Annotated in this window: 45 protein-coding genes, 3 tRNA genes and 1 pseudogene (1 of these 49 cut by a window edge); 30 read left to right on the top strand and 19 right to left on the bottom strand. The window is 54.6% G+C overall.

What is annotated here, in order from left to right; all coding sequences use genetic code 11:
- Window positions 1-77 precede the first annotated feature (77 nt).
- A pseudogene (locus OGV50_RS23525) lies at window positions 78-398 on the bottom strand (helix-turn-helix transcriptional regulator); the annotation flags it as partial.
- Window positions 399-1,087: 689 nt separating this feature from the next.
- Here OGV50_RS23525 and OGV50_RS23520 point away from each other — a divergent pair.
- Together OGV50_RS23520 and OGV50_RS23515 are read left to right on the top strand one after the other, a co-directional pair.
- The gene (locus tag OGV50_RS23520; protein WP_112001586.1) at window positions 1,088-1,789 is read left to right on the top strand and encodes a winged helix-turn-helix domain-containing protein; all 702 of its coding nucleotides are present in this window, start codon (window positions 1,088-1,090) and stop codon (window positions 1,787-1,789) included.
- Complete coding sequence (locus OGV50_RS23515) at window positions 1,776-2,237, top strand: YqeJ family protein (protein WP_071257892.1); 462 nt, start codon at window positions 1,776-1,778, stop codon at window positions 2,235-2,237. Before OGV50_RS23520 ends, OGV50_RS23515 begins: the two co-directional genes overlap by 14 nt.
- A gap of 61 nt (window positions 2,238-2,298) precedes the next feature.
- On the opposite strand, the gene OGV50_RS23510 is transcribed toward OGV50_RS23515, so the two are convergent.
- Window positions 2,299-3,528: an amino acid permease gene (locus OGV50_RS23510; RefSeq protein ID WP_047461483.1), complete on the bottom strand. Its 1,230-nt coding sequence runs from the start codon at window positions 3,526-3,528 to the stop codon at window positions 2,299-2,301.
- A gap of 141 nt (window positions 3,529-3,669) precedes the next feature.
- Window positions 3,670-4,125: a multidrug/biocide efflux PACE transporter gene (locus OGV50_RS23505; RefSeq protein WP_024130912.1), complete on the bottom strand. Its 456-nt coding sequence runs from the start codon at window positions 4,123-4,125 to the stop codon at window positions 3,670-3,672.
- Between the two features lie 104 nt (window positions 4,126-4,229).
- Here OGV50_RS23505 and OGV50_RS23500 point away from each other — a divergent pair, with 104 nt between their 5' ends.
- The 4 genes from OGV50_RS23500 to kduD all read left to right on the top strand — a co-directional run bounded on the left by OGV50_RS23500 (window position 4,230) and on the right by kduD (window position 8,443).
- Window positions 4,230-5,105: a LysR family transcriptional regulator gene (locus tag OGV50_RS23500; protein WP_286488804.1), complete on the top strand. Its 876-nt coding sequence runs from the start codon at window positions 4,230-4,232 to the stop codon at window positions 5,103-5,105.
- 111 nt (window positions 5,106-5,216) lie between these two features.
- Window positions 5,217-6,395 carry an acetyl-CoA C-acetyltransferase gene (locus OGV50_RS23495; RefSeq protein WP_200092712.1) on the top strand — a complete coding sequence of 393 codons (1,179 nt, stop codon included), beginning with the start codon at window positions 5,217-5,219 and terminating at the stop codon, window positions 6,393-6,395.
- 393 nt (window positions 6,396-6,788) lie between these two features.
- Complete coding sequence (gene kduI / locus OGV50_RS23490) at window positions 6,789-7,625, top strand: 5-dehydro-4-deoxy-D-glucuronate isomerase (RefSeq protein WP_024130911.1); 837 nt, start codon at window positions 6,789-6,791, stop codon at window positions 7,623-7,625.
- A 56-nt stretch (window positions 7,626-7,681) separates the two neighbouring features.
- On the top strand, window positions 7,682-8,443 hold the full coding sequence (gene kduD, locus OGV50_RS23485; protein ID WP_005123393.1) for a 2-dehydro-3-deoxy-D-gluconate 5-dehydrogenase KduD: 762 nt from the start codon (window positions 7,682-7,684) through the stop codon (window positions 8,441-8,443).
- A gap of 85 nt (window positions 8,444-8,528) precedes the next feature.
- Here the strand turns inward: kduD and OGV50_RS23480 are convergent, their stop codons facing one another.
- A complete protein-coding gene (locus OGV50_RS23480; protein ID WP_012134962.1) occupies window positions 8,529-8,855 on the bottom strand; it encodes a cupin domain-containing protein in 327 nt (108 codons plus the stop codon).
- Between the two features lie 142 nt (window positions 8,856-8,997).
- On the opposite strand from OGV50_RS23480, the gene OGV50_RS23475 reads away from it, so the two are divergent.
- Window positions 8,998-9,690, top strand: coding sequence for an aspartate/glutamate racemase (locus OGV50_RS23475; protein ID WP_047461496.1), 693 nt, complete (start codon window positions 8,998-9,000; stop codon window positions 9,688-9,690).
- Here OGV50_RS23475 and OGV50_RS23470 read toward each other — a convergent pair.
- The gene (locus OGV50_RS23470; RefSeq protein ID WP_012134960.1) at window positions 9,677-10,612 is read right to left on the bottom strand and encodes a LysR family transcriptional regulator; all 936 of its coding nucleotides are present in this window, start codon (window positions 10,610-10,612) and stop codon (window positions 9,677-9,679) included. The two genes, OGV50_RS23475 and OGV50_RS23470, sit on opposite strands and share 14 nt — an antisense overlap.
- 124 nt (window positions 10,613-10,736) lie before the next feature.
- Here OGV50_RS23470 and lysA point away from each other — a divergent pair, with 124 nt between their 5' ends.
- On the top strand, window positions 10,737-11,999 hold the full coding sequence (gene lysA, locus OGV50_RS23465; protein WP_012134958.1) for a diaminopimelate decarboxylase: 1,263 nt from the start codon (window positions 10,737-10,739) through the stop codon (window positions 11,997-11,999).
- A 178-nt stretch (window positions 12,000-12,177) separates the two neighbouring features.
- On the opposite strand, the gene OGV50_RS23460 is transcribed toward lysA, so the two are convergent.
- Together OGV50_RS23460 and galR are read right to left on the bottom strand one after the other, a co-directional pair.
- Window positions 12,178-13,197 (bottom strand): LacI family DNA-binding transcriptional regulator, encoded by a 1,020-nt coding sequence (locus OGV50_RS23460; RefSeq protein ID WP_047461502.1) that lies wholly within the window; start codon window positions 13,195-13,197, stop codon window positions 12,178-12,180.
- Window positions 13,198-13,210: 13 nt separating this feature from the next.
- Window positions 13,211-14,239, bottom strand: a complete 1,029-nt coding sequence (gene galR, locus OGV50_RS23455; RefSeq protein WP_047461505.1) for an HTH-type transcriptional regulator GalR — start codon at window positions 14,237-14,239, stop codon at window positions 13,211-13,213.
- 593 nt (window positions 14,240-14,832) lie between these two features.
- Between galR and aas the strand changes: the two genes are divergently transcribed.
- Window positions 14,833-16,992 (top strand): bifunctional acyl-ACP--phospholipid O-acyltransferase/long-chain-fatty-acid--ACP ligase, encoded by a 2,160-nt coding sequence (gene aas / locus OGV50_RS23450; RefSeq protein ID WP_012134954.1) that lies wholly within the window; start codon window positions 14,833-14,835, stop codon window positions 16,990-16,992.
- Entirely contained in the window at window positions 16,985-18,181 is a 1,197-nt protein-coding gene (gene lplT / locus OGV50_RS23445) for a lysophospholipid transporter LplT (RefSeq protein ID WP_047461510.1), read from the top strand. Before aas ends, lplT begins: the two co-directional genes overlap by 8 nt.
- Before the next feature lie 118 nt (window positions 18,182-18,299).
- Here lplT and OGV50_RS23440 read toward each other — a convergent pair whose 3' ends face one another.
- The 4 genes from OGV50_RS23440 to mutH form a co-directional block, all read right to left on the bottom strand.
- Window positions 18,300-19,340, bottom strand: coding sequence for an NADP(H)-dependent aldo-keto reductase (locus tag OGV50_RS23440; protein ID WP_047461513.1), 1,041 nt, complete (start codon window positions 19,338-19,340; stop codon window positions 18,300-18,302).
- Window positions 19,341-19,459: 119 nt separating this feature from the next.
- A complete protein-coding gene (gene ygdR, locus OGV50_RS23435) occupies window positions 19,460-19,678 on the bottom strand; it encodes a lipoprotein YgdR (protein WP_012134951.1) in 219 nt (72 codons plus the stop codon).
- Window positions 19,679-19,824: 146 nt separating this feature from the next.
- Window positions 19,825-20,538 carry a TerC family protein gene (locus tag OGV50_RS23430; RefSeq protein WP_012134949.1) on the bottom strand — a complete coding sequence of 238 codons (714 nt, stop codon included), beginning with the start codon at window positions 20,536-20,538 and terminating at the stop codon, window positions 19,825-19,827.
- Window positions 20,539-20,616: 78 nt separating this feature from the next.
- Window positions 20,617-21,309 carry a DNA mismatch repair endonuclease MutH gene (mutH, locus tag OGV50_RS23425; protein WP_130028537.1) on the bottom strand — a complete coding sequence of 231 codons (693 nt, stop codon included), beginning with the start codon at window positions 21,307-21,309 and terminating at the stop codon, window positions 20,617-20,619.
- Window positions 21,310-21,495: 186 nt separating this feature from the next.
- Between mutH and OGV50_RS23705 the strand changes: the two genes are divergently transcribed.
- The 13 genes from OGV50_RS23705 (at window position 21,496) to recD (ending at window position 40,558) form a co-directional block, all read left to right on the top strand.
- The gene (locus OGV50_RS23705) at window positions 21,496-21,642 is read left to right on the top strand and encodes a hypothetical protein (RefSeq protein WP_047461519.1); all 147 of its coding nucleotides are present in this window, start codon (window positions 21,496-21,498) and stop codon (window positions 21,640-21,642) included.
- A 351-nt stretch (window positions 21,643-21,993) separates the two neighbouring features.
- The gene (gene rppH / locus OGV50_RS23420; protein ID WP_024130909.1) at window positions 21,994-22,524 is read left to right on the top strand and encodes an RNA pyrophosphohydrolase; all 531 of its coding nucleotides are present in this window, start codon (window positions 21,994-21,996) and stop codon (window positions 22,522-22,524) included.
- 13 nt (window positions 22,525-22,537) lie between these two features.
- Entirely contained in the window at window positions 22,538-24,784 is a 2,247-nt protein-coding gene (gene ptsP / locus OGV50_RS23415) for a phosphoenolpyruvate--protein phosphotransferase (protein WP_012134945.1), read from the top strand.
- Between the two features lie 364 nt (window positions 24,785-25,148).
- Window positions 25,149-26,024: a prolipoprotein diacylglyceryl transferase gene (gene lgt, locus OGV50_RS23410; RefSeq protein WP_071257899.1), complete on the top strand. Its 876-nt coding sequence runs from the start codon at window positions 25,149-25,151 to the stop codon at window positions 26,022-26,024.
- A 6-nt stretch (window positions 26,025-26,030) separates the two neighbouring features.
- Window positions 26,031-26,825 (top strand): thymidylate synthase, encoded by a 795-nt coding sequence (thyA, locus tag OGV50_RS23405; protein WP_012134943.1) that lies wholly within the window; start codon window positions 26,031-26,033, stop codon window positions 26,823-26,825.
- A gap of 184 nt (window positions 26,826-27,009) precedes the next feature.
- Window positions 27,010-27,480: a prepilin peptidase-dependent protein gene (locus OGV50_RS23400; protein ID WP_200092713.1), complete on the top strand. Its 471-nt coding sequence runs from the start codon at window positions 27,010-27,012 to the stop codon at window positions 27,478-27,480.
- Complete coding sequence (locus OGV50_RS23395) at window positions 27,471-28,034, top strand: prepilin peptidase-dependent protein (RefSeq protein ID WP_200092714.1); 564 nt, start codon at window positions 27,471-27,473, stop codon at window positions 28,032-28,034. Before OGV50_RS23400 ends, OGV50_RS23395 begins: the two co-directional genes overlap by 10 nt.
- Window positions 28,031-28,438: a DUF2509 family protein gene (locus OGV50_RS23390; RefSeq protein WP_200092715.1), complete on the top strand. Its 408-nt coding sequence runs from the start codon at window positions 28,031-28,033 to the stop codon at window positions 28,436-28,438. Before OGV50_RS23395 ends, OGV50_RS23390 begins: the two co-directional genes overlap by 4 nt.
- Window positions 28,423-28,746 carry a prepilin-type N-terminal cleavage/methylation domain-containing protein gene (locus OGV50_RS23385; RefSeq protein WP_200092717.1) on the top strand — a complete coding sequence of 108 codons (324 nt, stop codon included), beginning with the start codon at window positions 28,423-28,425 and terminating at the stop codon, window positions 28,744-28,746. Before OGV50_RS23390 ends, OGV50_RS23385 begins: the two co-directional genes overlap by 16 nt.
- 12 nt (window positions 28,747-28,758) lie before the next feature.
- Window positions 28,759-32,127 carry an exodeoxyribonuclease V subunit gamma gene (recC, locus tag OGV50_RS23380; protein ID WP_200092718.1) on the top strand — a complete coding sequence of 1,123 codons (3,369 nt, stop codon included), beginning with the start codon at window positions 28,759-28,761 and terminating at the stop codon, window positions 32,125-32,127.
- Window positions 32,128-32,308: 181 nt separating this feature from the next.
- Window positions 32,309-35,197 carry a pitrilysin gene (gene ptrA / locus OGV50_RS23375; RefSeq protein WP_200092719.1) on the top strand — a complete coding sequence of 963 codons (2,889 nt, stop codon included), beginning with the start codon at window positions 32,309-32,311 and terminating at the stop codon, window positions 35,195-35,197.
- The gene (gene recB, locus OGV50_RS23370) at window positions 35,190-38,735 is read left to right on the top strand and encodes an exodeoxyribonuclease V subunit beta (protein WP_200092720.1); all 3,546 of its coding nucleotides are present in this window, start codon (window positions 35,190-35,192) and stop codon (window positions 38,733-38,735) included. Before ptrA ends, recB begins: the two co-directional genes overlap by 8 nt.
- Entirely contained in the window at window positions 38,732-40,558 is a 1,827-nt protein-coding gene (recD, locus tag OGV50_RS23365) for an exodeoxyribonuclease V subunit alpha (protein WP_058668037.1), read from the top strand. The genes recB and recD overlap by 4 nt, the downstream gene beginning before the upstream one ends.
- Before the next feature lie 93 nt (window positions 40,559-40,651).
- Here the strand turns inward: recD and argA are convergent, their stop codons facing one another.
- Window positions 40,652-41,983: an amino-acid N-acetyltransferase gene (gene argA / locus OGV50_RS23360; RefSeq protein WP_024130906.1), complete on the bottom strand. Its 1,332-nt coding sequence runs from the start codon at window positions 41,981-41,983 to the stop codon at window positions 40,652-40,654.
- Window positions 41,984-42,216: 233 nt separating this feature from the next.
- On the opposite strand from argA, the gene amiC reads away from it, so the two are divergent.
- Entirely contained in the window at window positions 42,217-43,470 is a 1,254-nt protein-coding gene (amiC, locus tag OGV50_RS23355) for an N-acetylmuramoyl-L-alanine amidase AmiC (RefSeq protein ID WP_024130905.1), read from the top strand.
- Window positions 43,471-43,542: 72 nt separating this feature from the next.
- On the opposite strand, the gene OGV50_RS23350 is transcribed toward amiC, so the two are convergent.
- The 3 genes from OGV50_RS23350 to OGV50_RS23340 form a co-directional block, all read right to left on the bottom strand.
- Window positions 43,543-43,619 (bottom strand) — tRNA-Met (locus tag OGV50_RS23350).
- A 151-nt stretch (window positions 43,620-43,770) separates the two neighbouring features.
- A tRNA-Met gene (locus OGV50_RS23345) sits at window positions 43,771-43,847 on the bottom strand.
- Window positions 43,848-43,893: 46 nt separating this feature from the next.
- Window positions 43,894-43,970, bottom strand: a tRNA-Met gene (locus OGV50_RS23340).
- Window positions 43,971-44,178: 208 nt separating this feature from the next.
- Between OGV50_RS23340 and mltA the strand changes: the two genes are divergently transcribed.
- Both mltA and tcdA read left to right on the top strand, forming a co-directional pair.
- Window positions 44,179-45,276 (top strand): murein transglycosylase A, encoded by a 1,098-nt coding sequence (gene mltA / locus OGV50_RS23335; protein ID WP_012134931.1) that lies wholly within the window; start codon window positions 44,179-44,181, stop codon window positions 45,274-45,276.
- 139 nt (window positions 45,277-45,415) lie between these two features.
- Entirely contained in the window at window positions 45,416-46,222 is an 807-nt protein-coding gene (gene tcdA / locus OGV50_RS23330) for a tRNA cyclic N6-threonylcarbamoyladenosine(37) synthase TcdA (RefSeq protein ID WP_012134929.1), read from the top strand.
- Window positions 46,223-46,299: 77 nt separating this feature from the next.
- On the opposite strand, the gene csdE is transcribed toward tcdA, so the two are convergent.
- Window positions 46,300-46,746, bottom strand: a complete 447-nt coding sequence (gene csdE / locus OGV50_RS23325; protein ID WP_200092721.1) for a cysteine desulfurase sulfur acceptor subunit CsdE — start codon at window positions 46,744-46,746, stop codon at window positions 46,300-46,302.
- On the bottom strand, window positions 46,746-47,951 hold the full coding sequence (csdA, locus tag OGV50_RS23320) for a cysteine desulfurase CsdA (RefSeq protein ID WP_058668035.1): 1,206 nt from the start codon (window positions 47,949-47,951) through the stop codon (window positions 46,746-46,748). The genes csdE and csdA overlap by 1 nt, the downstream gene beginning before the upstream one ends.
- A gap of 198 nt (window positions 47,952-48,149) precedes the next feature.
- On the opposite strand from csdA, the gene OGV50_RS23315 reads away from it, so the two are divergent.
- The 4 genes from OGV50_RS23315 (at window position 48,150) to rlmM (ending at window position 51,151) form a co-directional block, all read left to right on the top strand.
- Window positions 48,150-48,377, top strand: coding sequence for a YgdI/YgdR family lipoprotein (locus OGV50_RS23315; RefSeq protein WP_024130904.1), 228 nt, complete (start codon window positions 48,150-48,152; stop codon window positions 48,375-48,377).
- Window positions 48,378-48,726: 349 nt separating this feature from the next.
- Window positions 48,727-49,644 (top strand): glycine cleavage system transcriptional regulator GcvA, encoded by a 918-nt coding sequence (gene gcvA / locus OGV50_RS23310; RefSeq protein WP_012134925.1) that lies wholly within the window; start codon window positions 48,727-48,729, stop codon window positions 49,642-49,644.
- An 18-nt stretch (window positions 49,645-49,662) separates the two neighbouring features.
- A complete protein-coding gene (locus OGV50_RS23305) occupies window positions 49,663-50,058 on the top strand; it encodes a DUF423 domain-containing protein (protein WP_012134924.1) in 396 nt (131 codons plus the stop codon).
- Window positions 50,051-51,151: a 23S rRNA (cytidine(2498)-2'-O)-methyltransferase RlmM gene (gene rlmM / locus OGV50_RS23300; RefSeq protein WP_104868247.1), complete on the top strand. Its 1,101-nt coding sequence runs from the start codon at window positions 50,051-50,053 to the stop codon at window positions 51,149-51,151. The genes OGV50_RS23305 and rlmM overlap by 8 nt, the downstream gene beginning before the upstream one ends.
- A gap of 82 nt (window positions 51,152-51,233) precedes the next feature.
- On the opposite strand, the gene fucR is transcribed toward rlmM, so the two are convergent.
- On the bottom strand, window positions 51,234-51,956 hold the full coding sequence (gene fucR, locus OGV50_RS23295; RefSeq protein WP_012134922.1) for an L-fucose operon activator: 723 nt from the start codon (window positions 51,954-51,956) through the stop codon (window positions 51,234-51,236).
- A 58-nt stretch (window positions 51,957-52,014) separates the two neighbouring features.
- On the bottom strand, window positions 52,015-52,089 hold the 3' end of the coding sequence (gene fucU, locus OGV50_RS23290) for an L-fucose mutarotase (protein ID WP_012134919.1). Its footprint extends 348 nt past the window's final position; the window shows 75 of its 423 coding nt (coding positions 349-423); the start codon falls outside the window, past its right edge; its stop codon occupies window positions 52,015-52,017.

Below are 52,089 nucleotides of genomic sequence, written 5' to 3'. Positions count from 1 at the left end.
AAAATCGGCCCAGATCCGCGAAATTTTAATCAGCGAGTCAGCTTGGGAAGAAATGACCTGCTTATTCGCACCTTCCCTAACGACTGCATGTTCCGATCGCTCACCAGTACAATACCCATACGTGTGCTGGCGAGATAATCAATCCACTGTTTGTCGAGAAACAGCCGCAAAAAGCTGATAGAGAAATCGACAAAAATATAACCATTTAATCGGGCATTATGATTATTATTTAAAATGCCCTCAATAACACCTCTGTTAAAGTAGATACTTTCTTCCGGCCACATACAAAAACATGCGTTAGCACAATATTGTAAACGAGGTGATTTTTCTGGCATTATTTTACAATGTAAAGAACAACTACTGCACGTAAGGTTTTTTAATTTAACATCCAGCTCCATACAGGAACCTCCCTATCCGTAGATAATTTCATAATTTCATCCGTTTTTAAATATGTCAATACTTTGCCAGACGGCAATTAGCGTGCGTAAAAAATCGATGTATATCACTTATTGCTATTTTTCTTAAAGCCTTGCGATGCATTTATAATAGTGGCTATTTACATGCTACTTATTTTCCTGGGGCGACGTCTCGTCAGAGACAGAAACAATTTAGCATCCAGGACTTTTATAGCAAAATCTAGGAATAGTTATATTGCAAAAATGTTTAAGATATTTTGTTAAATGGCATTTATGGACAAAAGTTGCATCAATGTTAATTGCTGTATCTTAATTGTAAAATCGCTATTGTTTTTCATAATTAATAAATTATGTATTTGTGTGCTTTTTAAGCTTATCGTAATAATATCAGGAGAGCATGAAAATGCTTTAAAAATAGTCTTAATTAAGAACAAATGATCTTTTTTGACTTAAGGTTTTTGATTTGTAAGTAATTTTACCGCTGGCGTTTGACAGTAATCGCATAATCAAATATTTATAGTGATCTCGATATAAGAATTTTGTAGCATGGCATTCATCATGTGAATGCCAGAAGGAATACTGTGTCGGATTTGTTAAAACACGCCAGATGTTACACAATTAATAACCTGGTTGACTTTCACCCTGGAAATCGGGCGTTATCGAATAGCGCAATGCAGAAGACCGTAACGTTACAAAGTCCTGCAAGCCTTATCCTTTTATATCTTATTCAGCATAACAACACGGTGGTTTCTCAAAACCAGCTGATTACAGCGGGTTGGGGAGAGAAGAATCATGTTACCTCGGCGAATACTTTTTATCAGACGATTCTCATTCTAAGAAATGCGTTAAGTGATATTGGGTTACCGCGCGATCTTATAAAAACCATTGCCCGTCGCGGTATGATGATTTCAGCGAATATTCAGACGGATGAGATAACCGCAAAAGCATCAGCGACCGAAGCGCCGGCGCAGATTGTTGCACCCCAAATGGAGCCGAAGGGAGACACGCCAATAAAAAAGCGCCATCTCTCGTTGCCTGCGGCGCTTTGCGGACTGGCGCTTCTGGTGGTGATGATAAGCATTGCCGCCAGCCTGTTTTATATGTCTCCAGAGTCGCTGCTGTCGTCTTATGAGGTTCTGGACTCCGAGACTTTTTCATCCTGTACCGTCCTGCAAAAAGGGAATGATGTGCTGGAGCTAAATTATATTCGCTTTATGCACAAACATCGCGAGATTTGCGATAACAATAACTATGTGTTTCTCTCAGGAATGAGCAGCGCAAAAAATATCACGGCGATTATATGCCCGGAGGATGCCAGAGAAAATCCGTCCGTAAAGTGTATAACCTACTATTCGATAAATGATGAAAATTAAAATACTGGCAGCGGCTATTATTATCACGATCTTCATTGTGGGTGGCGGAGGATTCTGGTATGCGCACAGCATTAATCCGAAAATTGATTGCAGTGGTTATGCCGTCTGGGATATTGATCATGAACTTTTTGCTGGTGATATTACCTACCAGATGCATAATCATCAGGGGATCGTGACATTAACCGGCGTGTTGAATACGCCCGACGCTCATTCTTATAAAATTAGCCGGATTATTTATTTTACGTACCAGAAGTTGCAGCAAAACTATATTATTACGACGCATAATCTGGTCCGATATCCGTCTGACGAATTGCAGGGCAGCCATGAACGCAAGGCCATGCCGCTTATTTATTTATCAAAGGACGCGACGTTCTCGTTTTTGATACAACCCTGGCGGGAAGGCTGGACGTTTACGACAGTCGGGTCGCCCTCACTATTATGCCGATAGATTAAAGACTGAGTAAAACGGCTCGCCCCTCTTCAGGTGGATGAGCCGTTTTGTATTGAGATTAGCCAAAAAACATCACGGACACGCAAAGCAGACCCACAATCAGGGTAAGCAGATTTCCCAGAGAGCGGTATGGTTTGAGCGCGGGGATCAGATAGGTCGACAGCGTCGGCATGATAAACAAAATCATGGCGATAAGCGGGCCGCTGATCGCATAAATCATCGAAATGGCGTTGGGATTAATGCAGCAAACGACAAAGGTAATCAGCGAGACCAGCATGATAGACAGGGCGCGATTAAATGCCCGGCTTTTCTTCACGCCAGTCTGAAGTAACGCCGTTCGTACTATCTCTGTTGCCCCTTCAATCACTCCAAAATAGGTGCCCAGAAACGATTTTGACATCGCGACAACGGCGACAATAATCCCTGAAATGGAGAGCCATGCCGGTGCGGCTGGCATCATAGACAGCGCTGACAGGATGGTCACGCCTTCATGTTTCGCGGCTTCAATATAGGATGGCGGAATGGAGAGCAGACAGCTGAAAACGAAAAACAGCACGCTCAGGCAAATGATCAGATAAGCCACCTTCATGATTTTTTTGCATTTACCCATGGCCTGCTCGCCGTATCTTTCACGTCTGTCGATAGCAAACGTGGAGATAATGGGCGTATGGCTAAAAGCGAAAACCATCACCGGAATGGATATCCATACCTGATGAAGTGTGTGCCGATCGAAAGACATCTGGCTGGTCAATAACGCGGGCTGCCAGCTTCCGGTCAAATAAAGCGACAGAAATAAGAAATAGGCGATAAGCGGAAACACTAAAAAGCCCATCACGCGGATAGTCGCATGTCGTCCCATCAGGAAAATCAGATTCAGAATCAATACGACGCCCAAGCTGACCAGAACACGCACCCGCAGGTCTACCGTCATCTGCTTTGCCAGCTGTTCCGTCAGGGAGTTGGTTATCGCCACGGCGTAAATCAGGACCACCACGAAAAACGCAATAAAGTATAGCGAGGTGATGAGACTGCCGATCTTCTTGCCGTAGTAATGCGTTACCGCACCGGTGATCCCTTCGCCAGCGGAGGTTTTCGAAGAGAGGATAAACTGGCACAGCGCTTTATGAGGCCAGTAAGTCAGAGGCCAGGCAACCAGTGCGGTAATAAACAGCACGATGGCCCCCGCGGAACCCAACTGAATGGGGAGGAAAAGGGTGCCTGCGCCGACCGCAGTCCCATATAGTGCAAAACTCCAGAGAGTTTCTTCTTTTGACCAAATTTTCGACATTATTTGAACGTATCAACTATAAAATAAACAAAAAGAAGCGCAATTTACCATAAATGGCATGGGGCTGGGGAAACTAAAGCGGTGTGCGAGGGCAGGCAGGAAGCGCCGGAACGGGGAATGTTCCGGCTAAACAGAGCATTATCAGGCAGTAACGCGCTGCTGGCGGCGTCTTACTACGCGAAGACGCAACGTGTCATAGGCCCAGTTGTAGAACATGGTGTATGGCAGGAAGAAAAGGAAGAAACCGATTTCCAGCGTGAAGGCCTGCAACAGGCTGACGTTCAGCGCCCAGGCGACAATACTCACACCAATGACGATAAAGCCGCTTTCAAATCCCAGCGCGTGCAGTGCGCGAACTTTAGCGGTGCGCGTCACTACGTGTGACGGCCAGAAGCGGTCAAACAGCGCGTTATAGATGATATTCCAGATCATCGCCGTGGTTGCCAGCAGAATGGTTAAGCCTCCCATTTCCAGCACTGAGCGCTGCATCAGCCAGGCGGTAGTCGGGGCCAGAATGGCGGTGGCAATGCCTTCGAAGCAGACCGCATGGAAAATGCGTTCGAGTAGCGAACGGCGTTGGACTAAATCATGTTGCATAGGATCAAACCTTTTTTTTCATCTCCGGGAAAACGGAATGTCAGGCATTTTATCGTTTAATATGATATCTAAAAGATAGAATCCATCGATAAAGTAGATAGTTTATGCACTACTCTCCCGAAGCATTGATCGCATTTGTTGAGACGGTCTCCTGCGGCTCGTTTTCCGCTGCGGCGCGCCGGTTACGGAAAAGTCAGTCCACCGTCAGTACGGCGATTGCCCACCTGGAAGCCGATCTGGGGTTTTCACTGTTTGATCGCTCTTCACGACAGCCAGTGCTGACGGAAGAGGGCAAGCGGGTGCTCAGCTATGTGCAGGCTATTCTGTCAGCAAGCGATCGTCTGGATGAGGTGGCGTTATCCCTGTCTGGCGAAACGGAAACCCGTCTGACATTCGTGCTATCCGACACCCTGCATCCAGACGTTCTGGAAGAATTAATGGTGCAGTTCGACCGCCAGTTTCCCCATACGGAATTTGAATGTCTGATCGGCGAAGATGAAGATGTCATCGATCTCCTGCAAAAGGGACGCGCGCAGGTCGGGCTGATTGAAGCGCGCAATCATTACCCTACCGAGATGGGGGTGACGCGTCTGCCCATGCAGACCTGGATGGGACTCTACGTGGCGGCCTCACATCCTCTGGCCGCGCAGAAAACCCTGCAATGGGATCAACTGCATACCTGGCGTGAACTGCGGCTGAATACCTATCTGGAAAGTGGCGCCAGCGTGGCGCGCGGCCCGGCCTGGTCTGCGCCTAACTATTTGTTATTACTGAGTATGGCGGTGCAGGGATTTGGCTGGTGCGCATTGCCTTGCGCGCTGGTGGAAGAGTTCGCGGCTGAAAAACCGCTGGTGCAACTGGATGTACCCGGCTGGCCGAAGGCGATCTCGATTGATCTTCTCTGGAACAAGAAGTCGCCGCCGGGTGCGGCGGGAAGCTGGCTCCGCGATCATTTACAGCAGGGGCGTATACCGGGCTGATTAAAATAGCTGCAATTTCCTTTGTGATAAAACTCACCATTTTTAAACAAGCAGGATAATTATCTTTAACAATCCTCTACTATTGCGGTGTTATTTTGCGCTGAGGTGGTGATGAAAGAGGTTGTGATAGTTGGGGCTTTACGTACGCCGATCGGATGCTTCCAGGGAACGCTGTCCCGCCATTCTGCCGTTGAACTGGGCAGCATGGTGGTAAAAGCGTTGATGGAGCGTACCGGCGTTGATGTACATGCTATCGATGAAGTTATCCTCGGTCAGGTGCTCACGGCGGGCGCAGGACAAAACCCGGCGCGGCAGTCAGCCATCAAAGGTGGGCTGCCCAACACCGTTTCTGCTATCACCATCAACGATGTCTGCGGTTCCGGCCTGAAAGCGCTGCACCTGGCTACACAGGCGATTCAGTGCGGCGAGGCGGATATTGTCATTGCCGGCGGGCAGGAGAACATGAGCCGGGCGCCGCACGTTCTTACCGACAGCCGCACAGGGGCGCAGCTCGGTAACAGCCAACTGGTGGACAGCCTGGTTCACGACGGCTTGTGGGATGCGTTTAACGATTACCACATGGGCGTTACCGCTGAAAATCTGGCGCGGGAATACGGCATCAGCCGCGAATTGCAGGACGCCTATGCCCTCAGTTCCCAGCAAAAAGCGCGGGCGGCCATTGATGCCGGGCGTTTTAAAGCTGAGATTGTCCCGGTTGTCACCCAGCGTAACGGCCAGCCTGTCGTTGTCGATACTGATGAGCAGCCAAGAACCGATGCCAGCGCGGAAGGATTGGCCCAGTTGAACCCGGCATTTGATCTCCTCGGCTCGGTCACGGTGGGCAATGCCTCGTCAATTAACGATGGCGCGGCTGCCGTCATGATGATGAGCGAAGCCAAAGCGCAGGAACTGGATTTACCCATACTGGCGCGTATTCGCGCTTTTGCCAGCGTCGGCGTCGATCCCGCACTGATGGGCATCGCACCCGTTTACGCCACCCGACGTTGTCTTGAACGGGTAGGCTGGCAACTGGCGGATGTGGATCTTATCGAGGCTAACGAGGCTTTTGCTGCGCAGGCGTTATCCGTCGGCAAAATGCTGGAGTGGGACGAACGCCGGGTGAACGTTAACGGCGGAGCGATTGCGCTCGGTCATCCCATTGGCGCATCTGGCTGCCGGATTCTGGTGTCGCTGGTGCATGAGATGGTTAAACGCGATGCGCGAAAGGGCCTGGCGACGCTCTGCATTGGCGGCGGGCAAGGCGTGGCGCTTGCTATCGAACGAGATTAAAACCGCCTTCATTTTCCGCTTCCCCCGTACTGGCGCTGCCAACCGCGCCAGCCGCAATATGTGCTGATATTTCCCCTCCCTGACGCCTCGGGTTGCAGCAATCCGGCGTTTCTTTTCAGGAGCACACGCTGCTCCCATATCCACCTGATAAACCTATCTTATTGTTTTTAATTTTATTTTAAGTATCTCAGCCTGTGCCTGCTAAAGGGAAATCTCGCGCTGACGTGATCGCAATTACACTTTTGATAATAAGATGCAGAAAAACTGAAACGACGTTTTATTTGTAATTGAAAACCCGTTTCTGGAGGGATATCATTACCGCATAAAGTAAAACGGAACGGTGTTTTGCCTTCCGTTCTGACATTCACGGTCGGTTTATTATTGGAGGTTGATGTGGACGTAAGACAGAGCATCCACAGCGCGCACGCTAAAACGCTGGACACCCAGGGGCTGCGCAACGAGTTTTTGGTCGAGAAAGTGTTTGTTGCTGATGAATACACCATGGTTTACAGCCACATCGACCGCATTATTGTCGGCGGCATCATGCCGGTAGCGAAAACGGTTTCCGTTGGCGGTGAAGTCGGTAAACAGCTGGGCGTTACCTACTTCCTGGAGCGTCGTGAACTGGGGGTGATCAACATCGGCGGGCCGGGCACGATTGCTGTCGATGGTCAGTGCTATGAGATCGGCCACCGCGATGCCTTATATGTCGGTAAAGGCGCGAAAGAAGTTGTTTTCGCCAGCGTTGATGGCGCAAATCCGGCGAAGTTCTACTACAACTGCGCGCCGGCGCATACCACTTATCCGACTAAAAAAGTGACGCCAGCCGATGTCGCGCCGGTCACTCTGGGCGACAACCTCACCAGTAACCGCCGCACCATTAACAAATACTTCGTGCCGGACGTACTGGAGACCTGCCAGCTGAGCATGGGTCTGACCGAACTGGCGCCCGGCAATCTGTGGAACACCATGCCTTGTCACACCCATGAACGCCGCATGGAAGTGTACTTCTATTTCAACATGGAAGAGAACGCCTGCGTCTTTCATATGATGGGGCAGCCTCAGGAAACGCGTCATATCGTGATGCACAACGAGCAGGCGGTTATCTCCCCAAGCTGGTCTATTCACTCCGGCGTCGGCACCCAGGCCTATACGTTCATCTGGGGGATGGTGGGTGAAAACCAGGTCTTTGATGATATGGACCACGTTGCAGTAAAAGATCTGCGCTAGTCGCGGACGGCAATCATGTCTGTCCGTGACAGGCACTAAGAAAATAAGGATTAACAATGATTTTGAATGCATTCTCTCTTGAAGGTAAGGTCGCGGTAGTCACAGGTTGTGATACCGGTCTGGGTCAGGGGATGGCGCTGGGGCTGGCGGAAGCGGGCTGTGATATTGTCGGGATCAACATTGTTGAGCCGACGGAAACCATTGAACGCGTCACCGCGCTGGGCCGCCGTTTTTTAAGTCTGACGGCGGATTTGCGTCAGATTGACGGTATTCCAGCCCTGCTTGAACGTGCGGTGGCGGAGTTCGGTCACATCGATATTCTGGTGAATAACGCCGGTCTGATCCGCCGTGAAGACGCGATCGACTTCAGTGAAAAAGACTGGGATGACGTCATGAACCTGAACATTAAGAGCGTGTTCTTTATGTCTCAGGCTGCGGCGAAGCACTTCATCGCCCAGGGTAACGGCGGCAAAATTATTAATATCGCCTCTATGCTCTCCTTCCAGGGCGGGATTCGCGTTCCTTCCTACACCGCGTCTAAAAGCGGCGTTATGGGCGTAACGCGCCTGATGGCGAACGAATGGGCGAAACATAACATCAACGTGAACGCTATCGCGCCGGGTTACATGGCGACGAACAATACTCAGCAACTGCGTGCCGATGAGCAGCGTAGCGCGGAAATCCTCGACCGTATTCCGGCGGGGCGTTGGGGGCTGCCGAGCGATCTGATGGGGCCGGTGGTGTTCCTGGCATCCAGCGCATCTGACTATATTAACGGCTATACCGTTGCGGTAGATGGCGGCTGGCTGGCGCGTTAATTCTGATGTCGTAAAAGCCTCGCCCCGGTGAGGCGATAACATCCGGCCTGCGCAGGGTTTCCTGTACAGGCCGGATGCGTATGGCTTACGCGTTGAGGAAATCTTCGCGTACTGGCGTGAAGGTATCCAGCAGTGTTCCCGGTTGTAAACACACGCAGCCATGCATGATATTGGGCCGTTTATATAGCGTGTCGCCGGCGCGCACCACATGCTTTTCTTCACCAATAGTAAACTCAAATTCACCGGACAAAACGTAAGTCAGCTGTTCATGAGGATGATTGTGCAACGGCCCGATTGCGCCTTTTTCGAAATTCACCTCTACCGCCATCATGTTGCCGTCGTGAGCCAGAATACGCCGGGTAACGCCATTTCCCAGATCCTCAAGCGTCGTCTCATTATGAAAAATAAACATGCGGTGATCCTGTTATTTATTGAAACAATGTTTCAACTAAATTAGTTCATACCGGGGAAAAAGAAAATGGCAGACCAAATGAACTGGAAACTTGATCACAAGTTTGCTTCACTGCTGTCATCAAGGTGAGAAGGAGAAGGTAATGAAAACGATTGGACTGCTGGGCGGCATGAGTTGGGAATCGACGATCCCCTATTACCGTTTGATTAATGAAGGAATCAAAACACGGCTGGGCGGTTTGCATTCCGCCAGCCTGTTGCTGCATAGCGTTGATTTCCATGAAATTGAAGAGTGTCAGCGCCAGGGCGAGTGGGATAAAACGGGAGATATTCTGGCGCAGGCCGCACTGGGTTTGCAGCAGGCGGGCGCAGAAGCGATAGTGCTGTGTACTAATACCATGCATAAAGTGGCGGAGACGATTGAGTCGCGCTGTTCACTGCCGTTTTTACATATTGCGGATGCGACAGGGCGGGCGATTGCGCGCAAAAACATGACGCGCGTGGCGCTACTGGGGACGCGCTACACGATGGAGCAGGATTTTTATCGCGGGCGTCTGGAGCAGCGGTTTGCGATTGAAACCCTGGTGCCGGAAACTGACGACCGCGCGCAGATCAACCAGATAATCTTTGACGAACTGTGCCTCGGCGAGTTTAGCGAACGCTCCCGCCAGTATTATTTGCAGGTGATCGAACGTCTGGCGGCGCAGGGCGCTCAGGGCGTGATTTTCGGCTGTACTGAGATCGGGTTGCTGGTGCCGGAAGCGCAGAGCGCGCTGCCAGTGTTTGATACTGCGGCGATCCATGCGGCTGACGCCGTGGAATTTATGCTTTCGTAACCGGCTCCAGAATGGCCTCCAGCGGATCGACAAGACGCGGAAGGCTGGTTTGCAGGTGCTCACTAAACGCATCCACCAGCGCGGATGATGGCCGGTGCAGCGGGCGGATCAGACTGACGGTAAACGGAACGTCGACACTGAACCGCCGCACGGTCACTCCGCTGGCGGCATAATCCAGCGCGGTGAGCGGGTTAACCACCGAAAGCCCGGCGCCCGCGCGCACCATCGCACAAACCGACGCCGCGCTGTGGGTTTCCACGACCATCCGGCGTTTAACCTGGTGTTCGTTAAACAGCGCATCCAGCAGCTGGCGATAGCTGTCGGTGCGCGACAGGCTGATGTAATTCTCTCCCTGAAAGTCGCCCGGAGTCAGCACGGATTTGGTCGCCAGCGGGTGACCGGGCGGCAGCACGCACACTTCATTTAGCGTCAACAACGCGGTGCGTTCGGTGCCTGCCGGGGTATGCAACGTCTCCGTCAGGCCGAGGTCGTGGCGTTGAGCGGAAAGCCACTCTTCCAGCAGCGGCGACTCCTGCGGCACGATGTTCAGGCTGACATCAGGATAGCGGGCGAGAAACGGTTGCAGCAGCGTGGGTAAAAAGGACTGGGAGAAAACGGGCAGGCAGACAATCGACAGCTCACCCTGGCGAAATTCACGCAGGCTCTCCGCCGCGTTTACAATGCGATCCAGCCCATACCAGGAACGCTGCACCTCTTCGAATAGCCGTAATCCTTGCACCGTCGGGTGCAGGCGTCCGCGCGTGCGCTCAAACAGTTTAAGCCCCAATACTTTTTCGAACCGCGCCAGCTCCCGGCTAACGGTGGGCTGCGAGGTATGCAGCAGGCGCGCCGCTTCGGTCAGGTTTCCGGCGGTCATCACGGCATGAAAGATTTCAATGTGGCGCAGGTTCACGGCTGCCATCGTTGGCTTTCCCCTCAGTGGATATCATCCATATCATTTTTGCATAGGCTTGCCATAAAACGATATTTTTTATTCCCTTCAGTTTGTGGCGTAATCATAAAAAATGTCTTGCCCGGAGCCTGCTATGCCACATTCACTGAATTGCACTGATACTGACCTCAACGCTGAAAATCTGCTCAGACTACCGGCGGAATTCGGCTGCCCGGTATGGGTCTATGACGCGCAGATTATTCGCCGTCAGATCGCGGCCCTGCAACAGTTTGATGTGGTGCGCTTTGCGCAAAAGGCCTGCTCGAATATTCATATTTTGCGCCTGATGCGTGAGCAGGGCGTAAAGGTGGATTCCGTCTCGCTGGGTGAAATTGAGCGCGCGCTGGCGGCGGGATACGATCCGCAAAACCATCCTGATGATATTGTCTTCACGGCTGATGTCATTGACGCCGCCACGCTGGCCCGCGTCAGCGAACTGCGCATTCCGGTGAATGCCGGGTCGGTGGATATGCTGGATCAACTGGGGCAGGTTTCGCCGGGTCATCGCGTCTGGCTGCGTATCAATCCCGGTTTTGGTCACGGGCACAGCCAGAAAACCAATACCGGCGGCGAGAACAGCAAACACGGCATCTGGCATACCGATCTGCCTGCCGCGCTGGCGGTGATGCAGCGCCATCGGCTTCAGCTTGTCGGGGTTCACATGCATATTGGTTCCGGCGTTGATTACGGTCATCTGGAGCAGGTATGCGGCGCGATGGTGCGCCAGGTTATCGATTTTGGGCAGGATCTGGAGGCGATTTCGGCGGGAGGCGGGCTGTCGATCCCTTATCACGAGGGAGAAGAGGCGGTCGATACGCAGCATTACTTCGGACTGTGGAACGCTGCCCGCGAGCAAATCGCTCGCCATCTGGGGCATCGGGTGAAGCTGGAAATTGAACCGGGACGTTTTCTGGTGGCGCAATCCGGCGTGCTGGTGACGCAGGTACGCAGCGTGAAAGAGATGGGGCGCCGTCATTTTGTGCTGGTGGATGCCGGTTTCAACGACCTGATGCGTCCGGCAATGTACGGCAGCTACCACCATATTACGGCGCTGGCGGCGGACGGTCGCTCGCTTGAACATGCGCCGCTGCTGGACACCGTGGTGGCGGGGCCGTTGTGTGAATCTGGCGATGTCTTTACGCAGCAGGAAGGCGGTAACGTGGAAACGCGTGCGCTGCCTGCGGTAGCACCGGGGGATTACCTGGTTCTGCACGATACCGGCGCGTACGGCGCGTCCATGTCATCAAATTACAACAGCCGACCGCTGCTGCCGGAAGTGCTGTTTGATAATGGTAAAGCGCGATTGATTCGCCGCCGCCAGACGATTGAAGAGTTGCTGGCGCTGGAAGTTTTTTAACCGGCAGGCTGGATAAGACGCCTTTGCCTGATGGCGCTACGCTTATCAGGCCTACAGACGGTGCTATATCACAGGCCGGATAAGGCGTCTTTGCCTGATGGCGCTACGCTTATCAGGCCTACAGACGGCGAAATATCGTAGGCCGGATAAGGCGCTTGCGCCGCCATCCGGCAAAACATCAGCAATCCGACTGAAAAAATGGCCCGGTGGTTACTGAATCACGCAGCACTAATGTTCCTGTAAACGGCGGGATCGGCTCCAGCTCCTCGCCGCTCGCCAGCCGAATCGCCTGATCGATTGCGGTGGTAATCATACTGTCGATCGGCAGATAAACGGTGGACAGCGCCGGTTCCAGCCACTTCGCGCTGGGCGCGTCATCGAAGCCAAACAGCGAAATATCCTGCGGTATCCGCAGCCCGGCCTGATGCAGCGCCTTTGATGCGCCAAGCGCCATATCGTCGTTACAGGCAAAGAGCGCGGTAAAGGCGATCCCTTCCTCCAGCAGTTCACGGCACGCTTCGTACCCGCGTGTCATACTGGAGTCGCCGTATTTCACTTTCGCCGGGTCCCAGGCGATCCCGTTTTTCTCCAGCGCCTTGCGGTAGCCCGTCAGACGGGATTTTCCCGTTGGCGTGTGATTCGGTACGGTAATGCAGGCGATATCCCGATGGCCCTGTGAGATCAGGTAATCCACCGCCTGAAACGCGGCATCTTCCTGTTCAAAGAATATGGCGCGATCGCGGGCCAGACTGACATCGCGATTGATCACGACCAGCGGTGTCTCTATGGTATTAATCAACGAGATGATCGTTTTTTCGCTCATATAGCGGGTATAGAGAATGATCGCGTCGCACTGCCTGTCGGCCAGCATCTGCACCGCCTCTTGCTCGCGTTCCGGCGTGTCATGGCCATCGGTCACGATAAGCTGCTTACCGTGCGACTCCGTCTGGCGTGACGCCTGTTGCAGCAAACGCCCGAAGTAAAATCCGTCAAAGGTCGAGACAACAAGCCCAATGCTGTTACTGGTGCGGTTCGCCAGCGATCGCGCCAAGAAATTGGGTCGGTAATCTAACGCCTGCATCGCTTTGAAGACTTTCTGGCGCGTGCTCTCTTTCACCTGTCCCGTTCCGTTCAGCACGCGAGAAACCGTCGCTTTTGATACGCCCGCGCGACGTGAAACATCCAGCATTGTTGTCATGACGCTATCCTGATTAATCGTTTGACGAAGAATTCCCGGTTTCCGACGGCGTCGAAACGGAATGCCGACGTACCAGAGTAGGGCTAAAGACATGGGTGATTTCGGGTACAGGCCGTTTTTCCGCCAGCGCGAGCGCCAGTTCGGCGGCCTGAGTCGCCATGGTCACGATCGGGTAGCGTACCGTGGTCAGACGTGGACGCACGTAGCGCGAGACCAGCACATCATCGAAACCAATCAGTGAAATTTCGCCCGGCACGTCAATACCGTTGTCGTTTAATACGCCCATTGCGCCTGCGGCCATCGAATCGTTGTAACAGGCGATCGCCGTGAAGTTTCTTCCGCGACCTAACAGTTCGGTCATTGCCTGTTCACCGCCGCTCTCATCCGGTTCACCGAACGTGACCAGCCTGTCGTTAGCCGGAATATGGCTCTCTTCCAGCGCGTCGTAATAACCCTTGAGCCGGTCTTCCGCATCAGAAATCGAATGGTTGGAACAGATATAGCCGATGCGGGTATGGCCCTGCTGAATTAAGTGACGCGTTGCCAGCCAGGCGCCGTAACGGTCATCTAACGCCACGCAGCGCTGCTCAAACCCAGGCAGGATGCGGTTAATCAGCACCATGCCAGGCATCTGTTTCATTAATGACGCCAGATCCGCGTCCGGGATCATCTTGGCGTGTACGACTAACGCCGCGCAACGATGGCGGATCAGTTGTTCAATCGCCTGACGCTCTTTTTGTTCATTATGGTAGCCGTTGCCAATCAGTAAGAAATTACCGGTGTGGTAGGCCACCTGCTCGACCGCTTTAACCATCGCGCCAAAGAAAGGGTCGGAGACATCCCCCACGACTAAACCAATTGTCTCCGTGGATTGCTGCGCCAGCGCTCGCGCATTGGCGTTGGGGTGATAGCTGAGCGATTCCATCGCGCTGGTGACCGCGAGGCGGGATGCTTCGCTGGCTTTCGGGGAATCATTAATAACGCGAGAAACGGTGGCGACTGAAACACCAGCCAGTCGGGCTACATCCTTTATGGTCGCCATGACAGTACCTATAGTGGGTAAACGCTTACATTTCGTCAGTGTTACGGAAAATGGCTATCTGTTCAAGCAGATTGCCTGACGGGAACGCGCAAATGTGAGCGCACGCCGGGGAAGTAAGACAGAAAAGGGAGAATGCAAACCTTTGGTTACACTTTGCGAAGCGCTGTTGCGATTGTTCGCTGGTGAGGGCGTCGGGCGGATTGCTAGAGTTGAGATCCCAGAGGTATTGATAGGTGAAATCAGCTTTCGGGTTGATCACAAGAATTACACCAACCTGCGCATCATGTGCAGGTTTTTTTTTGCGCTTACACCAATCTGTAACAGTAACCGATAATTTACACAACTCGTTGCATTTGTGTTCATTCCTTTGCGTTTTGCTGGTGGCGCGCAGCGTCGCCGGAGACCACAATCAAGATCCCAGAGGTATTGATTGGTGAGATTATTCGGTACGCTCTTCGTACCTGTCTCTTGCACCAACCTGCGCGGATGCGCAGGTTTTTTTTCGTCCTTCCATTTACCTGTCGCGCCTGTTCCCCATCTCGTATAATCTGCAACCATGCATCTTTACCGAACTGTGAGCAAAGGGAGTTGACATGCTTTTTGGATTTTTTCGCAACCTGTTCCGCGTGCTTTATCGTGTACGCGTCACCGGGGATGCCAGGGCGCTACAGGGTGAGCGCATCCTGATCACGCCAAACCATGTCTCTTTTATCGACGGTATTTTACTCGCCCTGTTTTTACCGGTTCGCCCTGTTTTCGCGGTCTATTCCTCTATCAGCCAGCAATGGTACATGCGCTGGTTAAAGTCGCTGATTGATTTCGTGCCGCTCGACCCGACGAAGCCGATGGCGATTAAGCACCTGGTACGCCTGGTAGAGCAGGGCCGCCCGGTGGTTATCTTCCCGGAAGGGCGAATTTCGGTTAGCGGTTCGTTGATGAAAATCTACGACGGCGCCGGGTTTGTGGCGGCGAAGTCTGGCGCAACGGTGGTGCCGGTTCGTATTGAAGGCGCAGAGCTTACGCACTTTAGCCGCCTGAAAGGTCTGGTAAAACAGCGCTTTTTCCCGCGCATTCACCTGCATATCCTGCCGCCTACTCATCTGCCGATGCCGGAGGCGCCGCGAGCGCGCGAGCGCCGCAAACTGGCCGGAGAAATGCTGCATCAAATTATGATGGAAGCGCGCATGGCGGTGCGCCCGCGTGAAACGCTGTATGAATCACTGTTAGCTGCGCAGTACCGCTACGGGGCGGGTAAAAATTGTGTTGAAGATATTAACTTCACGCCGGACACTTATCGCAAATTGCTGACAAAAACGCTGTTTGTCGGCCGCATTCTGGAAAAATACAGCGCGCAGGGCGAAAACATCGGCCTGATGCTGCCAAACGCGGCCATCAGCGCCGCCGTCATCTTTGGCGCGGTTTCTCGTGGCCGTATCCCGGCGATGATGAACTACACGGCGGGTGTGAAAGGGTTGACCAGCGCCATTACCGCTGCGGAGATCAAAACCGTATTCACCTCCCGTCAGTTTCTTGAGAAAGGCAAACTCTGGCATCTGCCGGAGCAACTGACGCAGGTTCGCTGGATTTATCTCGAAGATTTAAAAGCTGATGTGACGCTCGCCGATAAGCTCTGGATTTTTGCGCATCTGCTGATGCCGCGCCTGGCGCAGGTCAAACAGCGGCCGGAAGAGGCGGCAATGATCCTCTTTACATCCGGTTCGGAAGGGCACCCGAAAGGCGTGGTGCACAGCCATAAAAGCCTTCTGGCGAACGTTGAGCAGATAAAAACCATTGCCGATTTCACGGCGAACGACCGCTTTATGTCAGCGCTGCCGCTGTTCCACTCCTTCGGCCTGACCGTCGGCCTGTTGACGCCGCTGCTGACCGGCGCTGAGGTGTTTCTCTATCCCAGCCCGTTGCACTATCGCATTGTGCCGGAGCTGGTCTATGACCGGAACTGCACGGTGCTGTTTGGCACGTCGACGTTTCTGGGCAACTACGCGCGCTTTGCCAACCCGTATGACTTCTATCGTCTGCGCTATGTCGTCGCCGGCGCGGAAAAATTGCAGGACAGCACCCGACAGCTCTGGCAGGACAAATTCGGCCTGCGCGTTCTGGAAGGTTACGGCGTGACCGAATGCGCGCCGGTCGTGTCGATTAACGTACCTATGGCGGCGAAGCCGGGCACCGTTGGGCGCATTTTGCCAGGCATGGATGCGCGCTTGCTGGCGGTTCCGGGCATTGATGACGGCGGGCGTCTGCAACTCAAAGGGCCTAATATCATGAATGGCTACCTGCGGGTTGAAAAACCGGGCGTGCTGGAAGCGCCTGCGGCGGAAAATGCGCTGGGCGACGTTGAACAGGGCTGGTACGACACGGGCGATATTGTGCGTTTCGATGAAAACGGTTTTGTGCAGATCCAGGGGCGAGCGAAGCGCTTTGCGAAAATCGCCGGAGAGATGGTTTCGCTGGAGATGGTCGAACAGCTGGCGCTGGGCGTCTCGCCAGATAAAATGCACGCCACGGCGATTAAAAGCGACGCCAGCAAAGGCGAAGCGCTGGTGCTGTTCACGACAGACGGCGAGCTGACGCGTGAAAGCCTGCTACAATATGCCCGCACACACGGCATTCCTGAACTTGCCGTACCGCGTGATATCCGCTATCTGAAACAACTTCCGTTACTGGGCAGCGGCAAACCAGACTTTGTGACGCTGAAAAGCTGGGTTGATGAACCGGAAAAACAACATGCGTGAGTCAGTACATACTAACACCTCGATCTGGTCGAAAGGGATGATGTCGGTTATCGCCGCGCAGTTTCTCTCTGCGTTTGGCGATAACGCGCTGTTGTTCGCGACGCTGGCGCTACTGAAGGCGCAGTTCTACCCGGACTGGAGCCAGCCGATCCTGCAAATGGTGTTTGTAGGCGCTTACATTCTTTTTGCCCCCTTTGTCGGGCAGGTGGCGGACAGCTTTGCCAAAGGTCGGGTGATGATGTTCGCCAACGGCCTGAAACTGTTGGGCGCCGCGAGCATCTGTTTTGGTTTTAATCCCTTTGTCGGCTATACGCTGGTGGGGATTGGCGCGGCGGCTTACTCTCCGGCGAAATATGGCATTCTTGGCGAGCTGACCACGGGCGACAAACTGGTGAAAGCTAATGGTCTGATGGAAGCCTCCACCATTGCCGCGATTCTGCTGGGATCGGTGGCAGGCGGCGTACTGGCAGACTGGCATGTGATTGCGGCGCTGGTCGCCTGTGCGTTGGCCTATGCGGGCGCAGTCGTCGCTAACCTTTTTATTCCGAAACTCGCGGCGGCGCGGCCAGGCCAGTCCTGGCATTTGCGTAAGATGGTGCGCAGCTTCTTCTGTGCCTGCATGTCTCTCTGGCGTAACGGGGAGACGCGTTTCTCGCTGGTTGGCACCAGCCTTTTTTGGGGCGCGGGCGTCACTCTGCGTTTTCTGCTGGTGCTGTGGGTGCCGGTAGCGCTGGGAATTACCGATAACGCCACGCCGACTTACCTGAACGCAATGGTGGCGATCGGTATTGTTGTGGGCGCAGGCGCTGCGGCGAAGCTGGTTACGCTGGAGACGGTAGCGCGTTGTATGCCTGCGGGTATTCTGATTGGCGTGGTGGTGCTGATTTTTTCTTTGCAACACGCGTTGCTTCCGGCCTATGCGCTGTTGACGCTTATTGGCGTGCTGGGCGGCTTTTTCGTGGTGCCGCTCAATGCGTTATTGCAGGAGCGCGGCAAGAAAAGCGTCGGCGCGGGCAACGCGATTGCGGTACAGAACCTGGGGGAGAACAGCGCGATGCTGTTGATGCTGGGTCTCTATTCGCTGGCCGTACTGGTGGGCATTCCGGTCGTGGCGATCGGCATTGGTTTTGGCGGGCTGTTTGCATTGGCGATTGCGGCGCTGTGGATTTGGCAGCGCCGCCAGATGTGATTGTTGCGCCGTCGGTAGGCCTGATAAGCGCAGCGCCATCAGGCAGAAGCGCCGGATGGCGGCGCAGGCGCCTTATCCGGCCTACGGTATGGTGCTGTTGGTAGGCCGGATATGCATATTACGGTGCCGGGTAGGTATAAACCTGGTGTACCGCTTCGATCTCCGCCAGCACCTCTTCGCTTAACTCCAGATGCAAACTCTCAACGTTGGTTTTTAACTGCGCCATCGTCGTTGCGCCCAACAGGGTGCTGGCGACGAACGGCTGACGACGCACAAACGCCAGCGCCATCTGGGCCGGATCGAGGTTGTGGCGTCTGGCGATGTCGACGTAGGCCGCAACCGCCTTTTGCGCCTGCTCGCCGCTGTAGCGCGTAAAGCGGCTAAACAGGGTGTTGCGCGCGCCGGCGGGTTTGGCGCCATTCAGATATTTACCGGTCAACGTACCGAACGCCAGGCAAGAGTAGGCCAGCAGCTCGACGCCTTCATACTGGCTGACTTCCGCTAATCCCACCTCATAACTGCGGTTCAGCAGGCTGTAAGGGTTCTGGATAGTAACAATGCGCGGCAGATCATGTTTATCCGCCAGATGCAGATAGCGCATGACGCCGAAGGCCGTTTCGTTAGAGACGCCGATGTAGCGAATTTTGCCCGCGCGCTGGAACTCCGTCAGCGCGTCCAGCGTTTCGAGCAGCGTGACAACCGGTGCCGAATCCGTCCAGCTGTAGCCCAGCTTGCCGAAGCAGTTGGTCGGGCGCTGCGGCCAGTGAACCTGATACAGATCCAGATAGTCGGTTTGCAGGCGTTTGAGGCTATCGTGTAAGGCCTCACGGATATTTTTACGATCCAGCGCCTGATTGGGGCGAATTCCGCTGTCGTTATTACGCGATGGGCCGCTTACCTTGGAAGCGATAACCAGCTTCTCACGGCTGCCGTGTTTAGCAAGCCAGTTACCGACATAGGTTTCTGTTAGCCCCTGGGTTTCCGGGCGTGGAGGCACCGGATACATTTCGGCGACGTCGATCAGGTTAATGCCCTGATCCACGGCGTAATCGAGCTGTGCATGTGCGTCGGCTTCGCTGTTTTGTTCACCAAACGTCATTGTGCCCAGCCCCAGTGTACTTATTTCAAGCGAGCTGTGGGGTATACGGTGATAGTGCATAGCCGTTTCCTTCTTATTATGAAGTCAGTAAATCCCGACAAAGGAATATAAAAATGGCAGAGGGAAGAGAAAAGGGAAAGAGAAAATTCTAAGGCCAGCAGGGCTGCTGACCTCAACAATTAGCGTTCAATGATCTGAGAGACTTCGTCACGATTGATTTGCATCGCGTTGCCTTGCTGATCGTGGTAGCTCACCAGACCCGTATCATCGTCAATTTCTGGTTTACCGTCGGTCAGAATCATCCGACCATCTTTGGTCGCCATTACATAATCGCTGCTACATCCAGAAACAGCAAAAGCCAGTCCTACAGCGGAAATCACAACTGCCCATTTTTTCATCCATTTATCCTCACGTGGCCTGCGTCTGATAATAGTCTAGTAATAACCTGAAGTTATGTCTGATAAAAGCAGTAAAATCTTAAACTGTGAGGAACGGGAGCGGCATTGCGGGTATTCGCTCCCCTTACAGGGAGCGAAAGAGTGAATCAGAGAGGGTTCTTTTTATTGCGCATCAGGTTCAGGCTCTCTACCGCGATAGAGAAGAACATGGCGAAGTAGATGTACCCTTTCGGAACGTGTACATCGAAACTTTCCAGAATCAGGGTAAAGCCGACCAGAATCAGGAAAGAAAGCGCCAGCATTTTTACGGAAGGGTGGCGGTCAACAAACTCGCCGATAGGACGCGCCGCGAACATCATCACGCCGACGGCAATCACAACTGCCGCCATCATGATAAACAGATGATCCGAGAGGCCCACCGCCGTGATGACGGAGTCAAGGCTGAAAATAATATCCAGCATCATGATCTGGACAATCGCGCCCAGGAAGGAGGAGACGCGCGTTTTCAGCCCTTCTTCCTCGCCTTCAATCGATTCGTGAATTTCTTTACTGGCTTTCCAGATCAGGAACAACCCACCCAGCAGCAGGATCAGATCGCGGGCGGAAATCGCTTCGCCGAAAATCTCGAACAGCGGGTTTGTCAGGCGTGTGACCCAGGCGATAGAAGCCAGCAAAGCCAGGCGCATCACCATCGCCGCCGCCAGCCCAAGGCGTCGGGCGTGATTCCGTTGCGCTGTAGGAAGTTTCGCCACCACCAGAGAGAGGAAAATAATATTGTCGATCCCAAGAACGATCTCCAGCAGCGTCAGCGTACCGAGCGCGAGCCAGGCGTTAGGATCGGTTACCCATGCAAATAACATCGAACAAAGTCCTGCCAAAAAAAAGAAGCGCTAATTATAGGCGCGCAATGCGGCAGGTGAAAGTCCAGTCTGTGCCTGTTAGCCCTGTAACAGGAAATGGCGGGCCAGCAGCGTGCGAGTGAAGTTCTTTTTCAGATAAAAGCCGCGCGGCAGCGTCAGAATAGTCTCTCCCTGCGCGCCAATTGCTTCGGTAAGGGCTTTGGCATTCGCCGCTTTTGGCCGCAGTTGTAAAAATTCGCCATGCCGGGCGGTGATCCGCTCAACCTGACCCAGCACAATCATGTCCATCAACTCTTCCCAGTCGAGGCGAAGCTGCTGGTCTTCTTCTTCATTTGGGCTCCACAGTAGTGGGGAACCGACGCGCCGATCGGCTAACGGAATACTGCGATCCCCCTCTACGGGAACCCATAACACACGTTTTAATTTGTGGCGGACGTGACTTGTTTCCCACGTCACGCCGCTGTTGCCGGTTAGCGGCGCGACGCAGACAAACGTGGTTTCCAGCGGGCGGCCAAGGCTATCGACGGGAATGGTTTTCAGCTCCACGCCAAGCGCGGCGAAATCTTGTTCCGGTTTGCTACCGGCGCTGGCGCCGAGCCAGATCTCCAGCAGCACGCCAATCCAGCCTTTATCCCGTTTCAAATCTTTGGGGGCCACTAAACCGGCCAGCGTCGCCAGTTCGCCCAGCGAGTAACCTGAAAGCTGCTGCGCCTGGGCAAGCAAAAGGGCTTCAGATGCTGGCGGAGAAAGTAGCGGGCGGAGTCCGGGCATGACGTTATACCTTAGGCGAAAAAGTGAACAATGATTTTATACCGTATGAACAGAGTTTAACGATTTCCACACGCGATGTTCAATCGCATGATTTATATTGGTTTTTAGGATTTGATCCTGCAAGTTGCGCAACAGAGAAATGGGTTTTCCAAATCTGGTCACTGAAAATAAACAGGATCTTACACCATGTTATCCACAGAAAGATGGGATAACTGTGAAAAACCGCCACTACTGTTTCAATTTACAGCCTTGACGTGCGACGAAAATCGAATTTTTACACAAATTGTGCCTAACTTATTGGCACAATCTGTGGATAAAAGCGACGGTGGTTGATCTTTCATCAGCCTGACGATCTTCAATGTGATGTCTGTCACGATTTAGCACGAATGGTCGCAGGTTTTGCATTTAACTTAATGAATTTACAAAGCTATTTTTTGATGGTGTTTGCCGCCCAATTCAGACTGTTCCGGGTTTTCCCGTAGTAATTCCGTACTTCTTCACAACTATATCCACAGAAAAAGTGAATAAAATCGTCTGTGAACACACCTCTCTGTTTATAACTCGGCTATTTGCTGTGAGTTATTCAATTGTTATTAGTAGCGCGTACGCCTAACAGAGTGGTTTACCGTCTCTCTGGAGTGTGAAACAATCATTCATATATAAGGTTTATGTTGAGGTAGTCCGGTGATTGATGACGATGGCTACCGCCCAAATGTAGGTATCGTAATTTGTAATCGCCAGGGGCAGGTTATGTGGGCCCGGCGATTTGGTCAGCACTCCTGGCAATTCCCGCAAGGCGGGATAAATTCAGGGGAGTCAGCAGAACAAGCGATGTACCGGGAACTGTTTGAAGAAGTCGGGTTGAGCCGTAAAGATGTGCGGATACTTGCTTCTACTCGCAACTGGTTGCGTTACAAGTTACCGAAACGTTTGGTGCGTTGGGACACGAAGCCGGTTTGTATCGGCCAGAAACAAAAATGGTTTCTTCTGCAATTGATGAGCGCTGATGCGGAAATCAATATGCAAACCAGCAGCACCCCTGAGTTTGATGGCTGGCGCTGGGTAAGTTACTGGTACCCGGTCAGGCAGGTGGTGTCATTTAAACGCGATGTCTACCGCAGGGTGATGAAAGAGTTCGCAAGTGTCGTGATGGCGCTTCAGGAGAGTACGCCGAAGCCACAAAACGCACCTGCCTGGCGACGTAAAAGAGGTTAAAGCTACGCAAATTATGCTCACCCGCCTGCGCGAAATAGTGGAAAAGGTGGCCAGTGCGCCGCGCCTTAACGAGGCGCTGAATATTCTGGTCACTGATATCTGTCTTGCGATGGATACAGAGGTCTGTTCGGTCTATCTGGCCGATCACGACCGACGTTGTTACTACCTCATGGCGACGCGAGGGCTAAAAAAACCGCGTGGCCGTACTGTCACACTCGCATTTGATGAAGGTATCGTCGGCCTGGTTGGCAGGCTGGCGGAACCGATCAACCTTGCCGATGCGCAGAAACACCCCAGCTTTAAATACATCCCGTCAGTAAAAGAGGAGCGTTTCCGCGCTTTTCTGGGCGTGCCGATTATCCAGCGCCGCCAGCTACTGGGGGTGCTGGTGGTACAGCAGCGTGAACTGCGCCAGTACGATGAAAGTGAAGAGTCTTTCCTCGTTACGCTGGCGACTCAGATGGCGGCTATCCTTTCGCAGACGCAGCTAACCGCGTTATTTGGTCAATACCGCCATACGCGCATCCGTGCGCTGCCCGCCGCGCCCGGCGTGGCGATAGCGGAAGGCTGGCAGGATGCAACGTTGCCGCTGATGGAGCAGGTCTATGAAGCCTCCACCCTTGACCCGGCGCTTGAGCGCGAGCGGCTGACCGGCGCGCTGGAAGAGGCCGCTAACGAATTTCGTCGTTACAGTAAGCGCTTTGCCGCTGGCGCGCAGAAAGAGACGGCGGCGATCTTCGATCTGTATTCACACCTGCTTTCTGATGCCCGACTGCGTCGTGAACTGTTTGCCGAAGTCGATAAAGGCGCGGTGGCGGAGTGGGCCGTCAAAAAAGTCATCGAAAAGTTTGCCGAGCAGTTTGCCGCCCTGACGGATGGCTACCTCAAAGAGCGTGCCGGAGATTTACGCGCGCTGGGCCAGCGTCTGTTATTCCACCTGGATGACACCATTCAGGGGCCGAACACATGGCCCGAGCGTTTTGTGCTGGTGGCGGACGAACTCTCAGCCACCACGCTGGCGGAACTGCCGCAGGACAGACTGGCCGGCGTCGTGGTTCGCGACGGCGCGGCTAACTCGCATGCGGCGATTATGGTGCGCGCGCTCGGTATTCCGACCGTGATGGGCGCGGATATTCAGCCTTCGGTTCTTCATCACCGCACGCTGGTGGTGGATGGCTATCGCGGGGAACTGCTGGTCGATCCTGAACCGGTATTGTTGCAGGAATATCAGCGGCTTATCAGCGAAGAGAATGAACTAAGCCGGCTGGCGGAAGATGATGTCAATCTGCCCGCGCATCTGAAAAGCGGCGAACGCGTTAAGGTGATGCTTAACGCAGGGTTAAGCCCGGAACATGAAGAGAAGCTGGGCAGCCGTATCGACGGTATCGGGCTTTATCGCACCGAAATTCCGTTCATGTTGCAAAGCGGTTTCCCCTCGGAAGAAGAGCAGGTGGCGCAGTATCAGGGGATGCTGCAAATGTTTAACGACAAACCGGTGACTCTGCGTACGCTGGATGTCGGCGCGGACAAGCAACTGCCCTATATGCCGATCAGCGAAGAAAACCCGTGCCTGGGCTGGCGCGGCATTCGTATTACGCTCGATCAGCCGGAGATCTTCCTGATCCAGGTGCGCGCGATGCTGCGCGCCAACGCCGCGACCGGCAACCTGAGCATTTTACTGCCGATGGTCACCAGCATTGATGAAGTGGATGAAGCGCGACGCCTGATTGAGCGTGCCGGGCGTGAAGTCGAAGAGATGATCGGTTACGCGATCCCCAGGCCGCGCATTGGGATCATGCTGGAAGTGCCGTCGATGGTATTTATGCTGCCGCAACTGGCGAACCGGGTCGATTTTATCTCCGTTGGCACCAATGATCTGACGCAGTACATCCTGGCGGTTGATCGCAACAATACGCGTGTGGCCAGTATTTACGACAGCCTGCATCCGGGGATGTTACGTGCGCTGGCGATGATCGCTCAGGAAGCCGAAAAACAGGGGCTTGATTTGCGGCTATGTGGTGAAATGGCGGGCGATCCGATGTGTGTGGCGATCCTGATAGGCCTGGGATTCCGCCATCTGTCGATGAATGGTCGCTCCGTCGCGCGGGTGAAATACCTGCTGCGGCACATTGATTATGAAGACGCGCAAACGCTGGCGCAGCGCAGTCTGGAAGCGCAAATGGCGACGGAAGTGCGTCATCAGGTGGCGGCGTTTATGGAGCGCCGTGGCATGGGAGGCCTGATACGCGGGGGGTTGTGACAGGCGCTGTGCCCTTGATTGCCGGATGGCGGCGCACGCGCCTTATCCGGCCTACGGTACGGTGCCGTCTGTAGGCCTGATAAGCGCAGCGCCATCAGGCAAAGATGTTGTGCCGTCTGTAGACCTGATAAGCATAGCGCCATCAGGCAAAGGTGTTGTGCCGTTTGTAGGCCTGATAAGCGTAAGCGCCATCAGGCATTCCTGGGATTGTCATTGATAGCCTATACAGATCTTTTACATCTTCCCGGCATCACCGATGCACCCCTTGTGCTATCATTCGCTCCTTTGGAGCGCCTGTGAACGGCTGGCGCGCATATCAATTGCTGTCTATTTTCAGCGAAATAACAAGAACTTGTGGTGACAGATGACCAGTAGCTATCTGCATTTTCCGGAATTTGATCCGGTCATTTTCTCAATTGGGCCCGTTGCGCTGCACTGGTACGGCATGATGTACCTGGTCGGTTTTGTCTTTGCAATGTGGCTGGCGATTCGCCGGGCAAACCGTCCGGGCAGCGGCTGGACCAAAAACGAAGTTGAAAACTTACTCTATGCCGGTTTTCTCGGCGTTTTCCTCGGTGGCCGTATTGGTTACGTTCTGTTCTACAACTTCCCGATGTTCCTGGAAAATCCGCTCTATCTGTTCCGCGTCTGGGATGGCGGCATGTCCTTCCACGGCGGCCTGATCGGCGTCATTCTGGTGATGGTGATCTTCGCCAGACGCACTAAACGTTCTTTCTTCCAGGTATCCGATTTTATCGCGCCGCTGATTCCTTTTGGTTTAGGCGCAGGGCGTCTGGGGAACTTTATCAACGGTGAGCTGTGGGGGCGTGTCGATCCGAGCTTCCCGTTTGCCATGCTGTTCCCGGGCTCTCGCGCGGAAGATATCGCGCTGTTGCCGTCAAACCCGCAGTGGCAGTCGATCTTTGATACCTATGGCGTTCTGCCTCGCCACCCGTCCCAGCTGTATGAGCTGGTGCTGGAAGGTATCGTGCTGTTCATTATTCTTAACCTGTTTATCCGCAAGTCGCGCCCGATGGGGGCTGTCTCTGGCCTGTTCCTGATTGGCTATGGCGCGTTTCGTATCATTGTTGAATTCTTCCGCCAGCCGGATGCGCAGTTTACCGGCGCATGGGTACAGTACATCAGCATGGGGCAGATTCTCTCTATCCCGATGATTGTCGCTGGTGTGATCATGATGGTTTGGGCTTACCGCCGCAGCCCACAGCAACACGTTTCCTGAGGAACCATGAAACAGTATTTAGAACTGATGCAAAAAGTGCTGGATGAAGGCACACAGAAAAACGACCGTACCGGAACCGGAACGCTTTCCATTTTTGGTCATCAGATGCGTTTTAACCTGCGGGAAGGATTTCCGCTGGTGACGACGAAGCGCTGCCATTTACGCTCCATCATTCACGAGCTGTTGTGGTTCCTGCAAGGCGATACCAACGTCGCTTACCTGCATGAAAACAATGTGACGATCTGGGACGAATGGGCCGATGAAAACGGTAATTTAGGCCCGGTATATGGCAAACAGTGGCGCGCATGGCCTGCGCCGGACGGTCGCCATATTGACCAGATCACCACGGTCATGAACCAGTTGAAAAATGACCCGGACTCCCGCCGTATTATTGTTTCCGCCTGGAACGTCGGCGAGCTGGATAAAATGGCGCTGGCGCCGTGTCATGCGTTCTTCCAGTTCTATGTTGCGGACGGCAAGCTCTCCTGCCAGCTGTATCAGCGCTCCTGCGACGTCTTCCTGGGGCTGCCGTTTAATATCGCCAGCTATGCGTTACTGGTGCATATGATGGCGCAACAGTGCGACCTGGAAGTGGGCGACTTTGTCTGGACCGGCGGCGACACGCACCTGTACAGCAACCATATGGAACAGACGCACCTACAGTTAAGCCGCGAACCGCGCGCGCTGCCGAAACTGGTGATCAAACGTAAGCCTGACTCTATCTTCGACTACCGTTTTGAAGATTTTGAGATTGAAGGCTACGACCCGCATCCTGGCATTAAAGCGCCGGTCGCTATCTGACCTGAGCTCATCCTGTCATAACCGACGTCCTTGCGCGTCGGTTTTTTTTATCCCGTACGCCATTCTTCGGCGCTGCTTCCCGAATTTTTGCAACGCGCTGTAATACGATAACTATTTCTCGTAACGCGCCGAATAATCTGCATTCTTGCCTCGTCATTTTCTCCGCCCCCGGCATACTGCCGCTATGAAAAAACAACAGGGCTATACGCTCATTGAAACAATGGTCGCAATGCTTCTTATGGTTAGCCTTAGCGCCACAGGGCTCTATGGCTGGCAGCGTTGGCAACAGCAGCAACGGTTATGGCAAACCGCCAGCCAACTGCGGGATTATTTGCTGCAACTGCGTGAGGATGCGAACTGGCACAACCGGGATCACATTGTTCAGGTCATCAGAGAACGCGGCGACTGGTGCTTTGTCAGCGCTGCTGCGGCGCAAGGTGCCTGTACGCCAGACGCGCCGTTTGTCTTTATTCCAGCATGGCGCGATATCGACGTGGTGGAGATCACCCCCTCGCTGGCGTTTTTTGGTCTGCGCAATACCGCCTGGGCTGGGCATATCCGCCTGAAAAACGCCGCGGGTGAATGGCGTCTGGTGGTTTCGTCCTGGGGGCGAATCCGACTCTGTGAGGGACGCGAGGCCGAAGCATGTCGATGAACGAGCGCGGTTTTTCTCTGCTGGAGGTACTTATCGCGATGGCGATAAGCAGCATGCTACTGCTCGGCGCGGCACGATTTTTACCCGCGCTACAGCGTGAGATTCTACAGACCACGCGGCAACTGTTGCTGGAAGATGAGATCTGGCAGCGTGCTTATACCGTGGCAAAACACCTGCAACGCGCGGGATATTGCCGGGGAAACTGCGCAGGGAGAGGACTGGTGATTGCCGGGCAGGGGGAGTGCGTTATCGTACAGTGGGACGCCAATAATAACGGGCGCTGGGAGACTGCGCCGGGAAAAGAGGCCGAACAGATCGGGTTTCGTTTAAACAATAAAACGCTGGAAACACTGCGCGGGGCAACATCATGCGCAGATAAAGGGTGGGATAAAATGACCGATCCCGATACGGTACAGATTGAGGCATTTAACGTTGAGTGTCAGGAGATGCCCGGTTTTGCGCCGGTACTGACGCTGTCTCTTCAGGGGCGTAGTAAAGCGGCTTCTAAAACCGCTGTTAAGGCGCAATACAGCGTCACCGGGTTTAATCTGTGAAGCGTGAACGGGGTGTGTCTTCTCTGGCGATGGTGCTTTTGCTGCTGGTATTGGGCAGCCTGCTGCTTCAGGGGGCAAACCAGCAGCAGGCGAGCTTTTCCACTCTGGTGGCGACAGAAAGCCGGGCCTTGCAGCGTCAGGCGGTGGCGCAGTCGGCGCTGGAATGGGGAAGGATGCAGTCATGGTCGGCGCAGGCTGCGGTTGAGTGTCGGCAATACGCCACGCCGAATGCCCGCGTTTGCCTGCGCCTGCTTGTGAACAACACCGCTTTATTGATTGCGCAGTATGATGGCGCATCGGTCTGGCGCCTGGGTGCTCTGGAGGAAAGCGGCGTTGTATTTTCTCCGCATGGATGGAGCGATTTTTGCCCGTTGAGTGAGGTGGCGTTATGCCAGATACCCTGAACAGGCAGCGTGGTTTTAGTCTGCCAGAAGTGATATTGGCGATGGCGCTGCTGGTGATCACCGTCACCGCGTTATCGGGTTATCAGCGGGCGTTGATGACGAGTCTTGTCGTCAGGGCGCAATATCAACAGCTCTGGCGGTACGGCTGGCAGCAAACGGCGCTGTATTCATTTTCACCTCCCGAAAGCTGGCAGGCCAACCGAATGCAGACAACACAAGCGGGATGTGTCAGCATCAGCGTTAAACTCATTTCCCCTTTGGGCAGGCAAGGCCAGATGTTGCGCTTACACTGCCCGAAAAGTCAGTAGTCAGGAGTTGTTATGTTAAGGGTCTACCACTCCAATCGTCTGGACGTGCTGGAAGCGTTAATGGAATTCATCGTTGAGCGCGATCGGCTTGACGATCCCTTTGAACCCGAAATTGTGTTGGTTCAAAGTACCGGTATGGCGCAGTGGCTGCAAATGACCCTTTCGCAGAAATTTGGTATCGCCGCGAATATCGATTTTCCGCTACCCGCGAGTTTTATCTGGGATATGTTTGTACGCGTGCTGCCTGATATCCCGAAAGAGAGCGCGTTCAGCAAGCAAAACATGAGCTGGAAGCTGATGACGCTGCTGCCGCAACTGCTGGAGCGTGAGGATTTTACGCTACTGCGCCACTATCTGACGGACGACGCTGACAAGCGCAAACTATTCCAGCTTTCCTCGCGTGCCGCCGATCTTTTCGATCAGTATCTGGTCTATCGCCCCGACTGGCTTACCCAGTGGGAGGCGGGGCAGATGGTTGACGGGTTAGGGGAGGCTCAGATCTGGCAGGCGCCGCTGTGGAAGGCGCTGGTGGAATACACGGCTGAACTGGGGCAGCCGCGCTGGCACCGTGCGAATGTGTATCAGCGTTTTATCCAGACGCTGGAAAATGCGACAACCAGCCCGACGGGGCTGCCTTCGCGCGTCTTTATTTGTGGTATTTCCGCGCTGCCGCCGGTGTATCTCCGGGCCTTGCAGGCGCTGGGAAAGCACATCGAAATCCATCTGCTGTTCACTAACCCCTGCCGTTATTACTGGGGGGATATCAGAGACCCTGCCTGGCTGGCAAAACTGGTGGCTCGTCAGCGTCGTCACATCTTTGAGGAGCGCGACTTACCGCTGTTTCGCGATAACCAACGCGCCGGGGAGTTATTTAATAGCGACGGCGAGCAGGATGTCGGGAACCCGATGCTGGCGTCCTGGGGGAAACTGGGGCGGGACTACATCTATTTGCTTTCCGAACTGGAAAACACACAGGAACTGGATGCGTTTGTCGATATTCCCCCGGACAACCTGCTTCATAACATTCAGGCGGACATCCTTGAGCTGGAAAGTCGCGCCGTGGCTGGGGTGAACCTCGAAGAGTACGCCCGAAGCGACAACAAGCGTCTGCTTGACCCGAATGACGCCAGCGTGACCTTTCACGTATGCCATAGCCCGCAGCGTGAAGTGGAGATCCTGCACGATCGTCTGCTGGCGATGCTGGAGGCCGACCCGACGCTGATGCCGCGCGATATTATCGTCATGGTGGCGGATATCGACAGCTATAGCCCCTTTATTCAGGCCGTATTTGGCAGTGCGCCTGCCGAACGCTATCTGCCTTATGCCATCTCCGATCGCCGGGCACGTCAGTCGCATCCTGTTTTGCAGGCGTTTATCAGCCTGCTGTCGTTGCCGGACAGCCGTTTTGTCTCTGAAGATGTTCTGGCGCTGCTGGACGTACCGGTTCTGGCGGCTCGATTTAACATCAACGAAGAAGGGTTGCGCTATCTTCGCTTATGGGTCAATGAGTCGGGTATCCGCTGGGGGATTGACGACGACAACGTGCGCGAGCTGGCGCTTCCTGCAACGGGGCAGCATACCTGGCAATTTGGCCTGACGCGTATGCTGCTGGGTTACGCGATGGAAAGCGCGCAGGGCGAATGGCAGTCCGTGCTGCCTTATGACGAGTCCAGCGGGCTGATTGCGGAGCTGGTCGGGCATCTGGCGTCCCTGCTTATGCAGTTGAACCTCTGGCGTCGCGGGCTGGCGCAGGCGCGTCCGCTGGAAGAGTGGCTCCCGGTTTGCCGCGACATGCTCAATGACTTTTTCCTGCCCGATGCGGAAACGGAAGCCGCGATGACCCTTATCGAGCAGCAATGGCAGGCGATTATCACCGAAGGGCTTGAGGCGGAGTATGGCGATGCGGTGCCGCTGTCTCTGTTACGGGACGAGCTGGCACAAAGGCTGGATCAGGAACGCATCAGCCAGCGTTTTCTGGCGGGGCCGGTAAACATCTGTACGCTCATGCCTATGCGTTCTATCCCCTTTAAGGTTGTGTGTCTCCTTGGTATGAATGACGGCGTCTATCCGCGTCAGCTGGCGCCGCTCGGTTTTGACCTGATGAGCCAGAAACCGATGCGCGGGGATCGTAGCCGTCGCGATGATGACCGCTACCTGTTCCTTGAGGCCTTAATCTCTGCGCAGCAGACGCTCTATATTAGCTACATCGGGCGCTCTATTCAGGATAACAGCGAACGTTTCCCGTCAGTCCTGGTGCAGGAACTGATGGATTATATCGGGCAAAGTCACTATTTGCCGGGAGATGAAGAACTGACCAGCGATGAGAGCGAGGCCCGCGTGAAAGCGCATATCGCTCGCCTGCACACGCGGATGCCGTTTGATGCGCAAAACTATCTTCCCGGTGAACAGCAAAGCTACGCGCGCGAATGGCTGCCTGCTGCAAGTCAGTCAGGCGAGGCCCATTCTGATTTTGTACAGCCGTTGCCCTATGAACTCCCTGAGACGTTGACGCTGGAAAAACTTCAGCGCTTCTGGGCACATCCGGTGCGGGCGTTTTTCCAGATGCGGCTACAGGTGAATTTCCGCGCGGAAGAGAGTGAAATTCCCGATACGGAGCCGTTCATTCTGGAAGGGCTAACCCGCTATCAGCTTAATCAGCAGTTGCTTAATACGCTGGTCGAAGAAGAGGATGCCGGGCTTTTATTCCGTCGCTTCCGGGCGGCGGGCGATCTCCCGTATGGCGCTTTTGGCGAGATCCTCTGGGATACGCAGCGTCAGGAGATGCAGTCGCTGGCGGACAGGATTATCGCGTGTCGTCAGCCGGGGAAAAGTATGGAAGTTGATCTGCTCTGCAATGGCGTTCAGATCACGGGGTGGTTGCCGCAGGTGCAGGAAGACGGTTTGTTGCGCTGGCGCCCATCTTTAATAAGCGTTGCGCAGGGAATGCAACTTTGGCTGGAACACCTTGTCTATTGTGCCTGTGGCGGAAAAGGCGAAAGTCGTTTGTTCCTGCGTAAAGAGGGAGAGTGGCGCTTCCCGCCGTTAGAGGCTGAACAGGCGTTAACTTACCTCGCACAGCTGATTGACGGTTATCGGGAAGGGATGTCATCCCCACTGCTGGTTCTTCCTGAAAGCGGCGGCGCATGGATAAAAGCTTGTTATGACGCGGCGAATGATGCCATGTTAGATGATGCTGACACGCTGCAAAAAGCCCGGACGAAGTTCTTACAGGCTTATGAAGGTAACATGGTGATACGCGGAGAAGGGGATGATATCTGGTATCAACGGTTGTGGCGACAGCTGGAGCCGAAGACGATAGAGAGCATTATTTCTCAGTCTCAACGTTATCTGTTACCGCTATTTCGTTTTAATCAGTCGTGAGGGCTGTATAAAAATTGCGCAATTAAATGGCTTCATTTATGATGCGTTTTCTGTCACGGACTGATTTTACAATAAGAGATGCTGACTCGTTTAGCACACAGTTTTGTCCTGCTCAATAAGCGCCAGCGTCGCGCTCGCGCTTCACCTGAGCGGGAAAGAAAGTTAATGATGAGGTTCGTGAATGCCCCGCAGCACCTGGTTCAAAGCGTTATTGTTGTTTGTCGCCCTTTGGGCACCCTTAAGTCAGGCAGATACCGGTTGGCAGCCTTTGGCGGAAACCATCCGTAAAAGCGAGAAAGATACGCGTCAGTATCAGGCGGTTCGTCTGGACAATGACATGGTGGTTTTGCTGGTATCCGACCCACAAGCGGTGAAATCGCTTTCGGCGCTGGTGGTGCCTGTTGGATCGCTGGAGGACCCCGATGAACATCAGGGGCTGGCGCACTATCTCGAACATATGAGCCTGATGGGGTCTAAAAAATATCCCCAGCCTGACAGCCTTGCCGAATACCTTAAAATGCACGGCGGCAGCCATAATGCCAGCACCGCGCCGTATCGTACCGCCTTCTATCTGGAGGTGGAAAACGACGCCCTGTCAGGTGCGGTCGATCGCCTTGCCGATGCCATTGCCGCCCCGTTGCTGGATAAAAAATATGCTGAGCGTGAGCGCAATGCGGTCAATGCCGAACTGACGATGGCGCGTACGCGAGACGGTATGCGTATGGCGCAGGTCAGCGCAGAAACCATCAACCCGGCGCACCCGGGTTCGCGCTTCTCTGGCGGCAATCTGGAAACCTTAAGCGACAAACCTGGCAATCCGGTTCAGCAGGCGTTGCAGGCGTTTCACGAAAAATATTATTCAGCGAACCTGATGAAGGCGGTGATTTACAGTAACAAACCGCTGCCGGAACTGGCGCGTATTGCGGCTGAAACCTATGGCCGGGTGCCGAATAAAAATATCAAAAAGCCGGAAATTACCGTGCCGGTAGTAACGGACGCGCAAAAGGGCATCATCATTCATTATGTGCCTGCTCTGCCGCGTAAAGTGCTGCGCGTAGAGTTTCGTATTGATAACAACAGCGCGCAGTTTCGCAGCAAAACCGACGAACTGGTGACCTACCTGATTGGCAACCGGAGCCCGGGAACGCTCTCCGACTGGCTGCAAAAACAAGGATTAGTGGAAGGCATTCGTGCGGACTCTGACCCGGTGGTTAACGGTAACAGCGGCGTACTGGCTATTTCCGCTACCCTGACGGACAAAGGGCTGGCGAACCGGGACGACGTTGTCGCCGCCATCTTCAGCTATCTCAATCTGTTACGTGAAAAAGGCGTGGATAAACGCTACTTCGATGAGCTGGCGCATGTGCTGGATCTCGACTTCCGTTACCCCTCTATCACCCGTGATATGGATTACGTCGAATGGCTGGCGGATACGATGATTCGCGTTCCGGTGGAACATACGCTGGATGCGGTGAATATCGCCGATCAATACGATGCGGCGGCGGTGAAATCACGCCTGGCGATGATGACGCCGCAGAATGCGCGTATCTGGTACATCAGCCCGAAGGAACCGCACAACAAAACGGCCTATTTTGTCGACGCGCCTTATCAGGTGAATAAAATCGACGACAAAACGCTCGCCGACTGGCAGCAAAAAGCGCAGGGCATTGCGCTGTCATTACCGGAGCTTAATCCCTATATTCCAGACGATTTCACGCTGATCAAACCGGAGAAGGAATATCCCCACCCGGAGCTGATTGTCGATGAACCGGATTTGCGCGTGGTTTATGCGCCGAGCCGTTATTTTGCCAGCGAGCCTAAGGCGGATGTCAGCGTTATTCTGCGTAACCCGAAAGCAATGGACAGCGCCAGAAACCAGGTGATGTTTGCGTTAAACGATTATCTCGCGGGGATCGCGCTCGACCAGTTAAGCAACCAGGCATCGGTTGGCGGGATTGGCTTTTCCACCAACGCCAACAATGGTCTGATGCTTAACGCGAACGGTTACACGCAGCGCTTGCCGCAGCTTTTCCAGGCATTGCTGGAAGGGTATTTCAGCTACACCGCGACGGAAGAACAGCTGGAACAGGCGAAATCCTGGTATGCACAGATGATGGATTCCGCAGAAAAAGGGAAGGCCTACGATCAGGCGATTATGCCGGTACAGATGCTTTCTCAGGTGCCTTACTTCCAGCGTGATGAACGCCGTAAGCTGTTGCCTTCGATCACGCTGAAAGAGGTCATGGCTTACCGCGATACGTTAAAAGCAGGCGCGCGACCGGAGTTCCTGGTGATTGGCAATATGCGCGAAGCGCAGGTGAAAATCATGGCGCGGGATATCCAACAGCAGCTTGGTGCCAACGGTTCAGAGTGGTGTCGCAATAAAGACGTACTGGTGGATAAAAAGCAGTCGGTCATCTTTGAGAAGGCGGGGAGCAGCACTGACTCCGCGCTGGCGGCGGTATTCGTTCCAACCGGTTACGATGAATATGTCAGTTCAGCCTACAGCGCGATGTTAGGGCAAATCGTTCAGCCGTGGTTCTATAATCAGTTGCGTACTGAAGAACAGTTAGGTTATGCGGTGTTCGCTTTCCCGATGAGCGTCGGGCGTCAGTGGGGGATGGGTTTCCTGCTGCAAAGCAGCGACAAGCAACCGTCTTATCTCTGGGAGCGTTACAAAGCATTCTTCCCAACGGCGGAAGCGAAGCTGCGGGCGATGACGCCGGAAGAGTTTGCGCAAATTCAGCAGGCGATCATCGCGCAGATGTTGCAAGCGCCGCAAACGCTGGGCGAAGAGGCGTCGAAATTAAGCAAAGATTTCGATCGCGGCAATATGCGCTTTGATTCACGTGATAAAATCGTGGCTCAGATTAAACTGCTGACGCCGCAAAAACTTGCCGATTTCTTCCATCAGGCGGTGGTTGAGCCGCAAGGCATGGCGATACTGTCACAGGTTTCCGGCAGTCAGAACGGGAAAGCAGAGTACGTGCGCCCGGAAAACTGGAAAGTGTGGGAGAACGTCAGCGCGTTGCAGCAAACCTTACCCCTGATGAGTGAAAAGAATGAATGATGCCGCTGAGTCCCTTGATCCTTTACGCTTGCCCCTTACGGGCGAGCGTCTGATTGAAGCCTCTGCGGGCACTGGCAAAACGTTTACTATCGCCGCGTTGTATCTGCGCCTGCTGCTCGGATTGGGCGGCTCTGCCGCCTTTCCCCGACCGCTGACCGTGGAAGAACTGCTGGTCGTGACGTTTACCGAGGCGGCCACCGAAGAGTTACGCGGCCGCATCCGCAGCAACATCCATGAACTGCGCATCGCCTGTCTGCGTGAAACTACCGATAACCCGTTATATGCTCGCCTGCTGGAAGAGATCGAGGATAAAAAGCAGGCGGCGCAGTGGTTACTGTTGGCGGAAAGACAGATGGATGAGGCGGCGGTATTCACCATCCACGGTTTTTGCCAGCGCATGCTCAGCCTGAATGCGTTTGAGTCCGGCATGCTGTTCGAGCAGCAATTAATCGAAGATGAATCCCTTCTGCGCTATCAGGCCTGCGCCGACTTCTGGCGGCGTCACTGTTATCCGCTGCCACGCGAAATTGCCCAGGTTGTCTTTGAAGCGTGGAAAGGCCCCCGGGCGCTACTGAAAGATATCGATCGTTATTTGCAGGGCGAAGCGCCGGTCATCAAAGCACCGCCGCCGTCAGACGAGACGCTGGCGTCTCGCCACGAACACATTTTGTCGCGTATTAACGCCCTGAAGCAGCAATGGTGCGCGTCCGTTGATGAACTGGATGGGGTGATAGAGTCGTCGGGAATCGATCGCAGAAAATTCAATCGCGGCAACCAGACGAAATGGATCGAGAAGATCACGGCGTGGGCGCAGGCGGAAACGCAAACCTATCAATTACCCGATGCGCTGGAGAAATTCTCCCGGCGATTCCTGGAAGAGAGAACCAAAGCGGGCGGCATAACCCCGCAGCATCCGCTGTTTGTCGCCATTGAGGAACTGCTGGCTGAACCGTTGACGATAAAAGATCTGCTGATTACCCGTGCACTGGCAGAAATCCGCGAGACGGTTGCGCAGGAAAAACAACGCCGGGGTGAATTAGGTTTCGACGACATGCTGAGTCGTCTGGATGTTGCGCTGCGTAGTAATAGCGGCGATGCGCTGGCAAGCGCAATTCGTGGCCGTTTCCCGGTGGCGATGATTGATGAGTTTCAGGATACCGACCCGCAGCAGTACCGCATTTTCCGCCGCATCTGGCGGCATCAGCCGGACACCGCGCTGTTGTTGATTGGCGATCCGAAACAGGCGATTTATGCGTTTCGCGGCGCGGATATCTTCACCTACATGAAAGCCCGCAGCGAGGTCAGTGCCCATTATACGCTGGATACTAACTGGCGTTCTGCACCGGGCATGGTCAACAGCGTGAATACGTTGTTCAGTCAGATGAACGACGCCTTTATGTTCCGCGAAATTCCATTTGCGCCGGTTAAATCGGCCCAGAAGAACCAGTTGCTGCGCTTTGTGCTGAACGGCGAGACGCAGCCCGCCATGAATATGTGGTTGATGGAAGGGGAAAGCTGCGGCATTGGCGACTATCAGAGTTACATGGCGCAGGTGTGCGCGACGCAAATTCGTGACTGGCTGAAAGCCGGGCAAACTGGCGATGCGCTGCTTGTTAGCGAGAAAACCTCACGCCCGGTTCGAGCCTCGGATATCAGCGTGCTGGTGCGAAGCCGCCAGGAAGCGGCGCAAATTCGTGATGCGCTGACGCTGCTGGCGATTCCGTCCGTTTATCTCTCCAACCGCGACAGCGTATTTGAGACGCTGGAAGCGCAGGAGATGCTGTGGATCTTACAGGCCGTCATGACGCCTGAGCGTGAAAATACGCTGCGTAGCGCGATGGCGGCCTCAATGATGGGGCTGACCGCGCAGGACATCGAAACGCTGAATAACGACGAAAATGCCTGGGATACGGTGGTCGAAGAGTTCGACGGCTATCGTCAAATCTGGCATAAGCGCGGCGTCATGCCCATGCTGCGCGCGCTGATGTCAGCGCGGAATATTGCCGAAAACCTGCTGGCGACGGCGGGAGGCGAGCGCCGCCTGACCGATATTCTGCACATCAGCGAATTGTTGCAGGAAGCCGGTTCGCAGCTGGAAAGCGAGCATGCGCTGGTGCGCTGGCTGTCGCAGCATATTCTTGAGCCGGACAGCAATGCCGCCAGCCAGCAACTGCGGCTGGAAAGCGATAAACATCTGGTGCAAATCGTCACCATCCATAAATCAAAAGGGCTGGAATATCCGCTCGTCTGGCTGCCTTTTATTACCCATTTCCGCGTGCAGGATCAGGCGTTTTATCACGATCGCAATTCGTTTGACGCGGTGCTGGATCTCAGCCACGCCGAGGAGAGTGTTGAACTGGCGGAAGCAGAGCGTCTGGCGGAAGACCTGCGTTTGCTTTATGTGGCGCTGACCCGTTCGGTGTGGCATTGCAGCCTCGGCGTTTCGCCGTTGGTGCGTCGTCGCGGAGATAAGAAAGGCGATACCGATGTACACCAAAGCGCGCTCGGGCGCCTGCTGCAAAAAGGTGAGCCGAAAGATGCCGCCGGGCTTCGCGCCTGCATTGACGCGCTTTGCGGGGAGGATATCGCCTGTCGGACGCCAGCCGAACCGGACAGCGAACGCTGGCAGGTAACGGAGGCGTCGCGTGCGGCGCTAAGCGCCAGAGCGTTACGCCGAACGCCTGCCGACAACTGGCGAGTAACCAGTTATTCCGGCTTACAGCAGCAAGGCCATAGCGTCGCCCAGGATTTAATTCCGCGTCTGGATGTGGATGCCGCCGGGGTGGGGGACGTGGCGGAAGAGCCGGAGCTGACGCCGCACCAGTTCCCGCGAGGGGCATCGCCGGGTACATTCCTGCATAGCCTGTTTGAAGACCTCGACTTTACGCAGCCCGTTGACCCGGCCTGGGTGCGGGAAAAACTGGAGCTTGGCGGTTATGACACGCACTGGGAGCCGGTTTTAACGCAGTGGCTGGACGCTGTTTTGCAGGCTCCCCTGACCGAACGCGGCGTGAGTCTGCGTCATCTTTCCGCCCGTGAAAAACAGGTGGAGATGGCGTTTTATCTGCCGATCGCACAGCCGCTTATCGCCAGTCAACTGGATGCGCTGATTCGCCGGTTTGATCCGCTCTCGGCGGGCTGCCCACCGCTCGACTTCATGCAGGTTCGCGGCATGCTGAAAGGGTTTATCGACCTGGTGTTTCGCCATGAAGGGCGGTATTACCTGCTCGATTACAAATCAAACTGGCTGGGCGAAGACAGCACGGCCTACACTCAGGAGGCGATGGCCTCAGCGATGCAGGCGCATCGCTATGACCTGCAATATCAGCTGTATACGCTGGCGTTGCACCGCTATCTGCGCCATCGCATCGCCGATTATGACTATGAACGCCATTTCGGCGGCGTGATCTACCTTTTCCTGCGCGGCGTTGACCGTGAATATCCACGGCAGGGCATTTTCTCGACCCGGCCGGACGGCGAACTGATTGCGTTAATGGATGCGATGTTTGCAGGCGTTGTAGCGGAGGAGGCGCAATGACAATTCAGAAGCGATTACTGGAGGCCGTAGAACAAAAGTTGTTGCGGCCATTAGACGCTCAGTTTGCGCTGGCGGTTGCCGGGCAGGACGATCCGTGTGTGACGCTGGCCGTTGCATTGCTCAGCCGCGATGCCGGGGAAGGGCATGTCTGTATGCCGCTTTCGCGCCTGGCGATAACGGAAGAGTCGCATCCACTACTGGTCTCCTGGTTTAGCGAGAGGGACGCGCCTGAAGACTGGGCATCGTGTCTGCTGGCTTCCGGGGCGGTCAGTCGGGGAGAGCGGCCAACGCCGTTGATTCTGCATGAAGATCGCCTTTACCTGAACCGGATGTGGAGTAACGAGCGCACGGTAGCCCGCTTTTTTAGCGAGGTTAACCAGGCGATCGCGGTAGATGAACAGCAACTGGCCCGCACGCTGGATGCGCTTTTCCCGCCGACGGATGACGTCAACTGGCAAAAGGTGGCGGCGGCCGTGGCGTTGACGCGCCGTATTTCCGTCATTTCCGGCGGGCCTGGCACCGGTAAAACCACTACCGTGGCGAAGCTGCTGGCCGCGTTGATTCAGATGGCGGACGGCGAGCGATGCCGTATACGACTGGCGGCGCCGACGGGGAAAGCGGCGGCGCGTCTGACCGAGTCGCTTGGCGCGGCATTGCGCCAGCTTCCGCTCACGGATGAGCAAAAAAAACGCATCCCGGATGACGCCAGTACGTTGCACCGGCTGTTGGGCGCACAGCCCGGTAGCCAGAGGCTGCGCCATCATGCGGGAAACCCGCTGCATCTGGACGTGCTGGTGGTGGATGAGGCATCAATGATCGATTTGCCGATGATGTCGCGGCTAATTGAGGCGCTGCCGCCGCACGGACGCGTGATTTTTCTCGGCGATCGCGATCAGCTGGCTTCCGTTGAGGCGGGGGCGGTGCTGGGCGATATCTGCGCCTGGGTAAATGCCGGATTTACCGCCGGGCGCGCGCAGCAGCTGAGCCGACTGACGGGAAGCCCCATTCCTGCGGGCGCAGGCACGGAGGCGGCCTCTTTGCGCGATAGCCTGTGTTTGCTGCAAAAAAGCTATCGCTTCGGGCATGATTCCGGCATTGGTCAACTGGCGGCAGCCATTAATTGCGGCGATAAAGCGGCGATGAAAACGGTCTTTCAGCAGGGATTCAGCGATATTGAAAAACGAACGCTACAGAGCAGCGAGGATTACGCCGCCATGCTCGATGAGGCACTGGCCGGTTATGGGCGTTATCTGGCGCTTGTTCGCGAGGGCGCGGAGCCGGGGGCGATTATTCAGGCTTTCAATGAGTACCAGTTGCTGTGCGCGCTGCGTGAAGGGCCGTTTGGCGTTGGCGGTCTGAATGAACGCATCGAACAGGTTATGCTGCAAAAGCGCAAAATTCAGCGTCACCCGCACAGCCGCTGGTATGAAGGGCGTCCGGTAATGATTGCGCGCAATGACAGCGCGTTGGGGTTGTTCAATGGCGATATCGGCATTGCGCTCGATCGCGGCCAGGGGTTGAGGGTGTGGTTCGCCATGCCGGATGGCAGCATTAAGTCGGTGCAGCCCAGCCGTTTGCCGGAGCATGAAACAACCTGGGCGATGACGGTGCATAAATCGCAGGGATCGGAGTTCGATCATGCGGCGCTGATTTTACCCAGCCAGCGCTCGCCGGTTGTGACCCGTGAGCTGGTGTATACCGCCGTGACGCGCGCACGTCGTCGCCTGTCTCTCTATGCCGATGAACGGGTTTTGAGCGGGGCAATTGCGACGCGCACGGAGCGACGTAGCGGACTGTCCGCGTTTTTTAATAACGGGCTGTGAGGCAAGTTGCCGGATGGCGCCTGCGCTTATCCGGCCTACAGCATCCCCGTAGACCCGATAAGACGCTTTAGCGTCGCCGTCAGGCAAAATGGGTTATCCCAAATCTGCCATCAACACCTTTGAACGACGCTGATAGTTGTACATCTCTTTTTTGCTCTCGGGCAGCAGTTCGATATCCACCGGCGTAAACCCACGTTCCTGGAACCAGTGAATACTGCGCGTTGTCAGCACAAACAGCTTGCTGAGGCCCATCTGTCTTGCCTGCACGGCGATCCGCTCCAGCAAGACTTCGCCACGCGATGAACTGCGATAATCTGGATGTACCGCCACGCAGGCCATTTCGCCGATTTTTTCTTCGGGGAAAGGGTACAGCGCGGCGCAGGCGATGGTCAGATTATCTCGCTGGATAATCGTGAATTTGTCGATCTCCATCTCCAGTTGTTCACGGGAGCGGCGCACCAGAATCCCCTGTTGTTCCAGCGGGCGAATCAACTCCAGGATCCCGCCGATATCGTTAATGGTGGCGCGGCGAATCTGCTCGGCGCTCTCCATCACGATTTGCGTCCCGATCCCGTCGCGTGAGAACAGCTCCTGCAATAGCGCGCCGTCTTCCTGGTAGCTAATCAGATGGCAGCGACGCACGCCGCTGCGACAGGCTTTCACCGCGCCGCGCAGGAACCTCACGGTGCCTGAATTGTAATCGCCTTTTTCTTCCTGCGCTTCAACGCGTGCCTGCGCTTCGTTCGGGAAAAGTTCGGAAACGATGTCGCCTTCGTCGTTAGTTACCCCTTGCGACGAACAGAAGCCGATCATCTTCTCCGCCTTCAGTTTGATGGCGAGCTGGGTGGCGATCTCTTCTGAGGTCAGGTTAAAACTTTCGCCTGTGACGGAAACCGCGACCGGCCCCATCAGCACAATTGCGCCGCTGTCTAACTGGCGATGAATCGCCTCTTCATCAATACGGCGAATGCGTCCGCTGTGGCAGTAATCCACGCCGTCATCCACGCCCAACGGCTGTGCAATAATAAAATTGCCGCTGACGACGTTGATGTGCGCGCCCTGTAAGGGGGTGTTGTTCAGGCTCATCGACAGACGGGCGGTGATATCCAGCTGCAACGTGCCTGCCGCTTGCTTAACCAGTTCCAGCGTTTTGGCGTCCGTCACGCGGGTATTTTTGTGGTACAGCGGCTCATGATGATGTGCGGCAAGGTTCGCGTCGATTTGCGGACGCGCGCCATACACCACCACCAGGCGAATGCCCAGACTGTGCAGAAGCCCGATGTCATTGACGATACTGGAGAAATTTTCATGCTCAATGGCCTCACCGCCAAGCATAATGACAAACGTTTTTCCCCGATGGGTATTGATATAGGGAACAGAATGGCGGAATCCCTGTACCAGTTCGGTTCTACGTTCCTTCACCACGGCACACCCTCATTGCATGATTATTCGAAATTAATGTATTTTTATTCTGTTTTTCCGTCGTGCGCAAGCGCAAATTTTAATCCCGCTGAAGTTTTCTCTCAGTAATACCGTGAATACAAAAAGAAAGTTTACCCTTTTATAGATGACAGATTATGCGTCATTCGCTAAAGTTTCCGGTCAATTTAGACGTTTTGTACATCAGCACCGTTAAGTTTGTTTTGCTCGGGAGAAGCATGTCGGGATCCAACTCAGCAATCAGTCGCCGTCGTTTACTACAAGGGACGGGCGCCATGTGGCTATTGAGCGTAAGTCAGGTCGGTTTGGCTGCCGTCAGCCAGGTCGTCGCGGTACGCATCTGGCCTGCGTCCAGCTATACCCGCGTCACGGTGGAATCGAACCGTCTGCTGAAATACAAACAGTTTGCCCTGAGTAACCCTGAGCGCGTGGTGGTGGATATTGAAGGCGTGAATCTGAACTCGGTGCTTAAAGGCATTGGCGCGCAGATCCGCGCGGACGATCCGTATATCAAGTCAGCGCGAGTGGGGCAGTTTGATCCACAGACGGTGCGGATGGTGTTTGAGCTGAAGCAAAACGTGAAACCGCAGCTGTTTGCCCTTGCGCCTGTGGCGGGCTTTAAAGAACGCCTGGTGATGGATCTCTACCCTGCCAATGCGCAGGATATGCAGGACCCGTTGCTGGCGCTGCTGGAAGATTACAACAAAGGCGATCTGGATAAGCAGGTGCCGCCTGCGCAGAGCGGGCCGCAGCCGGGCAAGGCGGGGCGCGATCGCCCGATCGTGATCATGCTCGATCCCGGTCATGGAGGAGAAGATCCCGGCGCCGTGGGGAAATACAAGACGCGCGAAAAAGACGTGGTGTTGCAGATTGCCCGCCGCTTGCGCGCGTTAATTGAGAGAGAAGGCAATATGAAGGTCTACATGACGCGTAATGAGGATATCTTCATTCCGCTGAAAGTGCGCGTGGCGAAAGCCCAGAAGCAGCGCGCCGACCTGTTTGTCTCTATCCATGCGGACGCGTTTACCAGCCGACAGCCCAGCGGTTCATCCGTTTTTGCGCTCTCGACGAAGGGCGCGACCAGTACGGCGGCAAAATACCTCGCGCAAACTCAGAACGCCTCGGATTTGATCGGCGGCGTGAGTAAAAGCGGCGATCGCTATGTCGATCACACCATGTTCGACATGGTGCAATCGTTGACCATCGCCGATAGTCTGAAGTTCGGTAAAGCGGTGCTCAACAAGCTGGGAAGGGTTAATAATCTGCACAAAAATCAGGTTGAGCAGGCCGGCTTTGCGGTGCTGAAAGCGCCGGATATCCCCTCTATTCTCGTGGAAACCGCCTTTATCAGTAATATTGAAGAGGAGCGTAAGCTCAAAACGGCGAAGTTCCAGCAGGAAGTGGCGGAGTCGATTCTGGCGGGTATTAAAGCCTACTTTGCCGATGGGGCGACGCTGGCGAGAAGGGGATAATAAAAAAGCGCTGAAAGGCGCTTTTTTTACGGACCGCAGAAACGAAAAAACACCCGTTAAGGTGTTTAATATTGGTTGCGGGGGCCGGATTTGAACCGACGACCTTCGGGTTATGAGCCCGACGAGCTACCAGGCTGCTCCACCCCGCGTCCGTCTTTCTGCTTCGTATTTCAAACCACATCTGCGTTGGCTTTCCTCGTTCACCTCAGTCACTTACTGGAGTAAGCTCCTAAGGATTCACTGCGTCGCCGCCTTGTTGTGATTCGAACTACTTTGCAAAATATTACATCATATTTCAATTGGTTGCGGGGGCCGGATTTGAACCGACGACCTTCGGGTTATGAGCCCGACGAGCTACCAGGCTGCTCCACCCCGCGTCCGTCTGTTACTCTTCCATCGAGTAACCTTTTCTTCACATTGTATTGGTTGCGGGGGCCAGATTTGAACTGACGACCTTCGGGTTATGAGCCCGACGAGCTACCAGGCTGCTCCACCCCGCGTCCGTGGATGCGCACTATACTCTGCTAACATTTTCATGCAACCCTTTTTTCACCCGGATCACGAAATTGGGATGATTGTGTGCAAAAACAACGCGCTTTGGTACGTTTTTTGTGCGTAATTTGCGTCAGGGGAGCGCTTCGCATTTCATTAGGTTCGGGGGTTTGTTATCTTCATAGCGCAAGATTTACAGCTAAAAGACGAGAACTCATGAAAGGACGTTGGGCAAATTACCTTCTTATGGGGGCGGTGGTTGCAATGCTTGCCGCCTGTTCCTCTAAACCGACCGATCGCGGCCAGCAGTATAAAGACGGGAAGTTTACCCAGCCTTTCTCACTGGTGAACCAACCTGACGCCATTGGGGCGCCTATCAACGCAGGCGATTTCGCCGAGCAGGTCAACCAAATCCGCAGCGCGTCGCCGCGTCTGTATGGCAACCAGAGCAACGTCTATAACGCCGTGCAGGAGTGGTTACGTTCCGGTGGCGATACGCGAATGATGCGCCAGTTTGGTATTGATGCCTGGCAGATGGAAGGGGCGGATAACTACGGTAACGTCCAGTTTACCGGCTACTACACGCCGGTTATTCAGGCGCGCCATACCCGTCAGGGCGAGTTCCAGTACCCTATTTATCGTATGCCGCCAAAACGCGGCCGCTTACCGTCTCGTGCCGAGATCTATTCCGGCGCGCTGAGCGACAGCTACATTCTGGCGTACAGCAACTCGCTGATGGATAACTTCATCATGGACGTTCAGGGCAGCGGCTATATTGATTTTGGCGACGGCAGCCCGCTGAATTTCTTCAGCTATGCCGGGAAAAACGGCCATGCTTACCGCAGTATCGGCAAGGTGCTGATCGATCGCGGTGAAGTGAAGAAAGAAGATATGTCGATGCAGGCCATTCGCCACTGGGGAGAAACCCACAGTGAAGCGGAAGTGCGCGAGCTGCTGGAGCAAAACCCGTCATTCGTCTTCTTTAAGCCGCAATCTTTTGCCCCGGTGAAAGGCGCCAGCGCCGTGCCGCTTATCGGCCGTGCGTCTGTGGCTTCCGATCGCAGCATTATCCCGGCAGGAACAACCCTGCTGGCGGAAGTCCCGCTGCTGGATAACAACGGCAAGTTTAACGGCCAGTACGAACTGCGCCTGATGGTGGCGCTGGACGTGGGCGGTGCGATTAAAGGCCAGCACTTTGATATTTATCAGGGGATAGGCCCGGACGCCGGGCACCGCGCAGGCTGGTATAATCACTATGGGCGCGTCTGGGTGCTGAAAAACGCCCCGGGAACCGGTAACGTATTTAGCGGCTGATTGCCTGATGGCGGCTTCGCTGAAGATTTAAATCGTAGGCCTGATAAGCGTAGCGCCATCAGGCAAATCATGCCGGATGGCGTCGCAAGCGACGTATCCGGCCTACGATCGTATTACCCCTTTTTAATTCTGAGGTCGTATGTCTGTTGTAATTAGTGATGCCTGGCGCCAGCGTTTTGGCGGCACCGCCCGTCTGTATGGTGAAAAAGCGTTGCAGCTGTTTGCCGGTGCGCATATTTGCGTGGTCGGGATCGGCGGCGTCGGCTCCTGGGCGGCAGAGGCGCTGGCGCGTACCGGCATTGGCGCGATCACGCTCATCGATATGGATGACGTATGCGTCACCAACACCAACCGGCAAATTCATGCGCTGCGCGATAACGTCGGTCTGGCGAAAGCCGAGGTGATGGCCGAGCGTATTCGTCAGATCAACCCGGAGTGCCGGGTGACGGTGGTGGATGACTTTGTCACGCCGGATAACGTCGCGGAGTATATGAGCGCAGGGTTTTCGTATGTCATTGATGCCATCGACAGCGTGCGGCCAAAAGCCGCGCTGATTGCCTGGTGCCGCCGAAATAAGGTTCCGTTAGTCACCACCGGCGGGGCGGGTGGGCAGATAGACCCGACCCAGATTCAGGTAACGGATCTGGCGAAAACCATCCAGGACCCGCTGGCGGCGAAACTGCGCGAACGGTTGAAAAGCGACTTTGGTGTGGTGAAAAACAGCAAGGGCAAACTGGGCGTGGACTGCGTGTTCTCAACGGAAGCGCTGGTTTATCCGCAGGCTGATGGTTCCGTATGTGCGATGAAAGCGACGGCGGAAGGGCCGAAAAGAATGGATTGCGCCTCTGGATTCGGCGCAGCCACGATGGTAACTGCGACCTTTGGCTTTGTTGCCGTGTCTCACGCGCTGAAGAAGATGATGGCGAAGGCGGCGCGTCAGGCTTGATTGTGTCGGATGGCGCTATGCTTATCCGACCTACGGTTCGTGCGGTGTTGTAGGCCGGATAAGACGCATCAGCGTCGTCATCCGGCTTGCTGGGCAGCCTCAATAATCGCGTTATTCAGCGCATTCAGCCCCTGGCTGCGCGATGCGCTAAGTTGTATTGTTAAGCCTAACTCATCAAACAACCCCAGCGGCGAGTGCGCCAGCAGTTCCGCCGGGGTCTTTCCCTCTACCGCCGTGAGTAAAACCGCCAGCAAACCGCGTACAATACGCCCTTCGCTGTCACCGAAAAAGTGCAGCGTTCCTTTCTCCGACAGGGTATGCCCCAGCCAGACGCGGTTCTCACATCCTGCGATCTCTTTTGCCTGCGTTTTTAGCTCATCCGGCAATGCCGGGAGTTGCTTACCCAACAGAATAAGCTGGCGATACTTGTCCTCCCACTGCGAGAGCGGGATAAAGAGAGTGCGTAACGTCTCTTCCGTTACGGTCGTGCCAAACGGGTGTCCGGCAAAAAGAGGGCTTGTCATTAATCCACCAGTATTTCCAGCGCGCGGTCAACGGCGCTGACCAACGCATCCACATCATGCTTTGTATTATACGGCGCAAAAGAGGCGCGCAGGGTGCCCGTTACGCCAAGCGCCGCCAGCAGAGGCTGCGCGCAGTGCTGCCCGGCGCGCAGGGCGATGCCGTATTCGGCCAGTAACGTCACCATATCGCTGTGATGAACGCCGGCAAAATCGAAGGCCAGCAGGCTGGAGTCCTGGCAACGGAAAGAACGGAAACCCGGACGCTTCGCCAGCGCGTCTTCCGCCAGCGTCGCCAGACCGCGACTCCAGCTTTCGGCCTGCGCCATATCCACTTCCGCCAGCCACTCCAGCGCGGCGCTAAGGCCAATAACTCCAGCCACGTTTGGCGTGCCAGCTTCCAGACGCCAGGGAACGGCCTGGGTTGTGAATCCTTCAAAATTGACTTCAGCGATCATCTTGCCGCCGCCGAGCCACGGGGACATCTCTTCCAGTAAGGCCGGTTTGCCGTACAGCGCGCCGATGCCCGTCGGGCCGTACAGCTTGTGGGCGGAGAAAGCATAAAAATCAATATCCAGCTGCTGTACATCGGCGGGGAAATGCACCGCGCCTTGCGCGCCGTCAACCATCACCACCATCCCTGCCGCGTGCGCCAGCGTGATAGCGCGCGCCAGGTCCGGGCAGCCGCCCGTGACGTTCGACATCTGTCCCAGCGCCAGAATTCGGCTGCGTGGCGTGATGAGTTCAGGCAGACGCTCCACGTCGGGGAGGAAAAGGGCATTCAGGGGCAGTTTGACGATTTTTGCGCCCGTCTGCTGAGCGACCATCAGCCAGGGAACGAGATTCGCGTGATGCTCCGCTTCACTGACGATTATCTCATCGCCGGGTTGCAGGCGCGGGCGGGCATAGCATTGCGCCACCATATTGATGGCTTCCGTGGTGCCGCGTGTCCAGACAATCGATGCATCATCAGGCGCGTTCAGCCACTGCGCCACTTTGCCGCGCGCCGCTTCATAGCGTGCGGTTAGCCGCTGTGCCTCGGCGAACTGGCTGCGATGGACGTTTCCGGCGCTCAGGCTGTAGAACTGATGCGTGGCGTCGATCACGGCCTGAGGCTTAAGCGCCGTCGCGGCGCTGTCGAGATAAACGCCCGCATCGGTAAGGGCAGGAAATTGCGCGCGAAACTGCGCAGGATTGAAAGCGTTCATGGTATTCCTCAATTCAGTATACCGATCGTGGCGCAAAAAGGGCTGTGATACAAGGTTTGTCCTAACCATCGGAATTGTCTGGTTATCCTGGTGAAGTCAGGGAAGCAGGTTATGCTAAATAGTGTTAGGCGAATGTTTTTGCCTGTTACGGAACCCGTTTTATTTAGCATAAACAGCTTTAAGGAGAAGAAGATGAAAATGAAAAAGACTGCCGCAATGATCTCTGCATGTATGCTGACTTTTGCCCTGAGCGCCTGTTCCGGTCCGAATTATGTGATGCACACAAATGATGGCCGTACTATCGTGTCAGACGGTAAGCCAAAAACCGATGATGAAACCGGCATGATTTCTTATAAAGACGCTAACGGCAACAAACAGCAGATCAATCGTACTGACGTTAAAGAGATGGTCGAACTGGATCAGTAACCGGTCGGTCATGGACAAAAAAAAGCACCGCAATTGGCGGTGCTACATTAATCACTATGGACAGACAGGGTAAATGTACAGGAAGTGAAAAAGGGTAGCTTCGCTACCATGGTCTGAATCGCAGACCAATTGCAAACACAACAACACAACATCACAACCGTAAGCCAAAAGCCCATCAGAACACGCATTCCGATAAAACTTTTCGTTCCGGCTCAGGAAGTGTCGCCACTATAGGTATTTGCTGGTAGAACCTCAACGGACAAATTATAATGGCTCAGATTAAAAAAACTAATAGGTTACACAAGGTTACCTAATTGTTAAATTTATTTAACATCAAAGTCTAAAAGCCATGTCAAAACGATTACCACCCTTAAATGCATTACGTGTTTTTGATGCCGCAGCGCGGCATTTAAGCTTCACTCGCGCAGCAGAAGAGCTTTTTGTGACACAGGCCGCAGTAAGTCACCAAATCAAGTCACTTGAGGATTTTTTGGGGCTAAAACTGTTCCGTCGTCGCAATCGTTCGCTTTTGCTAACGGAAGAGGGGCAGAGCTATTTCCTCGACATCAAAGAGATTTTTTCGCAATTAACCGAAGCGACGCGTAAACTTCAGGCGCGGAGTGCAAAAGGCGCGCTTACGGTCAGTTTATTGCCCAGTTTTGCGATCCAGTGGCTGGTTCCTCGACTCTCAAGCTTTAACTCAACTTATCCGGGAATCGATGTCAGAATTCAGGCTGTGGACCGTCAGGAAGATAAGCTGGCTGATGATGTCGACGTCGCTATTTTTTATGGGCGTGGCAACTGGCCGGGCTTGCGCGTTGAAAAATTGTACGCAGAATATTTACTGCCGGTGTGTTCACCGTTATTACTGACGGGCGATAAGCCGTTAAAGACGCCGGAAGATCTGGCAAAACATACATTACTGCATGATGCTTCGCGAAGAGACTGGCAGACCTATACGCGTCAGTTGGGGCTGAATCATATTAATGTGCAGCAGGGACCTATTTTCAGCCATAGCGCAATGGTGCTACAGGCTGCCATCCACGGACAGGGGGTTGCGCTGGCGAACAACGTCATGGCGCAATCAGAAATTGAAGCCGGGCGTCTTGTCTGTCCCTTTAACGACGTTCTGGTCAGTAAAAATGCTTTTTATCTGGTTTGTCATGACAGTCAGGCAGAACTGGGTAAAATAGCCGCCTTTCGTCAGTGGATTCTGACCAAAGCGGCCGCTGAACAAGAAAAATTCCGCTTTCGTTACGAACAATAATTTATTTAGGGTACTACCATGACCAGCCGTTTTATGCTGATTTTTGCCGCGATAAGCGGCTTTATCTATGTTGCTCTGGGTGCCTTTGGGGCGCATGTCCTGAGCAAAACTCTTGGTGTGGTTGAAATGGGCTGGGTCCAGACCGGCCTGCAATATCAGGCGTTTCATACGCTGGCCATTTTTGGCCTGGCGGTTGCGATGCAGCGACGCATTAGCATCTGGTTTTACTGGAGCAGCGTTTTTCTGGCGTTAGGTACGGTGCTGTTTAGCGGCAGCCTGTATTGCCTGGCGCTGTCTCATTTACGCCTGTGGGCGTTTGTTACTCCTGTCGGCGGCGTGAGTTTCCTGGCAGGCTGGGTGCTGATGTTAATTGGCGCCATCCGTTTGAAACGTAAGGGCGTTGGTCATGAATAAGGTTGTATTGTTGTGTCGCCCTGGTTTTGAAAAGGAGTGCGCTGCCGAAATGACGGATAAGGCGGCGCGTCGGGAAATCTTTGGCTTCGCTCGTGTTAAAGACAATGCCGGATACGTCGTCTTTGAGTGCTATCAGCCGGACGATGCTGAAAAAATAGTAAAAGAGTTGCCTTTTTCCTCGCTCATTTTTGCGCGTCAAATGTTCGTCGTCGGCGAGCTGCTGCGCGACCTGCCGCCGGACGATCGCATTACGCCGATTGTCGGGATGCTACAGGGCGTTGTGGAAAAAGGCGGCGAGCTGCGTGTTGAAGTCGCAGACACCAATGAAAGCAAAGAGTTGATGAAGTTTTGCCGTAAATTTACGGTGCCGCTGCGGGCCGCGCTGCGCGACGCGGGGATTCTGACAAACTATGAAACGCCAAAGCGTCCGGTGGTGCATGTTTTCTTCATCGCGCCGGGCTGCTGTTATACCGGGTATTCGTATCCTGACAACAACTCGCCGTTCTATATGGGGATTCCGCGGCTGAAATTCCCGGCCGATGCGCCAAGCCGTTCGACGCTGAAGCTGGAAGAAGCGCTGCATGTTTTTATTCCGGCCGATGAGTGGGATGAACGTCTGGCGAACGGGATGTATGCCGTGGATTTAGGCGCCTGCCCTGGCGGTTGGACCTACCAGTTAGTGAAGCGCAACATGTGGGTTTACTCTGTCGATAACGGCCCAATGGCGCAGAGCCTGATGGATACCGGGCAGGTGACCTGGCTGCGCGAAGATGGATTCAGATACCGTCCGAACCGTAACAACATCTCGTGGATGGTGTGCGACATGGTGGAAAAGCCTGCTAAGGTTGCCGCGCTGATGGCGCAGTGGTTAGTAAACGGCTGGTGTCGCGAGACGATCTTCAATCTCAAGCTGCCGATGAAAAAACGCTATGAAGAGGTGTCGCAGAACCTGGCGTATATTCAGGCGCAGCTTGATGAACACGGCATTAACGCGCAAATTCAGGCGCGACAGCTGTATCACGATCGTGAAGAAGTGACCGTGCATGTCCGTCGGCTGTGGGCCGCCGTGGGCGGGCGTCGCGACGAGCGGTAATACGATGAATTGCCGGATAGCGGCGTAAATGCCTTATCCGGCCTGCGCCTGTTATTTGTTGGCCTGATAAACAGCAACGCCATCAGGCGTGAATCACCCCCTGGCGCTCATCGGAAATGATGTGCGTCACATCATCCAGATGCCCGATGCAGGCCTCTCCCGAGCGGTTGAGCTTACTTTTGTCGATCAACAATAAAGACTGCGATGCGCGCTTAAGCAGCGTGGATTTGAAATCCGCGTTGATCGTATTTGAGTCCCAGAGCGCGCCGCCGCGGTCAATCCCTTCGCAGGAAAAAATAAACAGGTCAATGTCGAGCGGCTTAAGCTGAGAAATAAGCGACGGATTGACGTAGCAGCCATATTTACGCTCAAGCTGGCCGCCGGAACTGATGAGCTGAATATGTTCGCGTTTGCCCAGCTCCTGGCAAATCGGGTGACTGTTGGTAAAGACGTGAATATCAATGTCCGGCAACTGGCGGGCCAGATACCAGCAGGTTGAGCTGGCGTCCAGAGCGATCACCATGCCCGGTTCTATCCATGCCAGCGCCTCCCTGGCGATATCCGCCTTATGCGCATAGTGGCTTTTCAGCCGGATGTGGAACGGGTCGCCGCTGTCCTGGTTTTCCCGGTGAATATACTTGGCGCGCCCGTGATTGCGCAGCACTTTTCCCTGCGCCTGTAGCTCGCTGAGATCGCGGCGAATGGTCTCTTTGCTGACGTTAAGCTGTACTGACAGCGCCTCGGTGGTCAGACTTTTATGGTTGATCAGCAGGTCTACTATCGCTTGTTGGCGTGCCGCTTTCATCTTTTCTCACCCCATCATTCGATGAACGCCCGCATCATGCGGGCGCACCGGCAAGAGATTACGGCGTTACCCCTTTTTTTAAAAGAATATTCCCGTACTTCGCGCACTCTCCTGTGATAACGATCGCAAAGGC

This window comes from Citrobacter sp. CK180 (assembly GCF_030333655.1).
Classification (GTDB): Bacteria; Pseudomonadota; Gammaproteobacteria; order Enterobacterales; family Enterobacteriaceae; genus Citrobacter_B; species Citrobacter_B koseri.
The sequence above is the reverse complement of the archived record's forward strand: the minus strand, read 5'-3'. Positions and strand labels throughout refer to the sequence as shown.

Excerpts from the sequence above, each read along its gene's own strand:
- OGV50_RS23440 (WP_047461513.1), bottom strand. The coding sequence starts at position 19,340 with ATGCACTATCACCGTATACCCCACAGCTCGCTTGAAATAAGTACACTG.
- OGV50_RS23470 (WP_012134960.1), bottom strand. The coding sequence starts at position 10,612 with ATGGCAGCCGTGAACCTGCGCCACATTGAAATCTTTCATGCCGTGATG.
- OGV50_RS23495 (WP_200092712.1), top strand. The coding sequence starts at position 5,217 with ATGAAAGAGGTTGTGATAGTTGGGGCTTTACGTACGCCGATCGGATGC.
- recB (WP_200092720.1), top strand. The coding sequence starts at position 35,190 with ATGAATGATGCCGCTGAGTCCCTTGATCCTTTACGCTTGCCCCTTACG.
- lysA (WP_012134958.1), top strand. The coding sequence starts at position 10,737 with ATGCCACATTCACTGAATTGCACTGATACTGACCTCAACGCTGAAAAT.
- ptrA (WP_200092719.1), top strand. The coding sequence starts at position 32,309 with ATGCCCCGCAGCACCTGGTTCAAAGCGTTATTGTTGTTTGTCGCCCTT.
- gcvA (WP_012134925.1), top strand. The coding sequence starts at position 48,727 with ATGTCAAAACGATTACCACCCTTAAATGCATTACGTGTTTTTGATGCC.
- kduD (WP_005123393.1), top strand. The coding sequence starts at position 7,682 with ATGATTTTGAATGCATTCTCTCTTGAAGGTAAGGTCGCGGTAGTCACA.
- lgt (WP_071257899.1), top strand. The coding sequence starts at position 25,149 with ATGACCAGTAGCTATCTGCATTTTCCGGAATTTGATCCGGTCATTTTC.
- OGV50_RS23475 (WP_047461496.1), top strand. The coding sequence starts at position 8,998 with ATGAAAACGATTGGACTGCTGGGCGGCATGAGTTGGGAATCGACGATC.
- OGV50_RS23510 (WP_047461483.1), bottom strand. The coding sequence starts at position 3,528 with ATGTCGAAAATTTGGTCAAAAGAAGAAACTCTCTGGAGTTTTGCACTA.
- tcdA (WP_012134929.1), top strand. The coding sequence starts at position 45,416 with ATGTCTGTTGTAATTAGTGATGCCTGGCGCCAGCGTTTTGGCGGCACC.
- mltA (WP_012134931.1), top strand. The coding sequence starts at position 44,179 with ATGAAAGGACGTTGGGCAAATTACCTTCTTATGGGGGCGGTGGTTGCA.
- aas (WP_012134954.1), top strand. The coding sequence starts at position 14,833 with ATGCTTTTTGGATTTTTTCGCAACCTGTTCCGCGTGCTTTATCGTGTA.
- fucR (WP_012134922.1), bottom strand. The coding sequence starts at position 51,956 with ATGAAAGCGGCACGCCAACAAGCGATAGTAGACCTGCTGATCAACCAT.
- ptsP (WP_012134945.1), top strand. The coding sequence starts at position 22,538 with ATGCTCACCCGCCTGCGCGAAATAGTGGAAAAGGTGGCCAGTGCGCCG.
- OGV50_RS23305 (WP_012134924.1), top strand. The coding sequence starts at position 49,663 with ATGACCAGCCGTTTTATGCTGATTTTTGCCGCGATAAGCGGCTTTATC.
- OGV50_RS23515 (WP_071257892.1), top strand. The coding sequence starts at position 1,776 with ATGATGAAAATTAAAATACTGGCAGCGGCTATTATTATCACGATCTTC.
- OGV50_RS23400 (WP_200092713.1), top strand. The coding sequence starts at position 27,010 with ATGAAAAAACAACAGGGCTATACGCTCATTGAAACAATGGTCGCAATG.
- csdA (WP_058668035.1), bottom strand. The coding sequence starts at position 47,951 with ATGAACGCTTTCAATCCTGCGCAGTTTCGCGCGCAATTTCCTGCCCTT.
- thyA (WP_012134943.1), top strand. The coding sequence starts at position 26,031 with ATGAAACAGTATTTAGAACTGATGCAAAAAGTGCTGGATGAAGGCACA.
- OGV50_RS23460 (WP_047461502.1), bottom strand. The coding sequence starts at position 13,197 with ATGACAACAATGCTGGATGTTTCACGTCGCGCGGGCGTATCAAAAGCG.
- OGV50_RS23520 (WP_112001586.1), top strand. The coding sequence starts at position 1,088 with ATGCAGAAGACCGTAACGTTACAAAGTCCTGCAAGCCTTATCCTTTTA.
- OGV50_RS23385 (WP_200092717.1), top strand. The coding sequence starts at position 28,423 with ATGCCAGATACCCTGAACAGGCAGCGTGGTTTTAGTCTGCCAGAAGTG.
- recD (WP_058668037.1), top strand. The coding sequence starts at position 38,732 with ATGACAATTCAGAAGCGATTACTGGAGGCCGTAGAACAAAAGTTGTTG.
- lplT (WP_047461510.1), top strand. The coding sequence starts at position 16,985 with ATGCGTGAGTCAGTACATACTAACACCTCGATCTGGTCGAAAGGGATG.
- mutH (WP_130028537.1), bottom strand. The coding sequence starts at position 21,309 with ATGCCCGGACTCCGCCCGCTACTTTCTCCGCCAGCATCTGAAGCCCTT.
- recC (WP_200092718.1), top strand. The coding sequence starts at position 28,759 with ATGTTAAGGGTCTACCACTCCAATCGTCTGGACGTGCTGGAAGCGTTA.
- rlmM (WP_104868247.1), top strand. The coding sequence starts at position 50,051 with ATGAATAAGGTTGTATTGTTGTGTCGCCCTGGTTTTGAAAAGGAGTGC.
- OGV50_RS23315 (WP_024130904.1), top strand. The coding sequence starts at position 48,150 with ATGAAAAAGACTGCCGCAATGATCTCTGCATGTATGCTGACTTTTGCC.
- OGV50_RS23500 (WP_286488804.1), top strand. The coding sequence starts at position 4,230 with ATGCACTACTCTCCCGAAGCATTGATCGCATTTGTTGAGACGGTCTCC.
- OGV50_RS23505 (WP_024130912.1), bottom strand. The coding sequence starts at position 4,125 with ATGCAACATGATTTAGTCCAACGCCGTTCGCTACTCGAACGCATTTTC.
- ygdR (WP_012134951.1), bottom strand. The coding sequence starts at position 19,678 with ATGAAAAAATGGGCAGTTGTGATTTCCGCTGTAGGACTGGCTTTTGCT.
- amiC (WP_024130905.1), top strand. The coding sequence starts at position 42,217 with ATGTCGGGATCCAACTCAGCAATCAGTCGCCGTCGTTTACTACAAGGG.
- csdE (WP_200092721.1), bottom strand. The coding sequence starts at position 46,746 with ATGACAAGCCCTCTTTTTGCCGGACACCCGTTTGGCACGACCGTAACG.
- OGV50_RS23480 (WP_012134962.1), bottom strand. The coding sequence starts at position 8,855 with ATGTTTATTTTTCATAATGAGACGACGCTTGAGGATCTGGGAAATGGC.
- OGV50_RS23705 (WP_047461519.1), top strand. The coding sequence starts at position 21,496 with ATGTTATCCACAGAAAGATGGGATAACTGTGAAAAACCGCCACTACTG.
- OGV50_RS23395 (WP_200092714.1), top strand. The coding sequence starts at position 27,471 with ATGTCGATGAACGAGCGCGGTTTTTCTCTGCTGGAGGTACTTATCGCG.
- galR (WP_047461505.1), bottom strand. The coding sequence starts at position 14,239 with ATGGCGACCATAAAGGATGTAGCCCGACTGGCTGGTGTTTCAGTCGCC.
- OGV50_RS23430 (WP_012134949.1), bottom strand. The coding sequence starts at position 20,538 with ATGTTATTTGCATGGGTAACCGATCCTAACGCCTGGCTCGCGCTCGGT.